This is a genomic window from Ruegeria sp. CDSC054 (assembly GCF_059610645.1).
Genome location: NZ_JBXWOA010000008.1, coordinates 57,672 through 112,360, shown reverse-complemented (window position 1 = coordinate 112,360; position 54,689 = coordinate 57,672). Strand labels below are relative to the sequence as shown.

Sequence of the window (54,689 nt, the reverse complement as noted above, 5' to 3'; positions counted from 1 at the left end):
TGATCTGGCTTTAACGCGATAACGTGTAGGCCCTACTACAGTGGTCTTTGACGTTGTTTGTGAAACGATACCATCGGCGTTTCGATAGGTGTAAGAACACTTTCCCGGAACACCAAAACAATTGTGTGGTTCGAACATCTCCCACTTTCCGTTCGCCCAAGTGCGCTGGGTCATCAAGCCTTCTTTGTCGTACTCGGTTGTCTTTACTCTGTTTTTGTTTCCAGATTTATCCTTTGTGGTGACGATGTATTTGCCAGATCGCTGCCCGTCGAAGGTGTTGACCCAAGTGTCGCCATTCGAATATTCCACAGTCCAACTGCAGCCGGTAGGCATGTCCCAGAAACGAACTTCTTTGGCAAAGACTGCATTTGCAGCGACAAATGACAGCAAGGCTGAGGTCGCAAACTGAATTAGATAAGTTCTGTTTTTCATAATATTATTCTCGTCAATAAGACGCCCGCGCAGTGGTTCAAGTCTCAACTGATCTCAAAAGCAAGGTCGGCATCAAGCCCAAATTACGTTTTTGCAGAAGCTCACCCCGGGCACACATTTCTCATGGCACCCCATCCCACACCACGCTAACCTCCGCCCAACCGCGACAGAGGAATCCCCCATGCCCTTTACTCTTGCTACCTGGAACATCAACTCGGTCCGCCTGCGCGAGCCTATCGTGCTGAAATTACTGCAGGAAGAAGCTCCCGATGTATTGTGTTTGCAGGAGTGCAAGTCGCCGGTTGAGAAGATCCCAACCGACGGATTTGCCGAACTGGGGTACACCCACATGGTTGCAAGGGGCCAGAAGGGGTATAACGGCGTCGCCATCCTGTCGCGCCTGCCGATGGAAGAAGTCGGTGACAAGGATTTTGCAGGTCTCGGCCACGCGCGCCACATCGCTGGGCGGTTGGAAAATGGTGTCACCATTCACAACTTCTATGTCCCGGCCGGTGGCGACATCCCAGACCGAGAAAAGAACGAGAAGTTTGGGCAGAAGCTCGACTACCTCACAGATATGCGCGACTGGTTCCATGCCGAAAAGCCCGAAAAGTCCATTCTGGTTGGCGATCTGAACATCGCCCCGCGCGAGGATGATGTCTGGTCGCATAAGCAACTTCTCAAGGTCGTCTCACACACGCCGATCGAGGTTGAGGCGCTGGCCGAAACACAAGATGCAGGCGGCTGGATTGACATCACCCGTCAGGACATCCCCGAAGGGCAGTTGTACAGTTGGTGGTCCTACCGCGCCCGTGATTGGGACGCAGCCGACAAGGGGCGACGTCTGGACCATGTCTGGGCCACGCAGGATATCTCGAACGCGGGGCACTCCAGCCGCGTTCTGCGCGATGCGCGCGGGTGGGAAAAACCCAGCGACCACGCACCGGTCTTTGCGACATTCGACCTTTGACCCTGCAACTCTCCCCTTGGTTTCTGCCCTTTGCAGTTGCATATAGGGGCCAAATTCGAACGAAAGAGTGAATGCCATGGACCTTCTGAACGCCGCAGCCGGACCCGATACCGCCGATCTGATCAAGGATGGATCCGAGGCCACCTTTATGGCCGATGTTGTCGAGGCCTCGCAGGAAATCCCTGTGATCGTGGATTTCTGGGCCCCATGGTGTGGTCCCTGCAAAACGCTTGGGCCGCTGTTGGAGGAAGCCGTGACCGCCGCCAAAGGGGCGGTGAAGATGGTTAAGATCAATGTGGATGAGGCACAGATGATCGCCTCGCAAATGCGCGTTCAGTCGATCCCGACCGTATACGCGTTCTACAAAGGTCAACCGGTCGACGGGTTTCAGGGTGCCGTTCCAGGGTCCGAGATCAAGGCGTTTGTGGACCGAGTGATTGAGGCCGCCGGTGGTGAAAGCCCAGGGGGTCAGTTGGATGACGCTGTTCTGGCTGCCGAAGAAATGCTGGCCGATGGCGCAGCTGTGGATGCCGCGCAGACCTTTTCCGCCATTCTGGGGGAAGATCCAAACCACGCCGCCGCTTATGGCGGTCTGGTGCGTGCCCATATTGCCGCGGGCGATTTGGAGCAGGCCGAGGCCATTCTGAACGGCGCACCCGCAGAGATTTCAACCTCGGCCGAGGTTGAAGCAGCCCATGCCCAACTTGAGCTGGCGAAACAAGCGGCCGATGCAGGCCCGGTGGGTGAGCTGAAGGCGGCGGTCGAGGCGGATGCCGACAATCATCAGGCGCGGTTCGATCTTGCGCAGGCGCTGCACGCCAATGGCGAGGTAGAAGAAGCGGTCGCGCAATTGCTGGAACTGTTCCGCCGCGACCGCGAGTGGAATGATGGCGCGGCAAAGGCACAACTGTTTACCATTTTCGACGCGCTGAAGGCCAATGATCCGATTGCTCTGAACGGGCGGCGCAAGCTCAGCTCGATGATATTTGCCTAATTCCTGATCAGGGCTACACTCGGGTACATGATGCATCCCGCTGACCTGCCGGAGACGGTATCCGTTTTCCCATTGCCCGGGGCGCTTTTGCTGCCCCGGTCTCGCTTGCCGCTACATATTTTTGAGCCGCGTTACCTGCAAATGCTGGACGACGCGCTGAAAACGCCTGAACGGCTAATTGGAATGATCCAGCCGAATCCGTGTCAGTCCAACGAAAGCAAACTGCATCAAATCGGCTGTGCCGGGCGTGTGACGCAGTTTTCTGAAACCGAAGACGGTCGGTACCTGATTACACTGTCCGGCGTCTCACGTTTTCGGATCAAGTCCGAGTTGGATGCGTTTACGCCTTATCGCCGCTGTGCAGTTTCATGGGACGGGTTTGACCGCGATCTCGGCAAGGCCGAAGCGGACAATGCGTTCGATCGGTCGCGGTTTTTGGATTTGCTCGAACGGTTTTTTTCCTCGCGCCAGCTTTCGACCGACTGGGACACGTTGAAGGATGCCGATGACGAGCTGCTAGTGAATTCTCTGTCGATGCTGCTGGATTTCGATCCCGAAGAGAAACAGGCGCTGCTTGAGGCACCTTGCCTTCGCACGCGCCGCGAGACATTGGTGACATTGATTGAATTCGCCATGCGGGGCGGATCGAGCGAGGAAAAACTGCAATGACCGAAGCCGAACACCCATTTGATCGTCACATGCTTGAGGCGCTGATCTGTCCGCAGACGCACACCACTTTGCATTACGACGCCGAAAAGCAGGAATTGGTGTCCAAAGCTGCCAATCTGGCCTTTCCAATCCGCAACGGAATCCCGGTCATGCTGGTGGATGAAGCGCGCGAGCTGGATTAAATCGCGCGCCCTTGCAGAAGTTTCGGCAGATCTCCGGTCAGCCCGGCGGCCTCACGTACAAAGCCGCGACGTAGCCCGGGGACCGAGCCGACGATCTCCATCCCGATGTCGCGCCCGAAGCGCAGAATGGGGTTGTCGTTGGAAAACAGCTTGTTGAACACATCCGTCGCCATGGCCAGCGCCGCCGTGTCGAACCGTCTCCATTCCTGATAGCGCTCCAGCACCAGAACTGATGCGATATCCTCGCCGCGCCGTCCAGCCAGTGTCAGAACTTCCGCCAAAGCGCCTACGTCGCGAAGACCTGCATTCAAACCCTGACCTGCGATTGGGTGCATGCCGTGGGCGGCGTCGCCTACCAGCGCCATACGGTCACCGATGAAGGAATTGGCGATGGTCAGGTTCAATGGATAGGTGAACCGGTCACCCTGCAGACGGATGTCCCCCAGAAAATCACCAAATCGCGGGCGCAATACCTGCAGGTAATCCGTTTCGGGCATGGCGTTGATGTGCTGCGCCATTGCGGTGCGCTCGCTCCAGACGATTGAGCTGCGATTGCCGGTCAGCGGCAGAATCGCCAAGGGGCCGGCGGGCATGAAGAACTGATGCGCCACGCCATTGTGGGGCAGGTCATGCTCAATGGCACAAACCAACGCGGTTTGGCCGTAATCCCAGCCGGTGCGCTTGATCCCGGCACGCACGGCGGTGCCACTGCGGCGCCCGTCACAGCCAACCAACATTCCGCCGGTCATGGTCGTGCCATCATCCAGCGTCAGCGTTACGCCGGTATCATCAGAGGCCTGCGCGACAACGGTTTTGCCGCTGATCTGCGTGATGCTGTCCTGCTCGACCATGGCATCCAGAAAGGCCCGGCGCAGGTGGCGGTCTTCGACCATGAAGCCCATTGGGCCTTCTTCGATCTCGGCATGGTCGAAATGCAGGAAAAACGGCGATGGGCCGGCACCGGAATGCCCATCGGTGACCTTGATATCAAGCATGGGCTGGGCATGTTCCGCTACCCTGTCCCAGACACCGATCGCATCCAACAACCGCTGCGAGGCCAGCGCCAACGCATAGGCGCGCCCGTCAAAAGCCGCGTTTTTTCGGGCTTTTTCGGCCAATGCGTCGACGACGGTGACAGAATGCCCTGTCTGGGCCAGTGCCAGGGCCAGGGCCGGGCCGTTCAGGCCGCCGCCTACGATCAGGATATCCGAGTTGTGTTCCATGGCCTGCAATATGCGCGCCCTTTCGGGATTGTCCATGTGCGGTCCTGTCGCTACCGTCCCTCAAAGTGCTTTTTCCAGAGGGGGCAGGGATGCAGGACTGGCTGACCATGACGGCGTGTGATCTGGGTCGGGGTATCGGCATGGGACAGATCGATCCGGTTGAATTGACCGAGACTTATCTGGCCGCCATCGACGCGCATCCGCACCGCGACAGGATCTATGCCCGCGTTACGCATGATCGTGCTAGGGCCGAGGCGCAGGCTGCGCAGGAGCGCGCCAATCTGGGCCTGCGGCGGTCCCTGCTGGATGGTGTGCCGATCAGCTGGAAAGATCTGTTCGATACCGCCGGCACAGCGACTGAGGCAGGCTCGGCCTTGCTGAAAGGCCGGGTTCCCGAAATGGACGCGGTCGTTGTGCGTAACGCCACCGCCATGGGCACGGTCTGTCTGGGCAAGACGCATATGAGCGAGCTGGCCTTCTCAGGCCTTGGCCTGAACCCGATCACTGGCACGCCCCCATGCATTGACGATGAAGACGCCGTATCCGGGGGCTCTTCTTCGGGCGCGGCCGCATCGGTGGCCTGGGGCCTTGCCGCCTGTGGGATCGGTTCGGATACGGGCGGGTCAGTGCGCATCCCAGCGGCCTGGAACAATCTGGTCGGGCTGAAAACCACCGCCGGGCGTGTCAGCCTTGAGGGTACAGTGCCCTTGTGTCTGCGGTTCGACACTGTTGGTCCACTGACCCGCTCAGTCGAGGACGCAGCTCATATGCTGGCCTTGCTGGAGGGGCGCTCTCCGCCGGATCTTCGCGGTGTCAGCCTGAAAGGCCGCCGCTTTGCCAATCTTCAGACCGTGGCGCAGGACGACCTGAGGGATGAACCGCGCAAGGCCTTTGAGGATGGGTTGGAAAAACTCACCGAGGCCGGTGTCGAGATCGTTCCGCTGGACGTCCCCGAGCTGCACGACGCCATGGCGCTATCTGGCGTTCTCTACACAACCGAAGCCTATGGGCTGTGGCGCGATGTGATCGAAGCCAATCCCGATGCCATGTATCCCGAGATTCTGGAACGGTTTCGGTCGGGTCAAAACGCGACGGGTGCCGATTACATCGCTGCCTGGTCCAGGCTAAAAGCCTGTAGGGCTGCATGGGATGCGGCAACATCGGGGTTTGATGCGGTGCTTGCGCCCACGGCCCCCATTCTGCCGCCGAATCTGGATCGGTTGATGAATGATCATGACTACTATGTCACGGAAAACCTGCTGGCTCTTCGCAACACCCGTATCGGCAATCTGATGGGGCTGGCTGCACTGACACTGCCGACCGGAATACCCGGGTGTGGCGTGATGATGATGGGATATCCCGGCTCGGAAGAGGCCCTGTTACGGCTGGGATCAGCCGCCGAGGTGGCGTTGGCCTGAATGCCACAATCCCCTGAATCGCCACCTCTTTGTCTGGACGAAACCGCGTGCGACCTGTAATCTGTCTTTAAAACGGGGCGAAATGATCCCGGTATTGAGGCAGTAGTTATGAATTTCCCCGAACGGTTTTCGGACCTACCGGAATATGCATTCCCGCGTCTGCGCACCCTGTTGGATCATCACCAGCCGGGTGGCGAAGTGATTCACATGACCATTGGTGCGCCGATGCATGATTTTCCGGCGTGGGTCACCGATGTGATCACAGAAAACGCGGCCGGGTTTCAGGGATACCCACCCAATGAAGGTTCGCCCGAATTGCGCTCAGCGATTACAGGCTGGATTGATCGCCGCTATGGCGTTTCGATGGACCCCGACACCAATGTGATGGCGTTGAACGGCACACGCGAAGGCCTGTACAACGCGGCGATGGCACTGTGCCCCGAGCAGAAAAATGGCGAAAAGCCCGCCATTCTGTGCCCGAACCCGTTCTATCAGGTTTACATGGTAGCCTCTCTTTCGGTGCGGGCCGAGCCGGTTTTTGTGCCTGCAACAGCCGCCACCGGTCACTTGCCGGACTATGCCAGCCTGCCTACGGATGTGCTGAACCGCACTGTTGCGGCCTATATCTGTTCTCCGGCCAATCCGCAGGGCGCGGTCGCCTCGCGCGATTATTGGGTCGAACTGATCCAACTGGCCGAGACCTATGATTTCCGCATCTTCGCGGATGAGTGCTATTCCGAGATCTACCGTGACACGGCACCAACCGGTGTACTGACCGTTGCGCAGGAACTAGGGGCCAATCCGGAGCGGATCACCTTGTTCAATTCACTGTCGAAGCGGTCCAATCTGGCTGGTCTGCGCTCGGGCCTGATCGCGGGTGGTCCCGAGACCATCAAGAGGGTCAAGCAGTTACGCAACTACGCAGGTGCGCCTTTACCGCTACCTTTGCAGGCTGCCGCCGCAAGAGTTTGGGCAGATGAGGCGCATGTTGTCGAGAACCGCGCGCTGTATCAGGAAAAGTACACCATTGCGGATGAGGTTTTCGCGGGCGTGCAGGGCTATATGCCGCCTGAAGCCGGGTTTTTCCTGTGGCTGCCGGTCGAAAATGGCGAAGAAACGGCATTAAGGCTGTGGCAGGAGACCGGAGTTCGGGTCTTGCCGGGCGCATATCTTTCTCAAGGTGATCCGAGGCAAAACCCGGGCGAACAATTTATCCGGGTCGCAATGGTGGCCCCAAAAACAGAGTTGCGGCAGGGGCTGATTACGCTCCGTGACTGCATCTATTCGTGAGGTACGAGGGCAAAATGGCATCATATAACGCGCGCAACCGCGATCCATTGCTGGACAGCACGACACAGGCCGCCATCGAACGGCGCAGCAAGGAACTGATCGGGATCGCCCTGATCCTGCTTGGGCTGGCTTCAGCCGCGATGATCTGGTCCTACACGCCGGATGATCCGAACTGGATGGTGTCGACAGACGCGCCAGTGCAGAACTGGATGGGGCGGATCGGTGCGTCGATCGCCGCGCCACTGTTCATGATCGTCGGATGGGGCAGTTGGAGCATCGCGCTGGTGTTGATTGGCTGGGGCGTACGCTTTGCGGGGCACTTCGGTGAGGAACGCGCAGTGGCCCGCCTTATCTTTGCGCCGATCTGGATTGCCATCGTTTCTGTCTACGCCGCGACTTTGGTACCGGGCGAGGTCTGGCGCACGACCCACAGCTTTGGTCTGGGGGGCTTGTTCGGTGATACCGTAATGGGTGCGTTGCTGACACTGCTGCCGATTTCGTCACATTTCATGGTCAAACTGATGTCGCTGGCGATGGCAACTGGCATGTTGGCATTAGGGACATTCGTTCTTGGGTTCACAAAGGCCGACGTGCGCAAGGGTCTGCGCGCCTTCCTGCTGGGTCTTGTTATGTCCTATGACATGCTGATGAACCTTCTGGGTCGCAGTGCATCAGTCACCGCGCAGGCCGCACGCGATCGCCGGGCGCAGTGGGACGAGCGTAAAGCCGCCCGCGCTGAGGCTGCTGAATCCGTGTTTGACGATGATATGGCCTATGCAGATCCGATGTTCGAAGAGCCGGATTTCGAAGAGCCCGAGCCCGTCAAACCTGGCCTTCTGGCACGGATGCCCAGCCTGATCCGCCGTCCGGATCCGATGCCGGAACCGGAACTGCTCGACCGGGACCCGGTTGCCGGATTTGATGAAATGCCTGGTGAAGATCGCATCAAGTCCAAGATTTCCGCAGCCGTGCGCAACCGTAAGGTGGCTACCGGTGAGATGGCACCTGAAGTCGACCCAACCCTGCCTTTGACCAAAGGGCGTGGCCGCGGACCGGACCCGTTGATTCTGAACGCCAGAGGCGGGGAAGAGCTTCCGCCCGAACCACCGATGACCTTGGACGGACTGCCACCCGAGCCGATGCTGACAGCAGAACCTGAACCCGAGTGGCAGCAAGAACCCCTGCATCAGGATTTTGCGCCCGAGCCCGTCTATGAGGATGAGGCCGTATTTGAAGACACGCCCGAGCCCGAACCGGCCCCGCGCCCTGCGATGAAAATTCCAGTGGCCGAACCGCGCAAGCCCGTGGTGGCGCAGCCCGTGCGTCGCGCGCCTGCGCCGTCGCGTCGTGCACAGGCCGAAGCGCAGCCTGGGCTGTCCTTTGAAGACCGGCATTCGGACTTTGAGCTGCCGCCGCTGAGCCTGCTGTCCAACCCTTCCAGTATTCAGCGCCATCACCTTAGCGACGAGGCGTTGGAAGAAAACGCGCGTATGTTGGAAAACGTTCTGGACGATTATGGCGTCAAGGGTGAGATCACCAGTGTCCGCCCCGGCCCGGTTGTTACCATGTACGAACTAGAGCCTGCTCCGGGCCTGAAAGCGAGCCGGGTTATCGGTCTGGCTGACGATATCGCGCGCTCGATGTCGGCACTGTCGGCACGTGTTTCGACCCTGCCGGGGCGCTCGGTGATCGGGATCGAACTGCCGAATGAAAACCGTGAGATGGTGGTGCTGCGAGAAATCCTTGCCAGCCGTGATTTCGGTGATGGTAACCACGCGCTGCCACTGGCGCTGGGCAAGGATATCGGCGGCGAATCCATGGTCGCAAACCTGGCCAAGATGCCCCACTTGCTGATTGCGGGGACAACCGGTTCCGGTAAGTCGGTCGCGATCAACACCATGATCCTGTCGCTGCTGTATAAGCTGACACCGGACGAATGCCGCCTGATCATGATCGACCCCAAGATGCTGGAACTGTCCGTCTATGATGGCATTCCGCATCTGCTGTCGCCCGTTGTAACCGACCCGAAAAAGGCGGTTGTCGCCCTGAAGTGGGTCGTGGGCGAGATGGAGGACCGTTATCGCAAGATGTCCAAGATGGGCGTGCGCAACATCGCGGGCTACAATGGTCGCGTAAAAGACGCGCTGGCCAAAGGTGAATTGTTCAGCCGCACCGTCCAGACCGGGTTTGACGACGAAACCGGCGAGCCAACTTTCGAGACCGAAGAATTCGCGCCCGAGGCGATGCCCTACATCGTCGTGATCGTCGACGAGATGGCCGACCTGATGATGGTCGCAGGTAAAGAGATCGAAGCCTGCATCCAGCGTCTGGCGCAGATGGCAAGGGCCTCGGGTATTCACCTGATCATGGCCACGCAGCGCCCCTCGGTCGATGTGATTACCGGTACGATCAAGGCGAACTTCCCAACCCGGATTTCGTTCCAGGTGACCTCGAAAGTCGATAGCCGAACTATTCTGGGCGAAATGGGGGCCGAGCAACTGCTGGGGCAGGGCGATATGCTGTATATGGCAGGCGGCGCCAAGATCACCCGTTGCCACGGCCCGTTTGTTTCGGACGAGGAAGTCGAGGAAATCGTCAACCACCTGAAACAGTTCGGCCCACCGGACTATGTGAACACCGTACTGGACGGCCCATCCGAGGATAAAGCCGACAACATCGATGCCGTATTGGGCCTCAACACCGGTGGCAACACCAACGGGGAAGACGCGCTATACGATCAGGCGGTGGCGATCGTGATTAAGGATCGCAAATGCTCGACCTCGTACATTCAGCGGAAACTTGCCATTGGCTACAACAAAGCTGCGCGACTTGTTGAGCAAATGGAGGATGAAGGCGTTGTTTCGTCGGCAAATCATGTCGGGAAACGCGAAATCCTCGTACCTGAACAATAGGATATTTAATAACAAGGGCAGAGCGCTTATCTGGGAACTTATGAAACAGATTGCCTTTGCCCTTGCTTTGACACTCGCCGCGCCTGCGGCCTGGGCGGCTGATAAGCTGCCGTTGTCCCAAATCTCAAACTACCTCAATGGCCTCAAAACCGTTGAGACCACGTTCACACAAGTCAACGATGACGGCTCGCTGAGCACCGGAAAGCTGTGGATAGAACGCCCCGGTAAGATGCGGTTCGAATATGACCCGCCCAACAGCGCTGTGGTTCTGGCGCGTGCAGGTACGGTGCAGATCTTTGACCCAAAATCGAACCAGCCGCCGGAGCAGTATCCGCTAAAACGTACCCCGTTGTCGCTGGTGTTGGCGCGCAACGTCAATCTGGGGCAGGCGAACATGGTGGTTGCCCATGATTTTGATGGGACGGCCACGGTTGTTACCGCTCGGGACCCAAAAAATCCCGAATCCGGCCGGATTGAACTGATGTTTACGGGGGACCCGATCGAGCTGCGCAAATGGGTCATTCACGACAATGCCGGCAGTCAGACGACCGTTCTGCTGGGGCAGCTGAGTACCGGCGGAAATCTCAGCAACGATCTGTTTTCAAGATCAAAAAGAAGCGGGTCAGGCAATCGCTGACCCGCAATCTTGTCAGTAGCGGCAGTTCGCCAGCTGCGCCTGATAGAGCTTGGCGCGTGCATCCACGTCATTGGCGACGTTCAACAGCCAGGATTTGCTGTTATGGCTGCCGCGGGCAAAGCCGGTGTGCCCCTCGTGATAGGCCAGATACTGGTTGCGCGTATCTGTGGGGTGAATACCGTTCCGCTGATGGGTTTTGTTCATGTACCAGCCGATGAAATCTGACGCATCGCGGATGCGGTCCCGCTTGGCGCGACGCTTGCCGGTCTCTTTACGATATTCATCCCAGGTGCCGTCCAGCGCCTGACTGAAGCCATAGGCGCTGCTTTGACGGCCCATCGGGATCACGCCCAGAACGTATTGATGCGGTGTGCGTGCGTCGTGCTTGTAGCGGCTTTCCTGATAGATCGTCGCCATCTGAACGTGAATTGGGACGCCCCATTTCCGTTCGGTGCTTTTGAACGCCTTGATAAAATCAGGCCGTTCGCGCGCAATGCTGCACGCGTCGTTCAGTCTGCTCGGTGGCTGTTTGGACCCGCCACCACAGGATGCCAAAAGCAGCACCCCAAGGAGTACAAAGAAAATTCTGCTCATGTGCCTCGTGCCTTTTTTCTTTATTCTAGCGCAGATTGAGAGTTTAGGAAATCACAATCGTTATAGAACAATCGCTAGAATTAAGGGCAAAGCGCCCACGGACAGCACCGTTGACACCATAACCATCCCGGCAACAGCGTCTGAATCTGCGTCAAATCGCTCGGCCAGAAGGTAGGATGTCACCGCGACCGGGGTACACATCTGCAGGACCAGTACGCCAAAGGCGATGGAATCCAGATCAAAGACGCGCGCGATTGCCCAGCCCAGCCCAAAGCAGACAAGCAGTTTTAGGCCTGATAGCCAGATTGCCTGACCCAATTTGCGCGTTGTCAGCCTTGCGATCGCGACACCTACTGTAATCAGCATCATCGGGACTGCCATCTGGCCCAGCAACTCTAGCGTGTTGGTCAGGAACAAAGGCGTTTCCCAATCTTGCCACAAAAACAAGGCCCCAAGCAGGGTTGCCCAGACCATCGGTTCACGCGCGGCTTTACCGAATGCACCCTTCCCAGCGACAAGGTAGATGCCATAGGTGAAGGAAAACAAAGCGGTGATGGCCAGGAAAATGACCGCAAATCCCAAACCAGCCTGGCCAAACGCAAAAATGCATAGCGGCAGGCCCAGATTGCCAGTATTTCCGAAAATTAGCGGCGAAAGGTAGGTACGGCGGTCAAGGCCAGAAAGTCGAACGAAAACGCCAAATGCTACGGCCAGCCCAACATGACCCGCTATTGCGGCCAGCGTGAAACGCGTCAACTCTCCTGCCGGAATCTCGGTCTGCATCAGCGCTACAAATATCAGGCTGGGCACAGCAAGCGTCACGGCAAGGCGCGTCACAAACTCCAAACGATACTCAAAACCAAGTATGACCCAGGTGAATCCGATGCTTGCCAGCAGGAAAACCGGTGCCACAATTTCGAACACTGTCAGTAAGATGTTCACAGACTGTTTCCTTTAATTTCCGATCAATGATTGGCATTCCGGCCCGGAAAGAGGTAGTAAGATCTCTGGGGGCTGAGATAATGCTGAAGACAAATGCCAAGTACCGCCTGGGACAGGTGGTCCGCCATAAAAAGCATCCCTTCCGAGGGGTGATTTTTGACGTGGACCCGGAATTTTCCAACACAGAAGAGTGGTATCAGGCCATTCCCGAGGACAGCCGCCCCATCAAGGATCAGCCGTTTTACCATCTGCTCGCAGAAAACGACCAATCCTTCTATGTGGCTTATGTTTCAGAACAAAATCTGGTTGCCGATCAATCCGGGGAACCGGTTGAGCATCCTGATATTCCTGACATGTTCGGTCCTTTCGAGAATGGCGCGTACCCGCTGCACTTTAATTTGAACTAAGTGATTTGGTGCGCCAGATTGCGCGCCCTGGTGGTCAGTAACCTAATGCACAACCGTCTTTTCTGGGGTCACTTGCGCCTTCCAGAACACCATCTGTGCGGATTCGGATTGCTTGCGCTCCGCCAAGGGGCGTTTCTGGAACCTGAACGTTGTGCCCAAAATCGCTCAATTGTTGAGATGTGCTGGGCGGAATTCCGCGTTCAAGTTTCAGAACGCCGCCGTCTGCAAAGGCGCGCGGGGCGTCCACAGAGGCCTGCAAACCCAACCCATGATCAGTGAGGTTGGACAATAGGCGTGCATGGCCTGTTGGTTGAAAAGCTCCGCCCATCACGCCAAATGGCATGAGCACACGGCCATCCTGTTTGAGCATACCGGGAATGATAGTGTGCATCGGGCGTTTGCCCGGGCCAAGCTCGTTTGGGCGACCGGCGCTCAGGTTGAAGCCTGAGCCCCGGTTTTGCAGCAAAATCCCGTATTTTTCCGATGCGATGCCAGACCCGAAGCTGTGAAATATGGAATAGATCAGCGAAACGGCCATCCGATCCCGGTCAACAACCGTGATATAGACCGTGTCCTTATGAATGGATTCGGTTAGTGGGGCCGCCGCTGGCATGGCGCGCTTGGGGTCAATCAACGCGGCCAGCTTATCCGCCACGCTCTGGTCGAGGAATCGTTCAGCGTGGGTTGTGTGATCGGGGTCCGCAATGAACCGATTGCGCGCGTCATAGGCGAGTTTCGAGGCCTCGGCCTCAAAATGGATGAGCTCTGGGCCAAATGGGTCAAGACCGGCCAAATCGAAGTTCTTTAGGATGTTCAAAAGCAGGATTGCAGTCGCACCCTGTCCGTTTGGCGGGTGTTCGACAAGATCGATGCCGTTGTAGTTTCCGCTGACAGGCTGGGATTTTGTGCATTGCGTGGCCAGAAAATCCTCGGCCGTGTGAACACCACCCAATGCTGTTAGGGCGTCAATCATATCCTGTGCAATTTCACCGGAATAAAAGGCGTCACGACCATTGCGTGCAATCTGGCGCAGAACCTCGGCTTGCCCTGGCACGCGAAAGACCTGACCTGTTTTCGGCGCTTCGCCGTCAGCCAGGTAGTGCCTGCGCGCTGCCCCCTGCAGCGTGTCAGCCCCCGTTTTCCAATCATAGGCGACCCGGGGTGCGACCGGGACACCGGCCTCGGCATAGTGAATGGCAGGTGCCAGTATCTCATCCAGCCCAAGCCTGCCCTCGGTTTCTGCCAGATGGCAAAAGGCATCAATCGCACCGGGAATGGTCACCGCATCGGGTGTGTTCAACGGCACTGTATCCAGCCCCTCGGCCCGCAACTTGTCCGCATTGGCAGCCGCCGGCGCGCGCCCGGATCCGTTCAGGGCGCGTATCTGATCTTCGCCTGCGCGGTTGAACAGGACAAAGCAATCGCCGCCGATGCCCGTCATCTGTGGCTCGCAAATGCCCAGCAGCACAGCGCCTGCGATGGCAGCGTCCATGGCATTGCCGCCTTGCTGCAGGATGTTTACGGCAACTTGCGCGGCCAGAGGATGCGATGTGGCGCACATTCCCTCGGTTGCCAGAACTTCGGACCGACCTGGAGTGTGAAAATCCCGCATAGCTTTGCCTTCCCCTTTTGAAAACGCCGAACGTAAAGCGCGGTCAGGGATTGTCTAGTCACATCAGCGGGAAGGGAGATCCTCGGCGCCGTTCACTGGGTGGGGGCTGTGACACTAGGCGCCGAGGGAAGCTATCTGAGCTACAGATATCTTTTTGCCCTTTGTTTGCGGCGCGCCAATGGTGCGATCGGGGCCTTTATGTGGCCTTTTTGGGTCCGGCGGAGGGGTTTGGGAAGTCAAACCGCAGTGACAACCGGTTGCAGCCATTGCGATGCTCATAGCGAATGTCGCTGGTCAGTTCATGGATCAGGAACCAGCCAAACCCGCCTTCGGGTAACTCATCGAGCGTCGATCCCAAGGGCGCAGGCACACCATCCGGCACGCGAAATCCGGGCAGAGGATTCCCAGTGTCAGAGATCAGAATATCCAGCCAGCTTTGATGCAGCCGACAATGCACCCTGACCTTGGCCGGAGTGACGCCCGCATAGGCATGCTCGACCACATTGTTGATCGCCTCGGCCAGCGCGATTTTAACATCGCTCGCCTTGTGTGACGGCAGGCCCTGCACCTCAAGCCCTTTGCTAAGCTGGGCGATGCCAGCGCTGGCTTCGGTTTCCGTGGCAGCAAAGCTCAGATCCAAGCAGTTCCCATTCCCCATGGACATCGCGCCTATTCAATCCGTGTATTCATTCCGCCGACCGTGCAAGGGCGTCGTCCAGGGTCTGGTAAAGATTGAAAACCGTATCCATACGGGTCAGCCGAAACACCTTTTCGACAAAAGGGTGTAGTCCTGCCAAATCCAACCTGCGGTCGCTGCCCAGTTGCTTCATCGACGCGACGATGGCCCCCAGGCCGCTTGAATCGATGAATTCGACCCCCGTCAGGTCCAGGACGACGCGCGGCGCGCCACCGTCGGCCTCATTGCGCATGTCTTCCTTGAACTGAATTGCCATTGCGGCATCGATACGGTCAGAATGCACCGTTATGATCTGCGTTGTTTCTGTTGTTTTACTGGTCAGGGCCATGCGCGCGGGCTCTCTAAACTAAAAATCGCTCGTAGAAATACGCTAGACGGCAATTCTTACCATTCGGTATCCATCTCAGTAGAAAAGCGGAGGAGCATCCAAATGAAACAAGTCGTTATCGCTGGCGCAGCACGTACCCCGATGGGTGGGTTTCAGGGGATGTTCGATACAGTGACAGCAGCCGATCTAGGCGGCGTTGCGATCAAGGCCGCGCTGCAGGGTGCAGGGACAGAGACCGTCGACGAAGTTCTGATGGGGTGCGTCCTGCCTGCCGGGCAGGGCCAGGCACCGGCCCGTCAGGCCGGTTTCGCAGCTGGGCTGGGCGACGACGTTCCGGCCACGACGCTCAACAAAATGTGCGGCTCGGGTATGAAAGCAGCCATGATGGCTTACGATCAGATTGCATTGGGGCACGCGGACACAATGATCGCAGGCGGGATGGAGAGCATGACGAACGCGCCATACCTTCTGCCCAAAATGCGCGAGGGCGCGCGGTTGGGTCATGCGCAGGCAATGGATCATATGTTTCTGGACGGGCTCGAGGACGCCTATGACAAAGGTCGCCTGATGGGTACATTCGCTGAAGACTGCGCCGAGGCCTATCAGTTCACGCGCGAGGCGCAGGATGAATACGCGCTGCGTTCTTTGTCGAATGCGCTGGCCGCACAAGAAAATTGTGCATTTGCGGATGAAATCACGCACGTCTCGGTCCGCACTCGCAAGGGCGAAGTCACCCAGTCCGCGGACGAGCAACCGCTTTCTGCGCGGCCCGAGAAAATCCCAACGCTCAAGCCGGCCTTTCGAAAGGATGGCACCGTCACGGCTGCAAATTCTTCTTCGATTTCAGATGGTGCTGCCGCGTTGGTACTGGCATCGGAGGACGCGGCACAGGCGCAGGGCCTGAGCGTCCGCGCCCGTATTGTCGGCCACGCCAGCCACGCGCAGGCTCCAGCGCTGTTTACGACCGCACCAGTTCCAGCCGCGCAAAAATTGCTGACCAATATCGGTTGGTCGAAAGAAGATGTTGACCTGTGGGAGGTCAACGAAGCCTTTGCCGTCGTCCCGATGGCGTTCATGCACGAGATGGGTCTGTCCCGCGACATCGTCAACGTGAACGGCGGGGCTTGCGCACTTGGGCATCCGATTGGTGCGTCGGGTGCACGGATCATGGTCACCCTGCTGAACGCGTTGGAAAAGCGAAACCTGAAACGCGGGGTGGCGGCCATCTGCATCGGCGGCGGCGAAGGCACGGCGATAGCCATCGAACGCGTTTGACGCTTCACCTTTTTCCAAATACTCCGGAGCAAAGCCCTGCCACGAGTTCCGACATGACAGCTGATTACGATACACTTGCCAAGACCATCGCCGCACTGACCGAGGGTGAAACCGACGACGTGGCCCTGATGGCCACCATCGCGTGCGAGGTGCATCATTCCGATGATCGTTTTGACTGGACAGGGTTTTATCGTGTCACCGAGCCGGGGCTTTTGAAGATCGGACCTTATCAGGGTGGGCACGGTTGTCTGGTTATCCCGTTCGACCGCGGTGTCTGTGGCGCCGCCGCCCGCACGGGTGAGGTACAGTTGGTGCCGGATGTGGATGCGTTTCCGGGCCATATCGCCTGCGCATCTTCGACCAGATCCGAGGTGGTGCTGCCTGTGCACAACGCCGCCGGTGACGTCATTGCGGTTTTCGATATCGACAGCGATCAACCCAACGCGTTCAATGAACAAGACGCAAGGCAACTGAGCGGAATTCTGTCCAGCGTATTCGCCAAATAACAATGGCCGAGGGCGTGCCCCCGGCCATTTTGATTAGAGTGTGCTTCCCATCAGGTGCCCAGAAGCTTGGCTTTCTGCGCCGCAAACTCCTCATCCGTCAGAACGCCTTTTTCCTTGAGCGCGGCAAGCCGTTCCAGCTCATCCGCAGCAGATACTGTGGCTACCGAGCGGATATAGTCCTTTTGCGCCTGTTCGATCTGGCTCATGGCCTCGGCATTGTGCTGGTGCATCTTGTCGCCGCGGATGATCAAGTAAGCCAGAACGCCCATCCATGGAATCAGGATGACAAAGGCGATCCAGACTGCCTTTCCACCGCCACTTAGGTCCTTGGATCGGAAGACATCGGCCACAACCGAAATCATCACCCAGAACCAGGCCACCATCAGGAACAGCCAGAAGATTGACCAGACTATGTCGAAGAAACCGATGCCGTTGTCCATTTGTCATCCAACCCTTTGCGAATGCCTAAGAATATTCATATTCAGATAACATGGACTGTAGCGGACAGTTTGCCGGTTGGTTAGTGTCAATTCTCTGATGGTTTTACTACGCTACGCCAAGCTGGGTAATTCAATGACCGTTAGAAGATAGGCCAGCACAGCTTGAATGCCGAATATCCCAAAGATGTAGTATGAAAACAGCCGCTTGCGGGTTTTGTGTCTGAAAATCCACCGCCCCAGCAATGCGCCTGGACTGCCGCCCAGCGCCGCTAACCACAATAGGTTTCGTTCCGGGATACGCCTTTTCCGCCGTCTTGCCCGCAGCTTATCCCAGCCAAAGGCAAGCAAAGTCAGGGTGTTGACGACCCACAGATAAATCACCGCAATCCACATGGTGGACGGATACCCAAACAATGTTGTGCGTCCAAGTGAAAAATATCTTGGTTTTTTCACGGAATCAGCGCATCGTGAAAAACGAGGAGAAAATTTCACCAAACTTCGGAGCGTTCAGTGAACAGCCAAGCCCCGCACAGCGCCACACTCGGAGCCGATCTTCGGGCTTTGCGTAAGGCGCGTGGGTTGACGCTGACCGAGATCGCTGCACGTCTGGGTCGTTCTGTTGGTTGGCTTAGCCAAGTCGAGCGCGACAAGTCCGACCCCTCAATTTCCGACCTGCGCCAGATTGCCGAATGTCTGGGCGTGCCGATGTCGATGCTGTTCGCGCATTCCTCCGCTCCGGCAGATGAGCAGGGGTATGTGGTGCGCGCCGGAACGCGCCGCCCGATGGGGTCCGGTGAGGAAGGGTTGATCGAAGAACTGCTGTCGCCCGATCTGACCGATGATTTCGAAATGGTGCATTCCACATTCAAGCCCCGATCGAAAATGCAAACCCCGGCCAACCGACCAACGCAGGAGGTTGGGTACATGGTGTCAGGGCGGTTGGAACTGACGATCAGTGGGCGCCAGTTTTCGGTCGGCCCCGGCGACAGCTTTCGGATCAAACATGAACCCTATCAATGGTCGAACCCCTATGATGAGCCCGCAGTGGCCATCTGGGTTATCGCTCCGCCGGTGTACTGATGAGCTTTGAAGCCTGGACCATATTCGCGCTGTTTTGGGTGGTGTTCGTCACCACGCCGGGGCCGAACGCGGTCAATTGCATTTCAAACGGGATGAGCCTGCCGTTTCCCAAAGCGATGCTGGGCGTGCTGGCGATTCTAACGCAGGCCAGCACGTTTCTTGTCCTGTCAGCGCTGGGTGTGACCGCGTTGATCGCAGCATCTCCAACCGGGTTTTTTATCGCCAAACTGGTAGGGGCAGGGTTCCTGATCTGGGTTGGGGTTCGCGGCTGGATGAATGCCACGCGCCCGGCCCCGGCAAGTGAACGACCCGCGCGCCATGTGTATCTGCACGCACTGGCGGTCGCTACGATCAATCCTAAAAGCGTGGCAGGGTACCTCGCTGCCTTTTCCCAGTTTGTGCAGCCTGATGTTCCGATCTGGCAGCAGATGGTCGTCATCATGCCTACGGCGCTGATCATCACCACGCTCAGCTACACCGGGTTCACCGTGTTGGGCGCGCTGATGGGCAAGGCTGCGCTGGGAGCGGTTTTCAACACTTGGGTGCGTCGTGTCATGGCCGCCTGTTTCATCATCTATGGCGTGTTGCTGGGTGCCAGCTCCACGCCCGCAGCTAGGGGGTAATCAGATGCACACCGGTTCTTGCCTCTGCGGCGCAGTCGCGTTCACGATTGACGGAGAGTTGTCGCCGCCTTCGGCCTGCCACTGTGGCCAGTGCCGAAAACAGTCCGGCCATATCTGGTCTTCGACCTCGACGCATCAGAACAACCTGAGCTTCACCGCAAGCGATACGCTGACTTGGTTCCGGGCCTCGGACACCGCCCGTCGCGGGTTCTGCCGGTCATGCGGTTCGTTCCTCTTCTGGCAGCACAATGACGAGGACACGATTTCAATTTCCATGGGTGCGCTCAGCGAGCCCACGGGTCTAACGCTCTCGAAGCATATCTTTGTCGCCGACAAGGGCGATTACTACGACATCACAGACGATCTGCCCCAACGGGCACAGTAACAAGGATCAAGACCAATGAGCGATTTTCCGACAAAAGCCCGCGTGGTTGTTATCGGTGGCGGTGTGGTGGGGGCCTCCTCGCTGTACCATCTGGCCAAGAAGGGCTGGACTGATTGTGTTCTGCTGGAAAAGAACGAACTTACCGCTGGCTCGACTTGGCACGCGGCGGGTAACGTTCCGACCTTCTCGAATTCATGGGCGATCATGAACATGCAGCGGTACTCAACCGAGCTGTATTCGCGTTTGGGCGAAGAGGTCGACTATCCGATGAACTACCACGTTTCAGGCTCGATCCGTCTTGCGCACAGCAAGGAGCGGATGCAAGAGTTCGAACACGCCATGGCGATGGGACGCTATCAAGGCATCCCGATGGAGATGTGGACCCCGGAAGAAGCTAAAGAGCGCTATCCTTTCCTGGAGACGCACGATCTTGAAGGCGTTCTGTACGATCCCACCGATGGTGATATTGATCCGGCGCAGCTGACACAGGCACTGGCCAAGGGTGCCCGTGACATGGGCCAGAAGATCATCCGCTTTTGCCCGGCAACTGGCGTAACTCAGCACGACGACGGCACCTGGACCGTACACACCGACAAAGGCGATATAGCCTGCGACTATGTTGTGAACGCCGCTGGGTATTACGCGCAGCGCGTGGGAGAGTGGTTCAAGCCCTTTGGCGGCCGCACAGTTCCCGCGATGGTGATGAGCCACCAGTACCTGCTGACGGACGAAGTTCCAGAAATTGAAGAATGGTCCAAAGCGAACGGTGGTAAGAAACTGCCACTGCTGCGCGACGTGGATATCTCGTACTACCTGCGGCAGGAAAAGAATGGCTTCAACCTTGGTCCGTATGAGCCTAACTGCAAGGGCCACTGGATGACTGAAGACGATGCTATGCCCGAGGATTTCTCGTTCCAGCTGTGGAATGACGATCTCGACCGCATCGAGGATATCGTCACTGACGCGATGGAGCGGGTGCCGTTGATGGCGACCTCCGGCGTTGGCCGTGTGATCAACGGCCCGATCCCCTATGCGCCGGACGGGCTGCCGCTGATCGGCCCAATGCCCGGTGTGAAAAACGCGTTCGAGGCACACACATTCACCTTCGGCATCGCTCAGGGCGGTGGTGCAGGCAAGGTGCTGGCCGAATGGATCGTCGATGGCGCGACCGAATGGGATATGTGGGCCGTCGACCCGCGTCGCTACACCGATTACACAGATCAGGACTACTGCAACCAGAAAGGTCTGGAAGTTTACGGCAACGAATACGCCATGCATTTCCCTCATCATGAATGGCCCGCGGCGCGCGACAAGAAACTGTCACCGGTGCATAACAAGGTCAAAGCGCTGGGCGGCGTGATGGGTGCCTATAACGGATGGGAGCGGGCCAACTGGTTCGCGAAGCCGGGCGATGACACGTCGCTTGATGCAACCCATACCTGGGGTCGGTCCGGCCCGTGGGAGCAACGAATCCAAGAAGAATGCGAGGCCGTGCGAGACCATTGTGGCGTACTAGATCTGCCAGGCTTCTCGCGCTTCATGGTCAAGGGAGAGGGCGCCGCTGAGGCGCTGCGCGGCCTCGCAACCGGTGGGTTGCCAAAGGTCGGCCGGATGAACCTCATCTATATCTCTGACGACCGTGGCCGCATTCTGACCGAGATGTCCTGTATCCGTCTTGGTGAGGATGAGTTCATCATGATCACCGCCGCAACTGCACAGTGGCATGATCGGGACATCCTGATGAACGCGATGCCTGCGAGTGTTTCGATTGAAGACGTGACCACGACACGGGATACACTGATCGTCACTGGTCCGAAGTCGCGCGATATACTGTCGACTATGACGGATGCGGATCTGACCTCGGGGTGGCTGACTCATCAGTCTGCGACCGTTGCAGGCCAGCCCGCCTATCTGATCCGCGTCTCCTTCGCGGGTGAGCTAGGATGGGAAGTCCACGCTCTGAACGAGCATATGCCCGCGATCTATGATGCGATCATCGATGCCGGTGCCAAACCGTTCGGCATGTATGCCCTGAACTCGCTGCGTATCGAAAAGGGATACCGTGCATGGAAGGGGGACCTATCGACCGACTACTCTCTGCTGGAAGGCGGTCTTGGGCGGTTCGTCAAACTCGACAAGCCGCAGGATTTCCCCGGCAAGGCTGCAATCCTGAACGAAAAGCAGCAGGGCGTGAAGAAGTCGTTTGTCACGCTGACAGTGGATGCGGGCGATTGCGACGCGCCGTATATGTCGTGTATCTGGCAGGGCGATCAAATCGTGGGCGAAACCACGTCAGGCGCATGGGGATACCGCGTTGGCAAATCCATCGCGCTGGGCATGATCAAGGCCGAGCTTGCCAACCCCGGCACCGAGCTTGAGGTCGAAATCTACGGCCAAAAGTGCCGCGCTGTGGTAGAGCAGGATCAGCCGCTCTGGGATCCTGAGAACGAGCGGTTACGCGCTTAACTTCTCACGGAGACCGCCATGAGCAAACGATACGCCAAACTGGGACCCGGTGAGGGTCCCAACTATGACTGGGAAAACGACCACACTTTTGTGAAAGTTTCCGGCCAGGACACGGATGGCGCATACACGCTTATGGAAGACAATCTGAAGGCCAGCTTCGCGCTTGGCCTTCATCGCCATGATACCCACGCTGAGACTTTTTACTTTCTGGAAGGCGCGGTGGAATTCTACGTTGATGGCGACTGGCATCGCTGTACGCCCGGCACAACCATGCATGTGCCACCCGGAGTACCCCATGCGTGTCGCGTCGCCGATGGCGCGCCCGCCAGAATGCTGATGATCTTTCAGCCCTCGGGGTTCGACGGGTTTCTGGCTGAACTGGCAAAAATGACCGAGGCTGACTTTGCAGATGAGGCGAAAATGGCCGAACTGAACGCGCGTTACGACATTGTGCCGATGGGACCGGTTCCAGCCCATCCGGAAGACAGGGTCTGAAGATGACCACGCCCACAAAAATGTCTGGTGTTTACCTGACGCGCCACGGCGGCCCCGAAGCGCTGGAATGGCGCGAGGATATTCCGGTTCCAACGCCTGGACCGAGGCAGGTTCTGGTTCGGGTCGCGGCTGCAGGGGTAAACAACACCGACATCAATACACGGGTCGGCTGGTATTCCTCGGACGTGACCGGGGCAACGGACGCTGTTGATCAGGATGTTGATGCCGGAGGCTGGGGAGGTGCGTTGGCGTTTCCGCGCATTCAGGGTGGCGATCTATGTGGGATAGTCGAATTGGCAGGGCAAGAGACCGGGTTTCAAGCCGGGCAACGGGTGACTTGCCCGATCAACTTGCCGCGCCCACGCCCCGGCAATCCGACTGGCTTTATCGCATTAGGCTCTGAAATCGACGGAGCATTTGCGCAATACTGTCTGGTTCAGGCCGACGACCTGTACGACGTGACGACCTCACCTCTGTCAGATGTCGAAATCGCCGCCATCCCCTGTGCATTTGGCACAGCCGAAAATCTATTGACCCGTGCTGGCGTGACTGCCGGGCATAAGGTGCTGGTTACCGGTGCCTCGGGTGGCGTGGGTCTTGCTGCCGTGCAACTGGCGGCGCTGCGTGGGGCGACGGTTTGGGGCGTTACGGGTTCAGCCAAGGCCGAGGTGGTCAAAGCGCAGGGGGCCGTGGACACCTTTGATCGCAACGCGCCGCTGCCCAAGGACATGTTCGACGTCGCGATCGACGTTGTCGGAGGCCCGGTTTGGCCCGGCCTGATCCTGGCCCTGAAACCCGGCGGTCATTATGCCGTTTCCGGAGCAATCGCAGGACCAATCGTTTCGGCTGACCTGCGTGAGATCTACCTGCGCGACATCACGATTCATGGCTGCACACATCAGGCATTTGAAGTCTTTGGCCGCCTTGTCGAGATGATGAATACGGGCCGCATCAAGCCTTTGGTTTCCAAGACCTATCCACTAAGAGACATCGCCAAGGCGCAGGAGGACTTTCAATCCAAGGCGCTGCCGGGAAAACTCGTTCTAATTCCGTAGGGAGGTTGGCAAATGGCGGATATCACGCTTCTGGATGGTTCGATCGGGCAAGAACTGGTCAAACGCAGCGGGGACAAGCCCACGCCGCTGTGGTCGACGCGCGTGATGATCGACCATCCCGAATTGGTGCAAGAGGTCCACGCCGAATATTTCCGCCGTGGCGCAACGGTTGCCACGACCAATACTTACGCGGTCCATCGTTCTCGGTTGGAGCGCCTGGGCATGGAAGGCCAACTGCCCGAGCTGATCCATGCTGCGGTTACTCAGGCGAACCGGGCGCGAAAGGACAGTTCCGGTCGCATCGCTGGCGCGCTGGGCCCTTTGCTGGCGTCTTATCGTCCCGATCTGAAACCCGACGTGGAAGACGCTGCGAAAAAATTTGCCGAGTTGGTTAACCTCATGTCCGATCACGTTGATCTTTTCCTGATCGAAACCGTGTCCTCGGTGCAAGAGGCCGAAGGGGCTTTGCGTGGTACAAAGGATGCGGGTAAGCCGGTCTGGCTGGCTCTGTCGGTCATGGACGATGATGGATCGCGCCTGCGATCCGGAGAACCGCTTGGAGATATTGCGCCCCTTGTTGAGCAATTCTCCCCTGACGCGGTTCTGATCAACTGTTCGCGCCCCGAGGCCATTCCTGCTGCGCTTGAGGTCATAGCCACGCTGGGCCGGCCATTTGGGGCTTATGCCAACGGGTTTACTGGAATTACCCAGGATTTTCTGAAGGACGCCCCAACAGTAGACGCTTTGGAACAACGCCACGATCTGGGGCCCGAGGCTTACGCCGATCATGCCATGGAATGGGTAGCGCAGGGGGCAACGATTGTTGGCGGATGCTGCGAAGTCGGACCGGATCACATAGAGGTCCTTGCCGATCGATTGCGGTCCTCTGGACACCGGATTGTCTGAGAGGAACGTGATGCCATCGCCGTCGAACATCCCGGCTTCTAACGCGCAGCGACATTTCGACATCGTTGTCGCGCCGGGCTATGTGCTGCTGGAACTGGCGTCATTGGTTGAGGTGCTGCGGCTGGCCAACCGCGTTTGCCCGAGCCCGCCATTCACCTACGCCTATCGCTCTCTGAGGGGTGGCCCGGTCGCTAGCAGCAGCGAGGCAACGATCCAGACCGAGCGCATTCCGTCGCAGCCCAACGCGGACTATTTGTTTGTCATCGGAAATTCCGACCCCGATCATCCTGATCTGTCGCTGGGGCGTGTTGTGTCGGATTATACTTTCCGCGGTGCACAGGTCTTTTTGCTGTCCGAAGCTGCAAGCCGCTATATCGACGAGCAGGGGACCGAGGACATGTCGACCCACTGGGAAAACGCGTCCTTCCTGCGTGAGCGTCGCGCCCAGTTCGAGGCCAAACTGTCGATTGCAACGGAACAGGGCGCCGTGGTGACCTGCGCCGGGATGGAGGCGACAACCGATGTCGCGCTGGCCGTGATCGGGCGCCACATATCTGGGCCAACCAGAATGACCGTGGCCGATATTATGCTGCACGAAAATATCCGGGACTTTTCCTCGCTTCAGCCCTTTTCCGGGTCAAAAACCACGGCAACCGGCGACGCCAAGCTGGACCAGTGCATCAAGGTGATGCAGGCCAATATCGAAGACCCGCTGCCGATTAACGAAATCGTCGAAGCGCTAAAGCTTTCGAACCGATCGCTGGAACGGAAGTTCAAGAACTATTTCGGAACCACACCAAACGGCTTTTACCGCGAAATGCGGCTGGCCAAGGCCAATAACCTTCTGCTGAACACAACGATGAGCGTGCGCGAAATCGGACTAGCCTGCGGGTTTCCCAACGGTTTCTCGTCGGTCTACAAAAGCTTTTTCGGCGTGACACCCTTTGTGCTGCGACGTGAAAAACGGCAAGTCAAACAACGTTGATTTTTGCAAATGGGCTGACGTTTTTCGTGCATTCTGTGTCGCTCTTCCGTGTCATTTTGGGTGGAAACTCATAAAGCGGAATCATGAGAATGGCTGATCTTCCAAACAAGGCCCGTGTTGTCATTATCGGTGGTGGTGTCATCGGATGTTCGGTGGCGTATCATCTGACCAAGAAAGGCTGGAAAGACGTTGTCCTGCTGGAGCGTAAGCAGCTGACCAGCGGCACGACCTGGCATGCAGCGGGTCTGATCGCCCAGCTGCGCGCAACGGCGAACATGACAAAGCTGGCGAAATACAGCCAGGAACTCTATGGATCGCTCGAAGAAGAAACCGGTGTGGCCACAGGCTTTAAACGCTGTGGATCAATCACTGTTGCGCTAACCGAAGAGCGCAAAGAAGAGATCTACCGTCAGGCGGCCATGGCGCGCGCTTTCGGCGTCGAGGTCGAAGAAATCGAGAATGAACGTGTTCAGGAGCTGTATCCCCACATCAACCTCGAAGGCGTGAAGGGTGCTGTTTACTTACCGCTGGATGGTCAGGGTGACCCGGCCAACATTGCCTTAGCGCTGGCAAAGGGCGCCCGTCAGCGTGGCGGTATCGTCAAAGAACGTGTGAAAGTCACCGACATTGTCAAACAAGACCGCAAGGTAACCGGCGTTGACTGGGTCGCAGATGACGGCGGCGCTTCGGGTCATATCGAATGCGACATGGTGGTGAACTGCGCCGGTATGTGGGGGCATCAGGTCGGCCAGATGGCTGGCGTGAACGTGCCGTTGCACGCCTGCGAACACTTCTACATCGTTACCGAAAATATCGACGGTTTGACCCAGTTGCCGGTTCTGCGCGTTCCCGATGAATGCGCGTATTACAAAGAGGACGCAGGCAAAATTCTGTTGGGTGCATTTGAACCGAATGCCAAGCCGTGGGCGATGAACGGCATCCCCGACGCGTTTGAGTTCGACCAACTGCCCGAGGATTTCGACCATTTCGAGCCAATCCTCGAAGCCGCGTGCGAACGTATGCCTATGTTGGCCGAGGCTGGCATCCACACCTTCTTTAACGGGCCCGAGTCTTTTACTCCCGATGACGCCTATCATCTGGGCCTTGCGCCTGAGATGGACAATGTCTGGGTCGCGGCAGGCTTCAACTCGATCGGCATCCAGTCCGCTGGCGGTGCTGGTATGGCGCTGGCCGAATGGATGGACAGCGGTGAAAAACCGTTCGATCTGGGCGACGTTGACATAGGTCGGATGCAACCGTTCCAGGGCAATAAACAGTATTTGTTTGAGCGTTCGAAAGAGACGTTGGGTCTGCTTTACGCCGACCACTTCCCCTATCGCCAAAAGGCCACCGCGCGTGGCGTACGTCGGACGCCGTTCCATCATCATCTGCTGGAACAGGGCGCGGTCATGGGCGAGTTGGCGGGTTGGGAACGTGCCAACTGGTTCGCGAACGAGGGGCAGGAGCGCGAGTACCAGTACAGCTGGAAACGCCAGAACTGGTTCGAGAACTCGGCAGCTGAACACCGTGCGGTGCGCGAGAATGTCGGCATGTACGACATGTCGTCGTTCGGCAAACTCCGCGTTGATGGCCCCGATGCCGAGAAGTTCATGAACTATATCGGCGGCGGCGACTACTCGGTTCCGAATGGTAAGATCGTCTATACTCAGTTCCTCAACCGCACAGGCGGGATTGAGGCGGACGTGACCGTCACCCGCCTGACCGAAACTGCCTTTCTGGTGGTAACACCGGCCGCGACCCGTTTGGCGGACCAGACCTGGATGCAGCGCCATGCGGGTAACTTCAACGTCGTCATCACCGATGTAACGGCGGGCGAGGGCGTTCTAGCCATCATGGGCCCAAATGCGCGTACGCTGCTTGAAAAGGTCTCGCCCAACGATTTCACCAACGCGACCAACCCGTTTGGCACCGCGCAGGATATCGAGATCGGCATGGGTCTGGCTCGAGCCCACCGTGTGACCTATGTCGGTGAGCTTGGTTGGGAAATCTATGTCTCGTCCGACATGGCGGGACATGTGTTCGAAACCCTGCACGAGGCCGGACAGGACATGGGGCTAAAACTATGCGGCATGCATATGATGGACAGCGCCCGGATAGAAAAAGGCTTCCGCCACTTCGGCCACGACATCACATGTGAGGACCATGTGGTCGACGCCGGTCTTGGTTTTGCGGTCAAGGTCGACAAGGGCAGCGATTTCATCGGGCGTGAGGCGGTGATCGCGCGCAAGGAAAGCGGACCACATAATCGCCTGGTTCAGTTCAAGCTGACCGATCCGGAACCGCTGTTGTTCCATAACGAACCGATCATCCGGGACGGCGAGTATGTGGGCTATCTGTCCTCAGGCAACTATGGCCACACGCTGGGCGGTGCGATCGGTCTGGGTTATGTGCCCTGCGAAGGCGAAAAGGCCGCTGACGTTTTGGCCTCGACCTACGAGATCGATGTTTGCGGCGTCAAAGTCAAAGCCGAAGCATCACTCAAGCCGATGTACGATCCAAAATCCGAGCGCGTTAAAGTTTAGCGCCAAGGTTCGACACACGGGGCGCTGCAGCGCCCCGTTTTCTTGGTACATATCAATTTTCTTGATGCGACCGTTCACGGTTTTCGCAGTTTCCAAACCCTCCGGAACAGCCGTATAGACAAACGGTATCACCCGGAGATCCATGATGGCGGACGTCGCAACATCACCCCAGAATGAGGACACGCCAAAAGGATTGGCTCTGGCGGTGACCGCCTACGTTCTATGGGGTTTCCTGCCGCTTTACATGAAAGCTCTGGCGCATATCGGGCCGGTCGAGATCGTGGCGCATCGGATTGTATGGTCGGTGCCTGTGGCCGGGCTGTTGCTGGTGGCGCTAGGGCGAACCGGGGATTTGAAGGCTGCCTTACAAAACCCAAAAATGCTGGGCATGGCCTGTCTGACAGCGGCTTTGATCTCGGTGAATTGGGCCATTTACGTCTGGGCGATTGCCAGCGGCAACGCATTGGACGCAGCGTTGGGCTATTACATCAACCCGCTGTTCAGCATTGCACTAGGGGCAATCCTGTTACGTGAGCCTTTGAATCGTACGCAATTGGCAGCAGTGGGGTTAGCTGCTTTGGGTGTGTTGGTATTGATCGTCGAAGCGGGTCGGCTGCCGTGGGCCGCGCTGGCCCTGACGGTCAGTTGGGGGTTTTATGCTTTCTTCAAACGCTCGCTGCCCATCGGCCCCAATCAGGGCTTTCTGCTAGAGGTTCTGATCCTGCTGATCCCAGCCTTGGTCTACATCACCTGGTTGGGGGCAAAAGGAACCGGCCACTTTGGCGCTGCCGCTGGGGACACCATGCTGCTGGCCTGTGCCGGCATTGTCACCGCTGTTCCGCTGCTGGTCTATGCCAACGGGGCCAAATTGGTGCGGTTGTCCACAATGGGAATCCTGCAGTACATCGCGCCGACGATGATCTTTATCACTGCGATTACCGTGTTCGGGGAACAGATCGATCGGGGCCGGATGATCGCCTTCCCACTGATCTGGGCGGCTTTGGTGGTCTATACGATCCCGATGATCCGTCAGATGCGGGGCCAGCGCTGATGCAATAGGTCGGCCGCGGCCTCCGCCCACAAGCGATAGGCTTTGGGGCTTGGGTGATACCCGTCCGGAGCAGCCAGTGCCGGGTCTTCCGGGAATTCCAAAGACAGGTGCCGGGCTTGCGGGAATGTCGCAGCGGCCTTTTGCAAACCTTGATCCAGCCGGGCCGCCTGTCGCCCCAGCGCCCAAGCCAGCGGCTGGGGCAGGGCCGGAAAACGGTTCATCTGCGGCACGGCGGTAACCACGACACGTCGAACACCCAGTTTGCTCGTCAGATGATCCAGAAGTTGGGTCTGCAAACCCGTGAACTTTTGCCGGGATACTCCACGCGTGACGTCGTTTACACCCAAGGCTGTCACAGCGGCGTCATAGCTGCCTTCAAGCCGGTTCAATCGTTCCAGCGTATCCTGTGTTGTGTGGCCCGTCGTCGCCTCCAGTCGCCACTCCACGCTGTAATGGCGGGCCAACCTCGCCACCAGAAATCCGGACAGCGCCTGCTGCTGTCGCCCAGCCCCCACACCCGCTGCCGAGCTGTCGCCAGCGATGAGCAGCCGCAACCGGGGGCCGCGCCCTTCGCGCCCTTGGCGCGGGCCGGACGGTTCGGGCAACAACTGAGCGTTACGACGGACGGAAATCGCCTGCGCTGCCAGAACCGGCAACAGCGGGACACGCAATATCTGGTCTGCGGCAATCGGGGCAGTCATGGTTAGCTGAGCGCGTTTTTGTATTCGAGGAAGCGGGCGTCCGTCATAACCCGGGCCATCATGGCCTCGCGTAGGGCACCAATGGTTTTGTAGGGCCGCATGACAACTTCGAAATTCTGGATCAGACCGTCGTCATTCAAAGTGATCAGGTCGACGCCAACCGCATCCAAATCTCCGACTTTGCACTGAAACTCCAGCGCCCAGTCTTTGCCTTCACCCATAATCCGGCGATAGCGGAAGTCGGAAAATACCTGTCCCACGTGACCCAGAACAGCCGCCACCGGTTCACGTCCGGTCCAGGTGCTGTAGTAAGTTGGCGGGGAAAACCGGACGTCTTCGGCCAGCAATTCGTGGATCAGGGTTTCATCGCCCTTGGCGACAACGTCTTGCATGCGCGCGATTGTGGGGTGCATGGGTTCTCCTCCGCTTTGTGTCTGAGAGTTGCTGAACCGTTTCGTTCAGGCAAGCCCGACGTTGCGGGAACCTAAGCCGTGCGATAGGCAGGCGCGCATGAGCGAGACCTATGATCCCCCGAATACGCCGTTGGATGTGCTGCATGAGGATGCACAGCTGATCGTGGTGAACAAACCCTCGGGTCTGCTGTCCGTGCCTGGGAGGGGAGAGCATCTAGCCGATTGCCTGCTGACCCGCGTGCAGGCGGCATTTCCGCAAGCTTTGCTGGTGCATCGGTTGGATCGGGATACGTCGGGTGTCATGGTGTTTGCCCAGTCGCCGCATGCACAGCGGCATCTGAGCATGCAATTCGAGAAACGCCAGACCCGAAAAACTTATGTTGCGCGCGTTTGGGGTCGGATCGAGCAAAAGACTGGAACCGTTGATTTACCGTTGATTGTAGATTGGCCAAACCGACCGCTTCAGATGGTCTGTCATGAGACTGGCAAGCCTGCTGTCACTGACTGGCGATTTGTAAAGTACGAGGGCGAGACGACGCGCGTCCGGTTGTTCCCCAAAACGGGCAGGTCGCATCAGCTGCGCGTTCATATGCAAGCGCTGGGCCACCCTATTCTGGGCGATCCGTTCTACGCCGACGGACCTGCGCGCGAATTCCCGCGTCTGATGCTGCACTCTGAGGAATTGCGCCTGAAGAGCCCCGAGGGCGGAGTTTCGATGAAATTCCGCGCCCCGGCTGATTTCTGACCTCAGGCCGTGCTTGTCCACAGCATCTTAAGGTTGCCCAGCGAGAATCGCTTGGTCCGTTTGCGCGGTGCGCAGGGCTGACGGGCGGCCATGATTTCACGTTCGATCTCGAACGCGCGCAAAGTGTGATCCTGTGCCCAGCGGTCCAGTTTCAATGTCATCATCACGTGATTGTCGAGGTATGGCATGGTCGACCTCCTTTGGTTTGTTTCCCAAAGATCGCAGATCACTCCTGACACCACCCTGTCAGGGGCGTGTGCTAGGATGTCAGCAGACCGCTCGGAGAACCTTATGCGCCGCTCGACCCGCCTTTTTGAAATCATCCAGATCCTGCGTTCGGCCGAAATGCCTGTGACGGCAGAGGCACTGGCAGAAAAGCTCGAAGTGTCAGCGCGTACCGTCTATCGCGATATCGCCGCTTTGCAGGCACAGCGAACCCCGATCGAGGGTGAAGCCGGCGTGGGATACTTGATGCGGCGCGGGTACGACTTGCCACCGTTGAATTTCGACGCTGAAGAGGTCGAGGCGCTGTGGGTTGGTCTGTCGATGCTGGCGCGCACCGGTGATAGCACCCTGCAACAAGCTGCGGACCGTGTTTGCCGCAAGATCGACGCTTTGCGCGCGCCTGCGGATTGGCTGCAGGTCGCCCCATGGGGTGCGCCGATGGACGATCCGGCCAAAGGGTGCGTGCCCGTCGTAAACTATCGCGAGGCCATCCGCTCTGAACGCAAAATTCGCATCACCTATGTGAATGCCGAAGGCGAACGGACCGAGCGGGTCGTCAGGCCCGTCGCCCTGATCTATCACATCGAATGCACGATGCTCGCCGCATGGTGCGAGATGAGGAATGGGTTTCGCCATTTTCGCACGGATCGCATTTGGGCCTGCGAGGTGACAGACGATCATTTCTGCGGACAAGGAGAGCCCCTGCGGGCGATCTGGCAGGATCAAAACCAATGGGATCCTGCCGAACGGCGGTAATTTGCCGACTTCACCCGATTGTTGCTTGAGCCTATGTTGAGGTGACGCGATATACTGCGCCAAACAAAGCGGGTCCGGTGAACGGACCCCAGAGCAGAAGGTGAATTCATGACGATTTCCAAGAGTGTTCTTGCCGCTGGGCTGTGTTCGGCCCTGTTTTTGGGGGCCTGTACGGACCCCGGTACGCTGAACTTGCCGTCAGACCCGAACCAGAACACCAAGCAGGGTGCAATCCTTGGCGGTCTGATTGGTGCGGGTGTTGGCGCTATTGCCAATGGATCTGATCCACTTTTGGGTGCCGTGGCCGGCGGAGCAATCGGTGCAGCAGGAGGCGGCCTGATAGGCAACCAACTGGATAGGCAAGCCGCAGAACTGCGTCAGCAACTGGCCAATCAAGGCATCATCGTTACCAACGCGGGCGACCGCCTGATTGTGACCGTACCGAATGACATCACCTTTGACACCGACAGCGCGACCGTGCGCCCCGCACTGCGGGCCGATCTGGTCCGGGTGGGGCAGAATCTGGTAAACTATCCCAACTCGAACGTGCAGGTCATCGGCAATACCGACAGTGATGGCGATGCTGCGTATAATCAGGGCCTGTCCGAACGCCGGGCGCGGTCTGTCGCGGATATTCTTCAGGCCAATGGTGTAAGCGGTGCACGCATCTCAACCATCGGTCAGGGCGAAAACCGCCCGATTGCCTCAAATCTGACACCCGAGGGGAAGGCCCAGAATCGCCGGGTTGATATCGAGATTATTCCCAACGGAAACACTTAGCGACATGGGCACTTTCGGGTGCCCATTTTTCGCACATTGACTGCGCGTCATCCGGTCTTTGGTGCGCGCGAAAGTTACGCTAGCTATTGGGAAACACCTGAACCGGAGTTTCCCAATGTCTGACCCGATCCTTCTGAGCCTGTCCGGCTCATTGCGCCAAAGCGCGACCAACCGCAAATTGCTGCGCGAAGCGGCCCGGCTGTTCGAGCCGGGGACACATATCGAAGCCGATCTGAACCTGCCGCTTTACGATGGTGATCTTGAGGATGGCGAGGGCATTCCTGCCGCAGTGCAAACCTTGTCCGATCAGATCGCGCAGGCTGATGCAGTGATCATTTCGACCCCGGAATACAACAAAGGCCCGTCGGGAGTTCTGAAAAACGCTTTGGACTGGGTCAGTCGAACCGACGGTCGCCCATGGGCCGACAAACCGGTTGCCGTGATGTCCGCCGCCGCAGGACGCGCGGGTGGCGAGCGGGCGCAGATGGTTCTGCGCGGCTATATGGTTCCCTTCCAACCGCGCATCCTGCAGGGGCCAGAGATTCATCTCGCCAGCAGTTCGAACGAGTTTGACGAGCAGGGCAAATTGCTGAGCGACCGTTATGAAAGCTCTCTGCGGACACTGATGCAGAAACTGCGGGCTGAGGCTGGGTTCTAAGATCGAGAGGCTGCTTGCCGGGTCTGGTCCGTCTGCATAGTCTGCCGCCATGACTGACGAAATACAGACCGATGTGATGGATCCGGCCCGCGCCTCTGCGCTATTGGTAGCGCTTGGTTCCCATAAGAATTTCGATGCAGGCGATCAACTGCCGCCGTTCTTCCACCAGCTGTATTTCTGGTCCCCTCAGCTGCCTGCCAGTTTGGGGCGCGACGGGCATCCAAAGGTTGGGGGCGGTCTGATCCCCGATATGGGCTTGCAACGTCGGATGTGGGCCGGGGGACGGTTGCAGTTTCACGCGCCGCTGGTCGCGGGTTCAAAAGCCGTGCGCCGGTCTGTTCTTGAAAGTGAGGCGGCAAAAAACGGACGGACGGGACCGCTGGGGTTTGTTACCCTGCGACACGAGATTTCTCAGGACGGCCAATTGTGTCTGAGCGAATGGCAGGATCTGGTCTATCGGCCTGACCCTTCGGATACTGACATCAAGCCCAAGGCACCCGTGGCCCGTACCGATGAAACCCACAGGCGAGACGTCACCTTCGACAGCACATTGCTGTTTCGATACTCGGCGCTGACCTTCAATGGGCACCGTATCCATTACGATCTGGACTACGCGCGGGATGTCGAAGGCTACGACGGCCTGGTCGTTCATGGCCCTTTGCTGGCACAATTATTGATGCTGTTTGCCGAGGATCTGGCAGGTTCCTTGGCTCAGTTCTCATTTCGCGCGTCATCGCCGCTGATGCACTTTGAAACGGCAACCTTGTGCCGGAATGGCCAAGCGATGTGGGTGCGCGGGCCAGATGGGCGGCAATGTATGTCCGCCGAGTTTGTCCCGCGATCAGAGTGATGCTTCGGGTCTGAAATCACTCGGGATCGCGTCCCGGTTCTCAAGAACCAGATCCGCCATGACCTCAGCTACTTTCGGGGCCATGCCAAAGCCGATCTTGAATCCACCATTGGCAATGAATTGACCTTTGTGTACTGGGTGCGCGCCCAGCATCGGTGCGCGACTTTTGCTGCGCGGCCGTACACCCGCCCATCGTTCGATGACCTCTGCGCCATGCAGGACGGGAACGGCCCGCATCGCCCGGTCCAAAACGTCATCCAGAGCCGCATCCGTGCTGGTCGGATCGTCATAGTCACGCTCTGAGGTCGATCCAATCGCCAATGTCCCGTCCGCATGCGGTATGAAGTGGATCGCGTCCGCAAACAGCTGCGGAACCTCTCCTGCATCAAACCGCAGCAATGCGGCTTGCCCCTTGACGCCGTTGCCAACGGTTTTGCCAAAAGCCTCGGTCAGTTCCTGCAGACCGGCAAGGCCGGTGGCATGGACAACCTGCCCGCGATCTGGTGCGTCGGCTACGACCTCGACGCCAATCACAGCCAATGCCGCAACCAAGGCCGCACAGGCCCGGCGCGGATGCATGCGAGCGCTCAGCGTATCATGGATGACAAAACCGGTAGGACTGGGCGGACACCATGTACCGACCGCGGCTGTTTCGACGACCCGCCATTCAGCGCGACCCTGCCACAGTTCCGCTGCTGTGATGGTGCGCGCATGGGCAAGATCCAGCGTTCGGGTGTCGGCGATGGGTTGCAGCCGCCCCAACCGCGCATATCCCGGTGAGACGCCGCCTGTGGCCTCGACCCGTTTCCAGAATGGTTCGGCCATGATAAGGCTGTCGAACTGAAACGCCTTCTTGGCATTCCAGTTTTCAGGCACATGCGGTGCCAATGCGCCAACCAGGCCACCGCTGGATCCGGCTCCGGGACCAAAAGGGTCGACGATCTGTACCTTTGCGCCACGCCGCGCGCAGGTCCAGGCGATAGACAGGCCGAAAATCCCTGCACCGCGCACCGTCACATCGACCATTGCCATTCCCCTTTACCTTGTTCAGTGTCGCGCCGCTTAGCTACAGGATTCCCCGATGGCAGACCAGCGCGCCGAACTGACATGGACTGAGGATCAGATCCCCGTCTCGGATCGTTTCGACGATCCGTACTACTCGTTGCAGAACGGGCTGGAAGAGACGCGGCATGTGTTTCTGGCGGGTAATGAGCTGCCTGCGCGGTTCGCATCTGGTTTCCACATTGCTGAATTGGGCTTTGGCACCGGCTTGAACATGCTGACTGTCTGGTCAGAGTGGGAGAATTCCGGCCAGACGACGCCCCTGTCCTTTACCAGTTTTGAGGCCTATCCGATGGCACCCGTGGACATGTCCCGAGCGCTGGCAGCCTTTCCTGAACTTGCGCCTTGGTCTGACCGGTTCCTTGCGCAATGGGAGGGCGGCACATGTGATTTGGGCACCCTGCGGCTGGAGGTTGTTGAAGGCGATGCGCGTCAAACCCTGCAAGCATGGGTAGGTGCCGCCGATGCGTGGTTTTTGGATGGGTTCTCTCCGGCTAAAAATCCCGAATTATGGGGTGCAGACCTGATGCAGCAAGTCGCCGACCACACGGCCACTGGCGGAACGGCGGCGACGTATACCGCCGCCGGGTTCGTGCGGCGGGGGCTTGAGGATGCCGGTTTCACCGTTACGCGCGCGCCCGGTTATGGCCGCAAGCGCCACATGACCCGGGCAATCAAATCATGACGCAGCAGAACAATTCGCGCGCCGGGATTGCGTTGATGATCGGGGCGACCATCGTCTTTGCGCTGCAGGACGGTATTTCGCGCCATCTAGCGGGAACATACAACACCTACATGGTCGTAATGATCCGCTATTGGTTCTTCGCCGCCTTTGTCATCGCTTTGGCCGCACGTGCGCCCGGCGGATTGAAAGCCACCACCCAGACAAGCCAAGTTAAGCTGCAAATATTTCGTGGCCTGCTGTTGGCGGCCGAGATCTGCGTCGCTGTGTTCAGTTTCACTGTTCTGGGCCTGATTGACGCGATGGCCGTATTCATCTGCTACCCGTTGTTGATCGCTGCTCTCAGCGGGCCGGTATTGGGCGAACAGGTCGGCTGGCGACGCTGGGCCGCAATCGGCGTTGGGTTCATCGGTGTTCTGATCATCCTGCAGCCCGGTGTAGGGGTCTTTAACCCTTGGGCCATTGTACCGCTGATCTCGGCTTTCATGTTTGCAGTCTATGGTTTGCTGACCCGTTACGTATCCCGCCGGGACAATTCCGCCACCAGCTTTTTCTGGACAGGCGTCAGCGGTGCCGTCGCCATGACGCTCGTGGGAATGTGGTTCTGGGAGCCGATGGCCCAGACGGACTGGGCCTGGATGGCGCTGCTATGCGTGAGCGGCGTTCTGGGGCATTGGTTGCTGATCAAATGCTATGAGATGGCCGAGGCCAGCGCGGTGCAGCCCTTCGCCTATTTCCACCTGGTCTGGAGCGCGATCCTGGGAATCTCGGTCTTTGGTGAAACGCTGCGCCCCGAAGTGGTCATAGGCGCAGCGCTGGTTGTCGCCGCCGGGCTGTTCACCCTATGGCGCGAAAGACGCCAGCGTTGACCCGACCAGTTCCTGTGAGAACGGGATCGGCAAGGCAGGTTGGCCAAGACGGGCGCGATAGACCGGCAGGCTTTCCGACACACGCATCACGTAGTTGCGGGTCTCGCTGAACGGGATCGTCTCAATCCAGTCGACGACATCGATTTCGCCTGCGCGCGGGTCGCCATAGCGATCCATCCACGACATCGGCCGACGTGGACCTGCGTTGTATCCTGCAGCCATCATCACAACGTTTCCGTTGAAATCAGCGGCCAGACCGGACAGGTAATTGGCACCCAGCTTGGCGTTGTATTGCCAATCCGAGGTCAGCTTGATCGTCTTGTGGCCGCTTAGGATGCCCAATTCCTTGGCAACAAGCTTTGCCGTGGCCGGCATGACCTGCATTAGTCCGCGCGCGCCGGCTCCACTGATCACAACGGGGTCAAACTCGCTTTCCCGACGGGCAATGGCCAGTGTCATTTCCTTGGCCATGGGCAGACCCATGTCGGCCACCGGATGCACCGGGTAATAGGCGGCTGGCAAAACCAAGCCGACTGTTGCAGCGCGTTTGGCAATCATTACGGCCAGATGCGGCTGCTTCAACTCAATCACCAAATCGCCCAACTGATTGGCCTGAACCGGGTCCAGCCCTTCCACCAAATGAGTCAGGAACCGCTCAGACAGGGTGTCTTCGTCAGCCTTCAGCAGCAGTAGCCCGGCTTCCAGTACGCTTGAATTGGAGAACTCAGCTTGCTTCCAGTGTGGCGCCCGGCGGGGGGTGGCCAACTCACTATCGAAAGGACGCCCGATCTGTTCCGCCGCCAGCAAGCCGTAGAAAGAGGATTGATAATCTGCACCCATTGCATAGGCGTCATAGGCTTTTTCGGCGTCACCATGGGCCGCATAGGCACGACCCAACCAATACCCGGCGCGTCCTTTCGAGATCGGCGATTTCACCGCGTCCGAGAAGTTCTGGAAATGCCGGATCGCGGTCGCAGGATCATTCAGCTTCCGCAAGGCCAGAAACCCGGAAAGCCACTCCAGATCCGCATAGCCATAGCCCATTTCTGGCGTCATGTGGTGATTGGCAGCAATCTGATAAGCGCGGTTCTGGTCCCCATTTCGCATCTCAAGTCGGGCCAACCGACGGCGGCCTTCGGCCCATTTGTCAGGTTCCCCCAACGCATCAGGGCCGGAAGAACGCGCCAGCATCAAGTCAATCGCGCTGTCGTCCAACTCTTTCTTGTCACGCCAGACGAACCTGTCAAAAGCCAAGCCCGGTGAATCACCCAGCGATTTCGGAACTGCCGCCACCTTGCCGTCGACGCCGGGTTGCCGTTTCTGAAGGCCGATCCGCGCCTCAGCCAGTTTACGCTGATCAGCGCTGACCAGCGGCAGCATCTGACCTGCGCTGACAAGGTGGTTGTCCCATAGCATCCGGTCCAGACGGGCGGCGTGATGGGGTTTCAGCAGCTTGCCAAAATTCTCAAGATAGTCTTTTTGCAGACCCGAGCCCATTGGCATCGTCCGCCAGGCCGCGACGATATCGGCTTCAGCATCTCCCTGACGCCCCTTTGCCTTCAATGCGACTGCATAGTTCAATGCACCCTCTGCGGTTTGCGGCGGCTGTTCGGCATAGAATTTAAGAACGCGGTCTGGATCGGCGCCAGTAAAGGCGGGCTCACTTTTGCGCCGCAACCAAGCCAGACCAGGCCAGTCTGGACGACGATCCAAGAACACCAGAACGTCACCCGAACTGCCAAACCCTTCGCGAAGCCAGTGCCAGACGATGATGTCCCGAGACACTGAACCCCGCGCACCAGAAACACGCAGGGCTTCATTCCAGTCCCCCTTGCGCATTTCATTCATACCGGCCCGCAGATCACCGGCGGCGTCGGCCCGCACTTGTGTGCCCGAAATCAGAATTACGACCGTCAAAAACGCCAGAAAGCGTGTCATCCCTTGCATTTCCCAACCAACCAAGGATACAGCCATTCAGGATAAAGCTTGCGCCGTCGGGTTCAACTCAAGAAAGACAGATTTCTGGCAAACCGAGGCGTAAAAATTACAAACTGCACCTAAGGAGCGTGTCATGTTCAAAGGCTCTATGCCAGCCCTCGTCACACCGTTTAGCAACGGCGAGTTGGACCTGAAGACGCTCAAACACTTGGTGGAATGGCAGATTCAGGAAGGCTCCACCGGGTTGGTTCCCGTTGGCACCACCGGCGAAAGCCCCACCCTGAGCCACGAAGAGCATGAAACGGTTGTCGACGAGGTTGTCAAAGCCTCGGCTGGTCGTGTTCCTGTGATCGCAGGTGCTGGGTCAAACAACACTGTCGAGGCCATCCGGTTTGTGCGATTCGCGCAGAAAGTAGGCGCCGATGCAGCTCTGGTCGTGACGCCATATTACAACAAGCCCACGCAAAAGGGTCTGCTGATGCATTTTCGCGCGCTGCATGATTGCGCGGATATTCCGATCATCATCTACAACATTCCCGGCCGTTCGATCATCGACATGACCCCTGAAACCATGGGTGAGTTGGCGAAACTGCCGCGCATCGTCGGTGTAAAGGACGCGACCGGCGATCTGGCACGTGTCAGCCAGCAGCGTGCCTCCTGCGGCCCGGACTTCTGTCAGTTGTCTGGCGAGGACGCGACTGCGCTAGGGTTCAACGCGCATGGCGGTGTGGGCTGTATCTCGGTCACCGCGAACGTCGCGCCCAAACTGTGTGCCGAATTCCAGCAGGCGACGCTGAACGGCGATTACACCAAGGCGTTAGAGTATCAGGACCGCCTGATGCCCCTGCACGAAGCGATCTTTATCGAGCCCGGCCTCGTGGGTGCCAAATACGCGCTCAGCAAATTGGGTCTGTGCAGCGAGGAAGTCCGCTCGCCCCTATCCGGGCTGGAAAGCAGCACCAAATCCGCGATAGACGCGGCGCTTCAGCACGCAGGTCTCATCTAGAACGAATTCAAAAGTGAAAAAAGGCGGCCTCGAACTTCGAGCGCCGCCTTTTTTTGTTCCGGATCCAGGCTTCATCTGGACCAAAATATCCCGGGGGAGTCGCGGCTTGTCGCGACGGGGGGCAGAGCCCCTATCGTTTTCCGTAATACAGTCCGACGACATGCTCGGCCTGTGCGAAGAACAACCAGCGTGACGTCGCTACACCGGCCAGATGGGAGAGCACTGCCAGCAGCGCGAAGAAATGGCCGAATGGCAACAGCAGCAGGACAACCGGTAGGACAAACGCCAACACAAACGAGATGATGCGCAGCTTTTCGGCATGTTTGCGGCCAACGACGTGAACGAATTCACGCAGCAAATAGTTGGTGCCGGTATGAGGAGGCTCGAATGCACGCACGGTGCCGCGATCGCCCAATCCTGTTGCGGTGCCCAGATTTGTGCCGGACTCCTCCAGAGCTTTGTCGCCCTTTTTCCAGTACAGGATCTGCACCAAAGCAGCGATCAGCAATAGCGGCAGCGCAACACGTGCCTGTCCGGCCAGCAGGGCACCGCCTGCCAGGCTGAAGCTGAGGAACATGGCCGGAGTCAGGTTCATATTCCAGCGGGGAATGGTTTTGAGCTGCGTGTAGATCATCGACGTGGTGAATACGGTCAGTAGCGAAAACAGCGCACCGATCCAGCCAAGAAGGCTCCAGCGCTGGCCTAGGAAGATCACGCCAATCGCATAAAGCCCCATGACGATCAGAGCGATGACCGCGCACCAGCCTTCGCGGCTGAGCCAGCTGGTCTTCCATTGCGTAAACGCCTTCCAGGCCCGCTCGGGGTGGCCAAGGTGAAAGGTGGACGCCATCAACCCGCCAACGGACAGGGCGTAGGCGATCGCGAAAAAGACAAAAGCGACCCAGCCAGAGACGTCAGGCAGACCAAGCCCCAGAAAGAGCAACAGTCCAAAGCCAAGGCCCGACAGTGTCGTGAAGATGATAACGGAAGGTGCTGGATGCATCAGAGCTTCTCCAAAGTCTTGTCGAGCCAGCCAAGGAACCCTTTGGGTTCTTCAGCGACCGGGGCCAGCAGCGGGGCCAGGATGTCGATCTGATCTTCGACATTATCCTTGGGCCGGGGCGGCAGGTATTTGTTGACGGGCTTGGTGCCCATTTCCGGCATCAGGTCCATGCCACCGCGTTCGGCGACCAGTTTGCTGACATCGCTGTCCGCATCGCCCAGATCACCGAAGTGGCGCGCGCCTGCGGGGCAGGTGCGTACGCAGGATGGGACTCGGTCCACTTCCGGCAGGTTCTCGTTATAGATCCGGTCAACGCAGAGGGTGCATTTCTTCATCACACCTTCGGCTTGATCCAGTTCACGTGCGCCGTAGGGGCAGGACCAAGCGCACAGGCCGCAACCGATGCAGTCGCTTTCATTGACTAAAACGATGCCATCCTCGACCCGCTTGTAGCTGGCCCCTGTGGGGCAAACGGTGACGCAAGGTGCGTCCTCGCAGTGCAGGCAGGATTTGGGGAAGTGGATCAGCTGGGCATGACCTTCCGCAGGCTGCACCTCGTAAGAGTGCACCCGGTTCAGGAACGTGCCGGACGGGTTGGCGCCGTACGCGTCCTGATCGGATAGCGGCGCGCCGTAGTTTTCCGTGTTCCAGCCTTTGCATGAGATGACGCAGGCGTGGCAGCCAACGCAGGTGTCCAGGTCGATGACCAGACCCATCTTGCGGTCGGTGGATGTGGGGAGCTGGGTCATGACTACCTTGCCTCCGCTTTTTTGGTGAGGGCGGACTGGGGCGCTGCCCCAGACCCCGCGATATTTTTGGCCAGATGACGCAGGGATCGGGTCATTTGCCTACCTTCCATGCCAAATCCTTCGGTCCAGTTCCGACCGGAGATTCAATCGGTGGGAATTCCGGTTGGCTTTCCGCATCCGTTGGTGGGTCAGCTTTTTCGATCTTCACTTTCAGGTCGAACCATGCGGCCTGACCGGTGATGGGGTCAGAGTTGGCCCACCGCAGACCATCGCCCTTGGGCGGCAGCAGTTCGTGGATCAGGTGGTTCAGCAGGAAGCCCTTGGTGGCCTCGGGCGCGTCGTCTTGCAGCGCCCATGCGCCTTTGCGTTTGCCAATGGCGTTCCAGGTCCAGACGGTGTTCTCGTTCAGGGCCGCCATTTCCATGACCGGCACCGTGATCTCGCCATGCGGCGAGGTCACCTTGGCCCAATCACCGTCGCTCAGGCCATTCTCGCGCATCAGCTTAGTCGGAACATAAAGTGGGTTGCGGCCGTGCAACTGGCGCAGCCATGCGTTCTGGGTTCCCCAACTGTGATACATCGCCATGGGGCGCTGGGTCAGCGCGTTGACGGTGAAGCCCTCGTTGCCGGTCTGGTCGGTCTCGTACCAGATGGGCATCGGGTCCAATGTCTCTTTGATGCGTTCCCGCAGGTGTTCCGGGGGCTGACGTTCGCCATGGCCTTCGGCGGCAAGCTGGAACTTGCGCATCGGCTCGGAATAGAGCTGGAACAGGTATGGCTGCGGGCTGTCATAGATGCCCATGCCGACAGCCCAATCCTGATAGGCTGCGTTCCATGGTTTGTAGTAATCCGCGCCCTCGGGGATATGGGCCACGTAGAAGCCGCCGTTTTCGATATAGCGGTTCAACTGATCGGGGTTGACCTCACCCCGGCCTTCCTTGTCGCCGTTTTCACCACGGAAACCGGCAAGTGGGCCGATGCCGGGCTTGCGCTCGTGATTGACGATATAGTCGGCGTAATCTGTCCATTTGGCGCTGCCGTCTTCATTGGTGAAGCCCGGCAGCCCCAAGCGGTTGGCCAGTTCGACCAGCGCTGATTGGAAGCCTTTGACGTCCCGGTCGGGTTCAATCACCGGCCACCGGATTGCGTCGGCTGCAGCATCCGCTTCGCAGATCGGGCGATCAAGCAGCGAGATACAGTCGTGCCGTTCCAGATAGGTGGTATCCGGCAGGATCAGGTCGGCATAGGCCACCATTTCCGACGAATAAGCGTCGGAATAGATGATATGCGGGATTACGTAATCGCCGTTTTCATCCTTGTCCGTCAGCATTTCCATGACACCTTTGGTGTTCATGGATGAGTTCCAGGACATGTTGGCCATGTACATGAACAGCGTGTCGATCTTGTAGGGATCGCCCGCATGTGCGTTCGAGATCACCATATGCATCAGCCCGTGGCTGGACATCGGGTTGTCCCACGTAAATGCCTTGTCGATCCGCGCCGGGCTGCCGTCTGCCTTCAGCGCCAGATCCTCTGGCCCTTGAACAAAGCCCAGATGCGGGCCGTCCAGCGGCGTGTTCGGGGTCACCTTGCAGTGCGGTCTCGGGTGCGCCTCGACCGGTTTGGGATAGGGCGGTTTGAAGCGGAAGCCGCCGGGGACTTCGACTGTGCCAAGGATGATCTGCAACACGTGAAGTGCGCGGCAGGTCTGGAAACCGTTGGCATGAGCCGAGACACCGCGCATCGAGTGCATTGCAACCGGGCGACCGATCATCTTGGTGTGTTTTTCGCCGCGGAAATCAGTCCATTCGCGCTCCAACTCGAACGCCTCGTCAAAGGCAACGCGGGCCAACTCGCCCGCGATGGCGCGGATACGGGTGGCGGGGATGCCACACTGCTCGGCGATGTTCTCGGGCGCGTATTCGTCGCTGAGGTAGCGTTCGGCCATCAGATGGAACACGGGCCGGTGGGTGACGCCATCCTTCTCAAAGGTCGCCGACAGGTCGGGGCGGACACCCGGTTTGTCAAACGCCGTCAGCTCGCCCGTGTTGCGATCAACAACCAGCGGCTTACCATTCTCATCGCGCAGGAACAGACCCTTGGTGGGGCCTTCGGATGCGTCGATCAGCACCGGCGCGTTGGTGTAGCGGCTGAGATAGTCCAGATCGATCTTGCCGGCCTTCATCAGCACGTGGATCATCGACAGGATGAACAAACCGTCTGTGCCCGGAGTGATCCCGACCCAATCATCAGCCACCGCGTTATAGCCCGAGCGGATCGGGTTGACGCCGATCACCCGTGCGCCACGTGCCTTGATCTTGCCGATGCCCATCTTGATCGGGTTGCTGTCGTGGTCTTCGGCAACACCGAACAGCATGAACAGCTTGGTGTGATCCCAGTCAGGTTGGCCGAATTCCCAGAATGCTCCACCCATCGTGTAAATGCCGCCGGCGGCCATATTCACAGAACAGAACCCGCCATGTGCCGCATAGTTACAGGTGCCAAAGTTCTGTGCCCAAAAGCTGGTAAAGCTTTGGCTTTGGTCCCGACCTGTGAAAAATGCCAGTTTCTCGGGGTTGTCCTCGCGGATCGGCTTGAGCCAACCAACGGCGATGTCCAGGGCCTCGTCCCAACTGATCTCTTCGAACTTGCCCGAACCACGGGGCCCGACACGTTTCAGTGGGGCGCGCAGACGCGAGGGTGCATTGACCTGCATGATCCCTGCCGAGCCCTTGGCGCACAAGACGCCCTTGTTAACCGGGTGATCGCGGTTGCCTTCGATATAGGCGACCTTGCCGTCTTTCATGTGTACGTTGATGCCGCAGCGACAGGCGCACATGTAGCACGTTGTTTTTCTGACCTCATCAGAGACCTTGGGAGAGGTATTAATGATTGGCTGGTTCATTTCTGGTCCCTGTGGCTTTTGGTCCGATTATTCTCATGAGCAGAGATCAATCGGAACAGTATTTCGCTTTAGCCGGATTTACGAGGCGTCTGTCCGGGTTTTGGATGTTTCTGCTTGCACGGCTGTAACCGCGATCATGTGCAGAACGTCCTCGGCGGAGCATCCGCGTGAAAGGTCGTTGGCCGGTTTCGCCAGTCCCTGAAGGACCGGGCCGATTGCTTCGGCACCCCCAATACGCTGCGCGATCTTGTAGCCAAGGTTGCCTGCGTCGAGGTTCGGGAACACAAAGACATTTGCCTCACCGCGCAGGGGCGAATCCTTGGCTTTCTTTGCAGCCACCTCGGGGACGAATGCGGCGTCAAACTGCAGCTCGCCGTCGATCAACAGATCGGGGTCGGCCGATTTTGCAATCTGCGTGGCCTCGCTGACCTTCGTGACCTTCGGATGATTTGCGCTGCCGCCGGTGGAAAAGGACAGCATTGCAACGCGGGGCGTCTCATGCGTCAGCGCCTTGAAAGACGCGGCAGATGCCCGGGCGATTTCGGCCAGTTCCTGTTCGTTCGGATCAACGACCAGGCCGCAATCGGCAAAGATATGCGCTCCGCGGACCGTGTGGTGATCGCGGCAGTAGAGCATCAGGAAAAAGCTGGAAACCATGGTCGCGTCGGGCGCTTTGCCGATGATCTGCAAAGCGGCGCGCACTGTGGCCGACGTGGTCTCAACAGCTCCGCCGACGGTTCCGTCGGCATTACCGGTATGAACCAGCATCGCGGCATAGTTCAGGCGGTGTTTGATTTCTTCAGCGGCCTTTTCAGGCGTCATGCCCTTGTGCTTGCGCCGCTCGAAAAGCTCAGCTGCAAACGCTTCGGCATGGGGAGAGTCCGATGGATCGTGGATTTCGATGCCGTCGACATCCTGACCAGCCTGTTCGGCCAGCAGGGCAGTTACTTTGGCTTTGTCGCCAACCAGAATGATGCGCGCGACACCTTCCTTGCGGGCCTTCAAAGCACCTTCAACAACACGTGGATCATCGCCCTCAGCGAGGGCGATGATCTTGTCGGAGCTGCTGGCAGCTCCGAGAATTGTGCGTAGTGGCTTCACGCGATTATGCCCCGGCCGACGTATTCATGTCAGCCGCGTCGATACCGGCAACACGGACCGGCTTTTTCATGGCGTCGCGACGGAAGGGATCGCCCAGTTCCTGGTTGATCATGGCTTCGATCAGAGTGGTGATGCCATTTTTCTGGTCGATGATCGCCTGGTTCAGGGCCGCGGTCAGCTCGTCCTGAGTGCGTGCAACGACGCCTTTCAGACCACATGCGGTTGCGATACCGGCATAAGAGACCTGTTGGTCCAGTTCGGTGCCAACAAAGTTGTCGTCGAACCACAGGGTCGAGTTGCGCTTTTCAGCGCCCCACTGGTAGTTGCGGAAAACGATCTGGGTCACGGCGGGCCATTCTTCGCGGCCAATCGCGGTCAGTTCGTTCACAGCGATACCAAATGCGCCGTCACCCGAGAAACCGACAACCGGAACGTCCGGGCAACCAATTTTCGCGCCAACAACGGCAGGCAGGCCGTAACCACAGGGGCCAAACAGACCAGGTGCCAGGTACTTGCGGCCTTCTTCGAAGGACGGGTACGCGTTACCGATGGCGCAGTTGTTGCCGATATCGGACGAGATGATTGCCTCGGTCGGCAGCGCCGCTTGAATTGCGCGCCATGCCATGCGGGGGCTCATCCAGTCGGGCTTAGCGGCACGTGCACGCTCGTTCCAGGTGGTGCCCGGATCGTCGTTCTCGTGGGTCAGCGAGCTCAGTTCTTGCGCCCAAGCCGATTTGGTGGTGGCGATCAGGTTCTTGCGGTCTTCGCGACCTGCTTCACCGGCGTTGTCGCCCAGACGTTCCAGCAGACCTTCGGCCACTTTCTTGGCGTCACCGACGATGCCAACGGTCACGTCTTTGGTCAGGCCGATACGATCAGGGTTCAGGTCAACCTGAATGATCTTGGCATCGGTCGGCCAGTAGTTGATGCCGTAGCCAGGCAAGGTCGAGAACGGGTTCAGACGAGTGCCCAGAGCCAGAACAACGTCCGCTTTGGCGATCAGTTCCATACCTGCTTTCGAGCCGTTATAGCCCAACGGACCGGCAAACAGCGGGTGCGAGCCGGGGAAGGCGTCGTTGTGCTGATAGCCAACGCAGACCGGTGCGGTCAGACGTTCGGCCAGATCGGCGGATGCAGGGATCGCGCCGGACAGAACAACGCCAGCACCGTTCAGGATGACCGGGAATTTGGCGTCGGACAACAGGGCTGCGGCTTCGTCCAGTGCTTCGTTGCCGCCAGCAGTCGCGGCGAATTCGACGATCTTGGGCAGCTCGATGTCGATGACCTGAGTCCACATGTCGCGCGGGATGTTCATCTGAGCAGGTGCCGAAGCACGCTTGGCTTGCAGGATGACGCGGTTCAGAACTTCGGCGACACGGCTGGGGTCACGCAGTTCTTCCTGGTAGGCAACACAGTCCGCAAACATGCGCATCTGTTCCATTTCCTGGAAGCCACCCTGACCGATGGTCTTGTTGGCTGCCTGCGGAGTGATCAGCAGAACCGGGGTGTGGTTCCAGTATGCGGTTTTAACGGCAGTCACAAAGTTGGTGATGCCGGGGCCGTTCTGCGCGATCATCATCGACATCTTGCCGGTGGCACGGGTGTAGCCGTCCGCCATCATGCCGCCGGAACCTTCGTGGGCGCAGTCCCAGAAATTGATGCCTGCAGCCGGGAAGATATCCGAGATCGGCATCATCGCCGAGCCGATGATACCGAACGCATGTTCGATACCGTGCATTTGCAGAACCTTAACAAAGGCCTCTTCAGTGGTCATTTTCATCTGAGTGTTCTCCGCACAATTGAAGAAAGGTTCGGGCACAGCACCCGCCTTTGATACGGTTTTGGCGCAAGGGGCGAAGCGGCGTTAGGGCCAGAACGTTAGGCGGGATATGTCCAGAGTCGTGCTAGGCGGATCGGATGGCGTCCGCGATCAGTTTCACCCCCGGCCCGATGCGGTCCCGGCCAATGGACGAGTATCCAAGGCGATAGAAGTTGTGCGGTCGGTGCAACCCATTGAAGAACGGGGCGCCTGGTTCGATATGGACGCCCTGGCTCTGCAGCTTTTGGGCAAGTTTGGTCGTGTCCACACGCTCGGGGGCCGACATCCAAAGAGACGAGCCGCCCATGATTCCGCGTCCGGCAGCGGTAAGCCCGTACTGTTCGACTGCAGCATCCAACGCTTCGCGGCGCCGGGCAAGGGTCTTGGACATACGCCGAATCTGAGCATCGTAATGGCCCAGTGACAGGAAATAGGCCGCAGTGCGCTGGATATGGCCCGGCGGGTGGCGCAGCACCAAAGAACGCAAGGCTCGTGCCTCGCGGATAAAGGGCTCGGACCCAACAATGTAGCCTAGCCGCAATCCGGGAAACAGCGACTTCGAGAAGCTGCCCACATAGATCACCCGTCCGTCGCGATCCATTGACTTGAGGGCCGGGGACGGGGATCCCAGAAAGGCCATTTCAAACTCGTAATCGTCCTCGACCACCATGGCGTCCAGTTCGCGGGCGCGTTTCAGCAGCTCGTAGCGGCGTTCAACGGGCATGGTTGCCGTTGTCGGGCTTTGATGGCTGGGGGTGGTGAAAATTACGTCTGTTTCGTCAGGTAGCGCATCCGGGGTCAGGCCGTCGCTGTCGACGGCCAGTGGCGACACCTTGCAATCGGAGTGATTCAACAGATCCCGCAGCGCATAGTAACAGGGGTCTTCAATCACCGCTGTGCGGTTGCGGTTCAAAAGAATGCGTGAGGCCAGCCACAGTGCGTTTTGCGCGCCCATAGTGATCAAGATCTCTTCGGGGCGGGCGGCGATTCCACGGCGCGGCAACGTGTGACGGGCGATGAATTCGATCAGCAGCGGATCATCCTGATCCATGTAGTCCCCGGTCAGGGATGCAAAATCCTTGTGACCCAACGCGCGGACCGCGCAGAGACGCCAGTTGGCGTGGTCAAACAATTTCCGATCTGCCTGACCATAGATGAAAGGGTATTTGTAATCGCGCCAATTACTGGGCTTGGGCAGCACGTCCCCGTCCGAGAACCTGCGTGCGAGTGCCGTGTCCCAGTCGACATTTTCATCGCGTTTTTGCACAGGCGAATACTTGGGTGGCACGGGCGCGTTTTGCGAGACGAAATACCCCGACCGGCCTTTGGCAGTCAGGTAGTCATTGGCCAGAAGTTCCGTATACGCCAATGTCACCGTGATCCGGCTAACACCTAGGTGTGCCGCCAGTTTACGAGACGAGGGCAGCTTTTCCCCAACGTGGAACCGGCCAGACAGGATGCCTTCGGCAATCATCTGCTGGATCTGCGCCTGCAGCGTGCCCTGTCCGTTCAATTCCAGAAAGAATGTGTCGACCGATATTCCCATAGCGCCTTATAGGGTGGACTTAAGGCGAGGGCAATCTGGACTTAATCTCGTCTCGAGAATTCGTGAACAAGGCGCTTGACGAAAAAGAACGACTCACCTAAATAACTAGAAATTTAGTTTAATGGAGAAGTCAGATGTGGGAAACAGCTGCAGCAGGATTCTCGGCCATGGGCTCTGAAGCGCGACTGAAGGTTCTCAAGACATTGGTTCGGGCTGGTGAGGCGGGGTTGACCGTTGGGGAAATCCAGAACCGCACAGGCATTGCGCCTTCGACATTGGCCCATCACCTGCGGTTTCTCGCGGCCGGCGGTGTTGTCGAGCAAGAGAAAATCGGGCGCGCCACCATCAACCGCGCAAATTATGAAGAATTGAGAGGCCTCGCGCAGTTCATTCTTAGCGAATGCTGCGCGGACGAAGTGGGAAAGGCTGCGAACGATGGCTGAGCTGACACAAAACCCAAAGGCACCGGCAAAGGTGGCCGTTGATCTGATCAAAACCCCATGGGCGGTGATCGTGGCCATTCTGGCGCTTGTGGCTGTCCTTGACCCCGGCAATTGGGGAGAGGTTGTAACCTTTGCGGGTAAAGCCCTTTCCCATACGGGCCAGTACATTCTGTTCGCCGTCTTGCTGCTGTCTTACCTCAAGGCGACAGGTGCCGAAGTGATGGTTGCGCGCGCCTTTGAGGGGCGCGAGACGCGGATGATCTTTCTGGCCGCAGTCTTCGGCGGCCTCGCACCGTTCTGTTCTTGCGAAGTCATTCCGTTTATTGCTGGTCTGCTGGCGCTTGGTGCGCCATTGTCGGCTGTCATGGCGTTCTGGCTCAGCTCGCCCTTGATTGATCCACCTACCCTGTTGATCACGGCAGGCGCATTGGGTTGGCCATTTGCAATCGGCAAGGCCATTGCAGCTGTCGCATTGGGTCTGTTTGGGGGCTTTGCCGTCCGTGCCCTGATGCGAGGTGGTGCGTTTGCCCAGCCTCTGCGCGAATACAAACCGGCTGGCTGCGGATGCGGACCTAAAACAGAGGACAAACCTGTCTGGAAGTTCTGGCAGGTACCCGAGCGTCGTCAGCGCTTCCGGTCCGAGTTCATTCACAACAGCCTGTTTCTGTTGAAATGGTTGGCTCTGGCCTATGTGCTTGAGGCGCTGTTGGTCAGCTATGTGCCCGCCGATCTGATCGCGCGCGTTGTCGGCGGTGACGGTGTTGTACCCATTGTCATTGCCGCGTTGGTCGGGATGCCCGCTTACCTGAACTCCTACGTCGCGCCGCCGCTGCTGGCAGGCCTGATGGAACAGGGGATGAGCGCTGGGGCCGCGATGTCATTCATGGTCGCGGGTGCCGTCAGTTCGATCCCGGCAATGGCCGCGGTCTGGTCATTGGTCAAACCACGGGTCTTTGCGACCTATCTGGGGCTGGGGATCACTGGGGCCATCACCGCTGGCATTCTGTTCCAGATGATCTGAAATCAAACCCGCCCGGTGCACTTGGCGGGCGGGTTTTTTTATCCGGTTTCGCAGTGGCGCGGCAGTTTGAACCGATACCGCGCTTCACCACTATCAACATACACTCGTTTTTCGATGCAGGCCGTGGTGCCAACGGTTTGTGAGACCGGAGCGTCGGTTGAAGTGATCGAGGTCGCAGACCCGTCCGGCAGCCGGACCGAAGCAATGACGCCGTTCTTGAGGTCCCCGTTGATGGGTGTCGCTGACAAGACGTTGACGGTCATGAATGCCTCATGCTCGTGCTCGCCGCTGTCGTTGAAGATCAGCAAACCAGCAGCGACGGCAACAAGACCAACACCGCCTGCCACGGGCAAACCCCAGGTCTTCAGGAAGGCATAGATCGAAACGGCGCGATGCGGTCCAAATAGTTTGGAAAGAACGTTCAGCATGGTTTTCTCGTAAAAAAGCCCCGGTCCGTTCAGGCCGGGGCTGTCTGTGCTTTAGGGGCGCGGATCGTCTTCGTCTTCGTCGTCGGCACCGCCTTTGGGCAGGTTGAAGAAGCTGTCCGCGTCGAGGATTGGTTCTTCTTCTTTTTCTTCCGCAGGGTCGTCCGACAGCGAGAAGGTTTCCAGACCTTCGATGGCAGTCGGGATCTTCGGCGCCGCGTCCATTTCCAGCGATTGTTCGGTCGAGACCAGCTTGCGGCGCTCGTCATCGCTCATGACGCCACCTTCGGCAGCTTTCTTGGCTGCGGCCTTCTGCACGATCGCGTCCAGTTCGGACTGTTTGCACAGACCCAGGGCAACGGGGTCGATCGGCTGCATGTTGGAAATGTTCCAGTGGGTCCGTTCACGGATCGACTGGATGGTCGGCTTGGTGGTGCCCACCAGCTTGGCGATCTGACCGTCGCTGAGTTCCGGGTGGAACTTGACCAACCACAGGATCGAGTTCGGACGGTCCTGACGCTTGGACAGCGGGGTATAGCGCGGACCGCGACGCTTTTCCTCGCCGCTTGCAGCGGGGTTGAACTTGAGCTTCAGCTTGTGCAGCGGGTTGTTCTGCGCCGTGTCGATCTCGTCCTGGGTCAGCTGGTTGTTGGCGATGGGGTCAAAGCCTTTCACGCCAGCGGCCACATCGCCGTCTGCGATGCCCTGCACCTCAAGCTCGTGCATGCCTACGAAATCCGCGATCTGCTTGAAGCTGATCGTGGTGTTGTCCACCAGCCATACGGCTGTTGCCTTGGCCATAAGCGGTTTTGCCATCAGCCCGTCTCCTATAAATACATCTTTCCCGTCGCCGGAATTCGGCGGCCCCTTTTTTGGGGCAGGTTTCCGTTGTCGGGGAACTTGGTCCGTATATAGTCGCGCCAAGGCAAGAAGGGAAGAGGCGAATGCGCTGGGTTGTTTTGGGGCTGGTTTCGTGGATTTTCGGTGCAATGGCGGCGCTGGGCGATGGCGAAAAGGCAGGCGAGTTTGACTACTACGTCTTGTCGCTTAGCTGGTCGCCCAACTGGTGCGCCCGCGAAGGCGACGCGCGCGGATCGGATCAATGCGACACTCGGCATGACCATGGCTGGATCCTGCATGGTCTGTGGCCTCAGTACCATCAGGGCTGGCCCGCCTTCTGCCGCACGCCCGAGGCACCGCCATCGCGCGCTATGTCACGCAAAATGACGGATATTCAGGGCAGTTCCGGTCTGGCGTGGCATCAGTGGAAAAAGCACGGGACCTGCTCGGGCCTCAGCGCGTCCGACTATTATGCGCTGTCCCGGCAGGCGTATGAGGCGGTTGAGCGTCCTCAGGTATTCCGCAAGCTGGACGCCTCGGTCAAACTGCCTGCATCGGTCGTGGAAGAAGCATTTCTGAAAGCCAACCCCGGCCTTGAGCGCGACATGATCACTGTGACCTGCAAGCAGGGCTATATAGAAGAGGTCCGCCTGTGCCTGTCGCGCGACCTTGAACCCGTGCCTTGTGGGCGAGACGTGATCCGAGATTGTACCGCCAAAGACGCCCTGTTTGATCCGATTCGTTAGAGCTTCTTGTTCTGGCAGTCCCGGGCATATTCCAGCGCTTTGGCCGTGCCTTTTAGATCAATCGCCATCACCGTCTCACCTGCGGGGTTGTAGACCGTCATGGTCTTGTTCTGCGCAATCGCATTCACGAAGCTGCGGTCGGTGAAAAACACGGTTGCGCCTGGCACATCGCGCTGATTGAAGCCGATGGCAGTGGCATTATAGCTTTTGCCGTCCAGATCGAACCGGATCGGATAACTCTCACCCTGTTTGATGTCGCCCCACGCCTTGTTGTAGACGGCGAAATACCCGCGATTGTCCAGCGCGTCATAGCCCAGCCGCACGACTGAGAGGTCTTGGTAGATCGTCTGGATCAGGCATCCATTCCCCAGCGCGGGGTCCATCATAATGTTCCAGCCCTCGATAAAGCCTTTGTCGATCAGTTCCTGCGAAAACGCGGCGGTGGCTGTAAAGGCGGTAAGCGCGAGGGCAAAAAGGCGTTTCATAACAGTTTCCAATATCAAATGGATAAGGTCGAAGCCATAGTACACGCCGCGTGAAGGAGGCAAAGGCCATTCTTGATTGATGCGACCGCGAACAAAGACCTATGTGCATAGTGGAACCCGGCTATGCCTCGCAGGGCGAACGCTTGAAACTCGGCCGCGGCACAATAGTTTTCGCTCCATAAAATTAAGGAGCGTGCCATGCCGCAACATCCAAGAACATTTTCTCACATCGGATTGTCCGTCCCAAACGTTGACGAGGCTGTAAAGTTCTACTCTGAAGTCCTTGGTTTTTACGTAATCATGCCACCAACGGACGTGGTAGAGGATGACACGGATATCGGTGTCATGTGCACTGATGTGTTTGGTCCGGAATGGAAAAAACTGCGTATTGCGCATCTCGCGACCGCTGATCGCGTTGGTTTTGAGCTATTCGAGTTTCACGGGAATTATGTGCCTGAAAACAATATCGATTTTCGCCAGAATGGTACGTTCCATTTTTGCGTCCAGGACCCGGATGTCGAAGGCCTGGTAGAAAAAATCGTGGCGGCCGGCGGCAAACAACGGATGCCGATCCGATACTATTATCCCGGTGAGAAACCCTATCGCATGGTCTACGTCGAAGACCCATTTGGTATCGTCTTTGAGATATACAGCCATTCCTATGAATTGACGTATTCGTCGGGTGCTTACACCTGACAATCGGAACAGACCTTGGTGTGCAACCGGAAGAGGCGAATCCTTTCCGGTTGTCGCCGTATCGCAAGGCTCAGAGTTCTTTTCGTGCCCTCAGCGCCGCCGTAATCGTCCCGTCGTCCAGATAATCAAGCTCGCCCCCAATCGGAACACCCTGCGCCAGTGAGGTCAGGCGGACCTGTCCCTCCAACTGATCCGCGATGTAGTGGGCGGTGGTCTGGCCATCGACAGTGGCATTTAGGGCCAGAATGACCTCAGAAATCCCTTCGGCCATCACCCGATCCTTGAGTCGGGGAATGCGCAGTTCGTCCGGTCCGACCCCATCCAGAGCCGACAATGTGCCGCCCAAAACGTGATAGCGACCCTTGAAAACTGCAGCGCGTTCCATCGCCCAGAGATCAGCCACATCTTCGACCACGCACAACTCTCCGGTCGCGCGATCCTCGCTATCGCAGATGTCGCAGATATCGGTGGTGCCCACGTTGCCGCAATTCAGGCATTCGCGGGCGGTGGCAGCCACCTGCTGCATTACGTCCGACAGGGGCGTCAGCAGCAGGGCGCGCTTTCGGATCAGGTGCAGCACTGCGCGGCGGGCCGAGCGGGGGCCGAGGCCGGGCAGTTTGGCCATCAGGTCGATCAGATTGTCGATATCGCTGTTCGAACTCACGGCGTGCGCTCCTGCAAAAGGGCCGGACAGGGGTGCCCGGCCTTTGGGTCGTCAGGAGTGTCTATCAGAACGGCAGCTTGATGTCTGCGGGCAGACCCATGCTTTCGGTCAGCCTTGCCATCTCGGCCTGAGAGCGCTCGGCCGCTTTGGTTTGCGCGTCCTTGATAGCGGCCAGAATCAGATCTTCGACAACTTCCTTATCGTCGCCGTTGAAGATCGACGGATCGATGTCCAAACCCTTCAGCTCGCCTTTTGCGGTGGCGGTGGCCTTCACCAGCCCCGCACCGGATTCGCCCACAACCATCATGTTGTTCAGCTCTTCCTGCATATCCGTCATCTTGGTCTGCAAATCCTGTGCGGATTTCATCATCTTGGCCATATCGCCCAGACCGCCGAGTCCTTTGAGCATTTACTGTCTCCTAAATTGTGATCGCCTTAGGCGAA

The 54,689-nt window shown here is 58.4% G+C and carries 58 protein-coding genes (1 of these 58 only partly in view); 33 read left to right on the top strand and 25 right to left on the bottom strand.

Features of this window, described 5'->3' with window-relative positions; translation table 11 throughout:
- Positions 1 to 432 carry the 5' portion of a hypothetical protein gene (locus AC2FGC_RS15895; protein ID WP_496782838.1) on the bottom strand. 129 nt of this gene lie to the left of the window's left edge, so 432 of the gene's 561 nt are visible here — the first part of the coding sequence; it begins with the start codon at positions 430 to 432; the stop codon falls past the left edge of the window.
- 181 nt (positions 433 to 613) lie between these two features.
- On the opposite strand from AC2FGC_RS15895, the gene AC2FGC_RS15890 reads away from it, so the two are divergent.
- The 4 genes from AC2FGC_RS15890 to AC2FGC_RS15875 all read left to right on the top strand — a co-directional run bounded on the left by AC2FGC_RS15890 (position 614) and on the right by AC2FGC_RS15875 (position 3,247).
- Entirely contained in the window at positions 614 to 1,402 is a 789-nt protein-coding gene (locus AC2FGC_RS15890) for an exodeoxyribonuclease III (protein WP_496726568.1), read from the top strand.
- 76 nt (positions 1,403 to 1,478) lie between these two features.
- Positions 1,479 to 2,396, top strand: a complete 918-nt coding sequence (trxA, locus tag AC2FGC_RS15885) for a thioredoxin (RefSeq protein WP_496726569.1) — start codon at positions 1,479 to 1,481, stop codon at positions 2,394 to 2,396.
- Between the two features lie 27 nt (positions 2,397 to 2,423).
- Positions 2,424 to 3,065, top strand: coding sequence for an LON peptidase substrate-binding domain-containing protein (locus AC2FGC_RS15880; protein ID WP_496722019.1), 642 nt, complete (start codon positions 2,424 to 2,426; stop codon positions 3,063 to 3,065).
- Positions 3,062 to 3,247 carry a Trm112 family protein gene (locus AC2FGC_RS15875; protein ID WP_109310669.1) on the top strand — a complete coding sequence of 62 codons (186 nt, stop codon included), beginning with the start codon at positions 3,062 to 3,064 and terminating at the stop codon, positions 3,245 to 3,247. Before AC2FGC_RS15880 ends, AC2FGC_RS15875 begins: the two co-directional genes overlap by 4 nt.
- On the opposite strand, the gene AC2FGC_RS15870 is transcribed toward AC2FGC_RS15875, so the two are convergent.
- Positions 3,244 to 4,506 carry an FAD-dependent monooxygenase gene (locus tag AC2FGC_RS15870; RefSeq protein ID WP_496726570.1) on the bottom strand — a complete coding sequence of 421 codons (1,263 nt, stop codon included), beginning with the start codon at positions 4,504 to 4,506 and terminating at the stop codon, positions 3,244 to 3,246. The genes AC2FGC_RS15875 and AC2FGC_RS15870 overlap by 4 nt on opposite strands.
- A 53-nt stretch (positions 4,507 to 4,559) precedes the next feature.
- On the opposite strand from AC2FGC_RS15870, the gene AC2FGC_RS15865 reads away from it, so the two are divergent.
- The 4 genes from AC2FGC_RS15865 (at position 4,560) to AC2FGC_RS15850 (ending at position 10,727) form a co-directional block, all read left to right on the top strand.
- A complete protein-coding gene (locus AC2FGC_RS15865) occupies positions 4,560 to 5,888 on the top strand; it encodes an amidase (protein ID WP_496782837.1) in 1,329 nt (442 codons plus the stop codon).
- A gap of 108 nt (positions 5,889 to 5,996) precedes the next feature.
- Entirely contained in the window at positions 5,997 to 7,178 is a 1,182-nt protein-coding gene (locus AC2FGC_RS15860; protein WP_496726572.1) for an aminotransferase class I/II-fold pyridoxal phosphate-dependent enzyme, read from the top strand.
- Between the two features lie 14 nt (positions 7,179 to 7,192).
- Entirely contained in the window at positions 7,193 to 10,090 is a 2,898-nt protein-coding gene (locus AC2FGC_RS15855; protein WP_496726573.1) for a DNA translocase FtsK, read from the top strand.
- A gap of 40 nt (positions 10,091 to 10,130) precedes the next feature.
- Positions 10,131 to 10,727, top strand: coding sequence for a LolA family protein (locus AC2FGC_RS15850; protein ID WP_496726574.1), 597 nt, complete (start codon positions 10,131 to 10,133; stop codon positions 10,725 to 10,727).
- A 12-nt stretch (positions 10,728 to 10,739) separates the two neighbouring features.
- On the opposite strand, the gene AC2FGC_RS15845 is transcribed toward AC2FGC_RS15850, so the two are convergent.
- Together AC2FGC_RS15845 and AC2FGC_RS15840 are read right to left on the bottom strand one after the other, a co-directional pair.
- Positions 10,740 to 11,321 carry a transglycosylase SLT domain-containing protein gene (locus AC2FGC_RS15845; protein ID WP_496726575.1) on the bottom strand — a complete coding sequence of 194 codons (582 nt, stop codon included), beginning with the start codon at positions 11,319 to 11,321 and terminating at the stop codon, positions 10,740 to 10,742.
- Between the two features lie 60 nt (positions 11,322 to 11,381).
- Positions 11,382 to 12,263 carry an AEC family transporter gene (locus AC2FGC_RS15840; protein WP_496726576.1) on the bottom strand — a complete coding sequence of 294 codons (882 nt, stop codon included), beginning with the start codon at positions 12,261 to 12,263 and terminating at the stop codon, positions 11,382 to 11,384.
- Positions 12,264 to 12,343: 80 nt separating this feature from the next.
- On the opposite strand from AC2FGC_RS15840, the gene hspQ reads away from it, so the two are divergent.
- Positions 12,344 to 12,670, top strand: coding sequence for a heat shock protein HspQ (hspQ, locus tag AC2FGC_RS15835; RefSeq protein ID WP_108861127.1), 327 nt, complete (start codon positions 12,344 to 12,346; stop codon positions 12,668 to 12,670).
- A gap of 34 nt (positions 12,671 to 12,704) precedes the next feature.
- On the opposite strand, the gene AC2FGC_RS15830 is transcribed toward hspQ, so the two are convergent.
- The 3 genes from AC2FGC_RS15830 to AC2FGC_RS15820 all read right to left on the bottom strand — a co-directional run bounded on the left by AC2FGC_RS15830 (position 12,705) and on the right by AC2FGC_RS15820 (position 15,307).
- Positions 12,705 to 14,282, bottom strand: coding sequence for a gamma-glutamyltransferase family protein (locus AC2FGC_RS15830; protein ID WP_496782835.1), 1,578 nt, complete (start codon positions 14,280 to 14,282; stop codon positions 12,705 to 12,707).
- A gap of 196 nt (positions 14,283 to 14,478) precedes the next feature.
- Positions 14,479 to 14,940: an ATP-binding protein gene (locus AC2FGC_RS15825; protein ID WP_496726578.1), complete on the bottom strand. Its 462-nt coding sequence runs from the start codon at positions 14,938 to 14,940 to the stop codon at positions 14,479 to 14,481.
- 28 nt (positions 14,941 to 14,968) lie between these two features.
- On the bottom strand, positions 14,969 to 15,307 hold the full coding sequence (locus tag AC2FGC_RS15820) for an STAS domain-containing protein (RefSeq protein WP_496726579.1): 339 nt from the start codon (positions 15,305 to 15,307) through the stop codon (positions 14,969 to 14,971).
- 102 nt (positions 15,308 to 15,409) lie between these two features.
- Here AC2FGC_RS15820 and AC2FGC_RS15815 point away from each other — a divergent pair, with 102 nt between their 5' ends.
- Both AC2FGC_RS15815 and AC2FGC_RS15810 read left to right on the top strand, forming a co-directional pair.
- The gene (locus AC2FGC_RS15815; protein ID WP_496782833.1) at positions 15,410 to 16,582 is read left to right on the top strand and encodes a thiolase family protein; all 1,173 of its coding nucleotides are present in this window, start codon (positions 15,410 to 15,412) and stop codon (positions 16,580 to 16,582) included.
- Positions 16,583 to 16,635: 53 nt separating this feature from the next.
- Positions 16,636 to 17,088, top strand: coding sequence for a GAF domain-containing protein (locus AC2FGC_RS15810; protein WP_496726581.1), 453 nt, complete (start codon positions 16,636 to 16,638; stop codon positions 17,086 to 17,088).
- A 50-nt stretch (positions 17,089 to 17,138) separates the two neighbouring features.
- Here AC2FGC_RS15810 and AC2FGC_RS15805 read toward each other — a convergent pair whose 3' ends face one another.
- Positions 17,139 to 17,528 carry an SHOCT domain-containing protein gene (locus tag AC2FGC_RS15805; protein ID WP_496726582.1) on the bottom strand — a complete coding sequence of 130 codons (390 nt, stop codon included), beginning with the start codon at positions 17,526 to 17,528 and terminating at the stop codon, positions 17,139 to 17,141.
- 111 nt (positions 17,529 to 17,639) lie between these two features.
- The gene (locus tag AC2FGC_RS15800) at positions 17,640 to 18,020 is read right to left on the bottom strand and encodes a DUF1294 domain-containing protein (protein WP_496782831.1); all 381 of its coding nucleotides are present in this window, start codon (positions 18,018 to 18,020) and stop codon (positions 17,640 to 17,642) included.
- Between the two features lie 18 nt (positions 18,021 to 18,038).
- On the opposite strand from AC2FGC_RS15800, the gene AC2FGC_RS15795 reads away from it, so the two are divergent.
- The 10 genes from AC2FGC_RS15795 (at position 18,039) to rarD (ending at position 29,117) form a co-directional block, all read left to right on the top strand.
- Positions 18,039 to 18,608, top strand: a complete 570-nt coding sequence (locus AC2FGC_RS15795; protein WP_472724551.1) for a helix-turn-helix domain-containing protein — start codon at positions 18,039 to 18,041, stop codon at positions 18,606 to 18,608.
- Complete coding sequence (locus AC2FGC_RS15790) at positions 18,608 to 19,231, top strand: LysE family translocator (RefSeq protein ID WP_170563472.1); 624 nt, start codon at positions 18,608 to 18,610, stop codon at positions 19,229 to 19,231. The genes AC2FGC_RS15795 and AC2FGC_RS15790 overlap by 1 nt, the downstream gene beginning before the upstream one ends.
- Before the next feature lie 4 nt (positions 19,232 to 19,235).
- Positions 19,236 to 19,616 (top strand): GFA family protein, encoded by a 381-nt coding sequence (locus tag AC2FGC_RS15785; RefSeq protein WP_496782829.1) that lies wholly within the window; start codon positions 19,236 to 19,238, stop codon positions 19,614 to 19,616.
- 15 nt (positions 19,617 to 19,631) lie between these two features.
- On the top strand, positions 19,632 to 22,082 hold the full coding sequence (locus AC2FGC_RS15780; protein WP_496782827.1) for a GcvT family protein: 2,451 nt from the start codon (positions 19,632 to 19,634) through the stop codon (positions 22,080 to 22,082).
- An 18-nt stretch (positions 22,083 to 22,100) separates the two neighbouring features.
- Entirely contained in the window at positions 22,101 to 22,577 is a 477-nt protein-coding gene (locus AC2FGC_RS15775) for a cupin domain-containing protein (protein ID WP_496779364.1), read from the top strand.
- 2 nt (positions 22,578 to 22,579) lie between these two features.
- On the top strand, positions 22,580 to 23,632 hold the full coding sequence (locus AC2FGC_RS15770) for a zinc-binding dehydrogenase (protein ID WP_496782825.1): 1,053 nt from the start codon (positions 22,580 to 22,582) through the stop codon (positions 23,630 to 23,632).
- Positions 23,633 to 23,644: 12 nt separating this feature from the next.
- Positions 23,645 to 24,538 carry a homocysteine S-methyltransferase family protein gene (locus AC2FGC_RS15765; RefSeq protein ID WP_496782823.1) on the top strand — a complete coding sequence of 298 codons (894 nt, stop codon included), beginning with the start codon at positions 23,645 to 23,647 and terminating at the stop codon, positions 24,536 to 24,538.
- 10 nt (positions 24,539 to 24,548) lie between these two features.
- Positions 24,549 to 25,523: a GlxA family transcriptional regulator gene (locus tag AC2FGC_RS15760; protein WP_496726589.1), complete on the top strand. Its 975-nt coding sequence runs from the start codon at positions 24,549 to 24,551 to the stop codon at positions 25,521 to 25,523.
- A gap of 89 nt (positions 25,524 to 25,612) precedes the next feature.
- The gene (locus tag AC2FGC_RS15755) at positions 25,613 to 28,066 is read left to right on the top strand and encodes a GcvT family protein (RefSeq protein WP_496782822.1); all 2,454 of its coding nucleotides are present in this window, start codon (positions 25,613 to 25,615) and stop codon (positions 28,064 to 28,066) included.
- A 145-nt stretch (positions 28,067 to 28,211) separates the two neighbouring features.
- Positions 28,212 to 29,117, top strand: coding sequence for an EamA family transporter RarD (gene rarD / locus AC2FGC_RS15750; RefSeq protein ID WP_108861142.1), 906 nt, complete (start codon positions 28,212 to 28,214; stop codon positions 29,115 to 29,117).
- Here rarD and AC2FGC_RS15745 read toward each other — a convergent pair.
- On the bottom strand, positions 29,096 to 29,818 hold the full coding sequence (locus AC2FGC_RS15745) for an SGNH/GDSL hydrolase family protein (RefSeq protein ID WP_496782817.1): 723 nt from the start codon (positions 29,816 to 29,818) through the stop codon (positions 29,096 to 29,098). The genes rarD and AC2FGC_RS15745 overlap by 22 nt on opposite strands.
- Before the next feature lie 2 nt (positions 29,819 to 29,820).
- Positions 29,821 to 30,231, bottom strand: coding sequence for a nuclear transport factor 2 family protein (locus tag AC2FGC_RS15740; RefSeq protein WP_058272539.1), 411 nt, complete (start codon positions 30,229 to 30,231; stop codon positions 29,821 to 29,823).
- 97 nt (positions 30,232 to 30,328) lie between these two features.
- Here AC2FGC_RS15740 and AC2FGC_RS15735 point away from each other — a divergent pair, with 97 nt between their 5' ends.
- Positions 30,329 to 30,976 (top strand): RluA family pseudouridine synthase, encoded by a 648-nt coding sequence (locus tag AC2FGC_RS15735; protein WP_496782815.1) that lies wholly within the window; start codon positions 30,329 to 30,331, stop codon positions 30,974 to 30,976.
- 2 nt (positions 30,977 to 30,978) lie between these two features.
- Here the strand turns inward: AC2FGC_RS15735 and AC2FGC_RS15730 are convergent, their stop codons facing one another.
- Complete coding sequence (locus AC2FGC_RS15730) at positions 30,979 to 31,164, bottom strand: hypothetical protein (protein ID WP_058272537.1); 186 nt, start codon at positions 31,162 to 31,164, stop codon at positions 30,979 to 30,981.
- Positions 31,165 to 31,267: 103 nt separating this feature from the next.
- On the opposite strand from AC2FGC_RS15730, the gene AC2FGC_RS15725 reads away from it, so the two are divergent.
- The 4 genes from AC2FGC_RS15725 (at position 31,268) to AC2FGC_RS15710 (ending at position 34,245) form a co-directional block, all read left to right on the top strand.
- Complete coding sequence (locus AC2FGC_RS15725; RefSeq protein WP_496779356.1) at positions 31,268 to 31,957, top strand: helix-turn-helix transcriptional regulator; 690 nt, start codon at positions 31,268 to 31,270, stop codon at positions 31,955 to 31,957.
- Between the two features lie 108 nt (positions 31,958 to 32,065).
- Positions 32,066 to 32,737, top strand: a complete 672-nt coding sequence (locus tag AC2FGC_RS15720; RefSeq protein ID WP_496726595.1) for a YiaD family glycine zipper/OmpA-like lipoprotein — start codon at positions 32,066 to 32,068, stop codon at positions 32,735 to 32,737.
- Between the two features lie 115 nt (positions 32,738 to 32,852).
- Positions 32,853 to 33,395 (top strand): NADPH-dependent FMN reductase, encoded by a 543-nt coding sequence (locus tag AC2FGC_RS15715; RefSeq protein ID WP_108861149.1) that lies wholly within the window; start codon positions 32,853 to 32,855, stop codon positions 33,393 to 33,395.
- 49 nt (positions 33,396 to 33,444) lie between these two features.
- Positions 33,445 to 34,245, top strand: a complete 801-nt coding sequence (locus tag AC2FGC_RS15710) for an HTD2 family dehydratase (RefSeq protein ID WP_496782812.1) — start codon at positions 33,445 to 33,447, stop codon at positions 34,243 to 34,245.
- On the opposite strand, the gene AC2FGC_RS15705 is transcribed toward AC2FGC_RS15710, so the two are convergent.
- On the bottom strand, positions 34,237 to 35,277 hold the full coding sequence (locus tag AC2FGC_RS15705; RefSeq protein WP_496782810.1) for an NAD(P)/FAD-dependent oxidoreductase: 1,041 nt from the start codon (positions 35,275 to 35,277) through the stop codon (positions 34,237 to 34,239). The genes AC2FGC_RS15710 and AC2FGC_RS15705 overlap by 9 nt on opposite strands.
- Positions 35,278 to 35,326: 49 nt before the next feature.
- Here AC2FGC_RS15705 and mnmC2 point away from each other — a divergent pair, with 49 nt between their 5' ends.
- Both mnmC2 and AC2FGC_RS15695 read left to right on the top strand, forming a co-directional pair.
- Positions 35,327 to 35,992 carry a tRNA (5-methylaminomethyl-2-thiouridine)(34)-methyltransferase MnmC2 gene (gene mnmC2, locus AC2FGC_RS15700; protein WP_496782806.1) on the top strand — a complete coding sequence of 222 codons (666 nt, stop codon included), beginning with the start codon at positions 35,327 to 35,329 and terminating at the stop codon, positions 35,990 to 35,992.
- Positions 35,989 to 36,858, top strand: a complete 870-nt coding sequence (locus AC2FGC_RS15695; RefSeq protein WP_496782804.1) for a DMT family transporter — start codon at positions 35,989 to 35,991, stop codon at positions 36,856 to 36,858. The genes mnmC2 and AC2FGC_RS15695 overlap by 4 nt, the downstream gene beginning before the upstream one ends.
- Here the strand turns inward: AC2FGC_RS15695 and AC2FGC_RS15690 are convergent.
- Positions 36,832 to 38,796 (bottom strand): lytic transglycosylase domain-containing protein, encoded by a 1,965-nt coding sequence (locus tag AC2FGC_RS15690; protein ID WP_496782802.1) that lies wholly within the window; start codon positions 38,794 to 38,796, stop codon positions 36,832 to 36,834. The two genes, AC2FGC_RS15695 and AC2FGC_RS15690, sit on opposite strands and share 27 nt — an antisense overlap.
- A gap of 133 nt (positions 38,797 to 38,929) precedes the next feature.
- Between AC2FGC_RS15690 and dapA the strand changes: the two genes are divergently transcribed.
- Positions 38,930 to 39,802 carry a 4-hydroxy-tetrahydrodipicolinate synthase gene (dapA, locus tag AC2FGC_RS15685; RefSeq protein WP_496782800.1) on the top strand — a complete coding sequence of 291 codons (873 nt, stop codon included), beginning with the start codon at positions 38,930 to 38,932 and terminating at the stop codon, positions 39,800 to 39,802.
- Between the two features lie 130 nt (positions 39,803 to 39,932).
- Here the strand turns inward: dapA and AC2FGC_RS15680 are convergent, their stop codons facing one another.
- From AC2FGC_RS15680 to pdxR, 6 genes are all read right to left on the bottom strand, one after another.
- Positions 39,933 to 40,805, bottom strand: a complete 873-nt coding sequence (locus tag AC2FGC_RS15680; RefSeq protein WP_496782798.1) for a dimethyl sulfoxide reductase anchor subunit family protein — start codon at positions 40,803 to 40,805, stop codon at positions 39,933 to 39,935.
- Complete coding sequence (locus AC2FGC_RS15675) at positions 40,805 to 41,554, bottom strand: 4Fe-4S dicluster domain-containing protein (protein WP_058279787.1); 750 nt, start codon at positions 41,552 to 41,554, stop codon at positions 40,805 to 40,807. Before AC2FGC_RS15675 ends, AC2FGC_RS15680 begins: the two co-directional genes overlap by 1 nt.
- 91 nt (positions 41,555 to 41,645) lie before the next feature.
- The gene (locus AC2FGC_RS15670; RefSeq protein WP_496726601.1) at positions 41,646 to 44,459 is read right to left on the bottom strand and encodes a molybdopterin oxidoreductase family protein; all 2,814 of its coding nucleotides are present in this window, start codon (positions 44,457 to 44,459) and stop codon (positions 41,646 to 41,648) included.
- A 78-nt stretch (positions 44,460 to 44,537) separates the two neighbouring features.
- On the bottom strand, positions 44,538 to 45,560 hold the full coding sequence (gene pta / locus AC2FGC_RS15665) for a phosphate acetyltransferase (RefSeq protein WP_496726602.1): 1,023 nt from the start codon (positions 45,558 to 45,560) through the stop codon (positions 44,538 to 44,540).
- Positions 45,561 to 45,564: 4 nt separating this feature from the next.
- On the bottom strand, positions 45,565 to 47,340 hold the full coding sequence (gene xsc / locus AC2FGC_RS15660) for a sulfoacetaldehyde acetyltransferase (protein WP_496726603.1): 1,776 nt from the start codon (positions 47,338 to 47,340) through the stop codon (positions 45,565 to 45,567).
- Positions 47,341 to 47,464: 124 nt separating this feature from the next.
- Positions 47,465 to 48,925, bottom strand: a complete 1,461-nt coding sequence (gene pdxR, locus AC2FGC_RS15655) for a MocR-like pyridoxine biosynthesis transcription factor PdxR (RefSeq protein ID WP_496726604.1) — start codon at positions 48,923 to 48,925, stop codon at positions 47,465 to 47,467.
- A 134-nt stretch (positions 48,926 to 49,059) separates the two neighbouring features.
- Between pdxR and AC2FGC_RS15650 the strand changes: the two genes are divergently transcribed.
- Complete coding sequence (locus AC2FGC_RS15650) at positions 49,060 to 49,368, top strand: ArsR/SmtB family transcription factor (RefSeq protein ID WP_058272522.1); 309 nt, start codon at positions 49,060 to 49,062, stop codon at positions 49,366 to 49,368.
- Positions 49,361 to 50,389, top strand: a complete 1,029-nt coding sequence (locus tag AC2FGC_RS15645) for a permease (protein ID WP_496782796.1) — start codon at positions 49,361 to 49,363, stop codon at positions 50,387 to 50,389. Before AC2FGC_RS15650 ends, AC2FGC_RS15645 begins: the two co-directional genes overlap by 8 nt.
- Positions 50,390 to 50,427: 38 nt before the next feature.
- Here AC2FGC_RS15645 and AC2FGC_RS15640 read toward each other — a convergent pair whose 3' ends face one another.
- Together AC2FGC_RS15640 and AC2FGC_RS15635 are read right to left on the bottom strand one after the other, a co-directional pair.
- Positions 50,428 to 50,817, bottom strand: a complete 390-nt coding sequence (locus AC2FGC_RS15640; RefSeq protein ID WP_496782792.1) for a hypothetical protein — start codon at positions 50,815 to 50,817, stop codon at positions 50,428 to 50,430.
- 51 nt (positions 50,818 to 50,868) lie between these two features.
- Positions 50,869 to 51,630 carry a DUF1013 domain-containing protein gene (locus AC2FGC_RS15635; protein WP_496739424.1) on the bottom strand — a complete coding sequence of 254 codons (762 nt, stop codon included), beginning with the start codon at positions 51,628 to 51,630 and terminating at the stop codon, positions 50,869 to 50,871.
- 128 nt (positions 51,631 to 51,758) lie between these two features.
- On the opposite strand from AC2FGC_RS15635, the gene AC2FGC_RS15630 reads away from it, so the two are divergent.
- On the top strand, positions 51,759 to 52,400 hold the full coding sequence (locus AC2FGC_RS15630) for a ribonuclease T2 family protein (RefSeq protein WP_496726606.1): 642 nt from the start codon (positions 51,759 to 51,761) through the stop codon (positions 52,398 to 52,400).
- Here the strand turns inward: AC2FGC_RS15630 and AC2FGC_RS15625 are convergent.
- Complete coding sequence (locus AC2FGC_RS15625) at positions 52,397 to 52,885, bottom strand: hypothetical protein (RefSeq protein ID WP_496726607.1); 489 nt, start codon at positions 52,883 to 52,885, stop codon at positions 52,397 to 52,399. The two genes, AC2FGC_RS15630 and AC2FGC_RS15625, sit on opposite strands and share 4 nt — an antisense overlap.
- A 198-nt stretch (positions 52,886 to 53,083) precedes the next feature.
- Between AC2FGC_RS15625 and AC2FGC_RS15620 the strand changes: the two genes are divergently transcribed.
- Entirely contained in the window at positions 53,084 to 53,581 is a 498-nt protein-coding gene (locus tag AC2FGC_RS15620) for a lactoylglutathione lyase family protein (RefSeq protein ID WP_496726608.1), read from the top strand.
- A gap of 70 nt (positions 53,582 to 53,651) precedes the next feature.
- Here AC2FGC_RS15620 and recR read toward each other — a convergent pair whose 3' ends face one another.
- Entirely contained in the window at positions 53,652 to 54,245 is a 594-nt protein-coding gene (gene recR / locus AC2FGC_RS15615; RefSeq protein WP_496726609.1) for a recombination mediator RecR, read from the bottom strand.
- Between the two features lie 64 nt (positions 54,246 to 54,309).
- Positions 54,310 to 54,654: a YbaB/EbfC family nucleoid-associated protein gene (locus AC2FGC_RS15610; RefSeq protein ID WP_496726610.1), complete on the bottom strand. Its 345-nt coding sequence runs from the start codon at positions 54,652 to 54,654 to the stop codon at positions 54,310 to 54,312.
- Positions 54,655 to 54,689 lie beyond the last annotated feature (35 nt).

Coding starts and splice junctions, on each gene's coding strand:
- AC2FGC_RS15820 (WP_496726579.1), bottom strand. CDS start 15,307: ATGGCCCTGACCAGTAAAACAACAGAAACAACGCAGATCATAACGGTG.
- rarD (WP_108861142.1), top strand. CDS start 28,212: ATGGCGGACGTCGCAACATCACCCCAGAATGAGGACACGCCAAAAGGA.
- AC2FGC_RS15730 (WP_058272537.1), bottom strand. CDS start 31,164: ATGCCATACCTCGACAATCACGTGATGATGACATTGAAACTGGACCGC.
- mnmC2 (WP_496782806.1), top strand. CDS start 35,327: ATGGCAGACCAGCGCGCCGAACTGACATGGACTGAGGATCAGATCCCC.
- AC2FGC_RS15865 (WP_496782837.1), top strand. CDS start 4,560: ATGCAGGACTGGCTGACCATGACGGCGTGTGATCTGGGTCGGGGTATC.
- AC2FGC_RS15785 (WP_496782829.1), top strand. CDS start 19,236: ATGCACACCGGTTCTTGCCTCTGCGGCGCAGTCGCGTTCACGATTGAC.
- pdxR (WP_496726604.1), bottom strand. CDS start 48,925: ATGGGAATATCGGTCGACACATTCTTTCTGGAATTGAACGGACAGGGC.
- AC2FGC_RS15790 (WP_170563472.1), top strand. CDS start 18,608: ATGAGCTTTGAAGCCTGGACCATATTCGCGCTGTTTTGGGTGGTGTTC.
- AC2FGC_RS15670 (WP_496726601.1), bottom strand. CDS start 44,459: ATGAACCAGCCAATCATTAATACCTCTCCCAAGGTCTCTGATGAGGTC.
- AC2FGC_RS15890 (WP_496726568.1), top strand. CDS start 614: ATGCCCTTTACTCTTGCTACCTGGAACATCAACTCGGTCCGCCTGCGC.
- AC2FGC_RS15825 (WP_496726578.1), bottom strand. CDS start 14,940: ATGGGGAATGGGAACTGCTTGGATCTGAGCTTTGCTGCCACGGAAACC.
- AC2FGC_RS15650 (WP_058272522.1), top strand. CDS start 49,060: ATGTGGGAAACAGCTGCAGCAGGATTCTCGGCCATGGGCTCTGAAGCG.
- trxA (WP_496726569.1), top strand. CDS start 1,479: ATGGACCTTCTGAACGCCGCAGCCGGACCCGATACCGCCGATCTGATC.
- AC2FGC_RS15610 (WP_496726610.1), bottom strand. CDS start 54,654: ATGCTCAAAGGACTCGGCGGTCTGGGCGATATGGCCAAGATGATGAAA.
- AC2FGC_RS15710 (WP_496782812.1), top strand. CDS start 33,445: ATGACTGACGAAATACAGACCGATGTGATGGATCCGGCCCGCGCCTCT.
- AC2FGC_RS15705 (WP_496782810.1), bottom strand. CDS start 35,277: ATGGCAATGGTCGATGTGACGGTGCGCGGTGCAGGGATTTTCGGCCTG.
- AC2FGC_RS15805 (WP_496726582.1), bottom strand. CDS start 17,528: ATGGACAACGGCATCGGTTTCTTCGACATAGTCTGGTCAATCTTCTGG.
- AC2FGC_RS15815 (WP_496782833.1), top strand. CDS start 15,410: ATGAAACAAGTCGTTATCGCTGGCGCAGCACGTACCCCGATGGGTGGG.
- dapA (WP_496782800.1), top strand. CDS start 38,930: ATGTTCAAAGGCTCTATGCCAGCCCTCGTCACACCGTTTAGCAACGGC.
- xsc (WP_496726603.1), bottom strand. CDS start 47,340: ATGAAAATGACCACTGAAGAGGCCTTTGTTAAGGTTCTGCAAATGCAC.
- AC2FGC_RS15735 (WP_496782815.1), top strand. CDS start 30,329: ATGAGCGAGACCTATGATCCCCCGAATACGCCGTTGGATGTGCTGCAT.
- AC2FGC_RS15875 (WP_109310669.1), top strand. CDS start 3,062: ATGACCGAAGCCGAACACCCATTTGATCGTCACATGCTTGAGGCGCTG.
- AC2FGC_RS15850 (WP_496726574.1), top strand. CDS start 10,131: ATGAAACAGATTGCCTTTGCCCTTGCTTTGACACTCGCCGCGCCTGCG.
- AC2FGC_RS15745 (WP_496782817.1), bottom strand. CDS start 29,818: ATGACTGCCCCGATTGCCGCAGACCAGATATTGCGTGTCCCGCTGTTG.
- AC2FGC_RS15675 (WP_058279787.1), bottom strand. CDS start 41,554: ATGACCCAGCTCCCCACATCCACCGACCGCAAGATGGGTCTGGTCATC.
- AC2FGC_RS15855 (WP_496726573.1), top strand. CDS start 7,193: ATGGCATCATATAACGCGCGCAACCGCGATCCATTGCTGGACAGCACG.
- hspQ (WP_108861127.1), top strand. CDS start 12,344: ATGCTGAAGACAAATGCCAAGTACCGCCTGGGACAGGTGGTCCGCCAT.
- AC2FGC_RS15810 (WP_496726581.1), top strand. CDS start 16,636: ATGACAGCTGATTACGATACACTTGCCAAGACCATCGCCGCACTGACC.
- AC2FGC_RS15690 (WP_496782802.1), bottom strand. CDS start 38,796: ATGACACGCTTTCTGGCGTTTTTGACGGTCGTAATTCTGATTTCGGGC.
- AC2FGC_RS15775 (WP_496779364.1), top strand. CDS start 22,101: ATGAGCAAACGATACGCCAAACTGGGACCCGGTGAGGGTCCCAACTAT.
- AC2FGC_RS15645 (WP_496782796.1), top strand. CDS start 49,361: ATGGCTGAGCTGACACAAAACCCAAAGGCACCGGCAAAGGTGGCCGTT.
- AC2FGC_RS15720 (WP_496726595.1), top strand. CDS start 32,066: ATGACGATTTCCAAGAGTGTTCTTGCCGCTGGGCTGTGTTCGGCCCTG.
- AC2FGC_RS15740 (WP_058272539.1), bottom strand. CDS start 30,231: ATGCACCCCACAATCGCGCGCATGCAAGACGTTGTCGCCAAGGGCGAT.
- AC2FGC_RS15630 (WP_496726606.1), top strand. CDS start 51,759: ATGCGCTGGGTTGTTTTGGGGCTGGTTTCGTGGATTTTCGGTGCAATG.
- AC2FGC_RS15760 (WP_496726589.1), top strand. CDS start 24,549: ATGCCATCGCCGTCGAACATCCCGGCTTCTAACGCGCAGCGACATTTC.
- AC2FGC_RS15860 (WP_496726572.1), top strand. CDS start 5,997: ATGAATTTCCCCGAACGGTTTTCGGACCTACCGGAATATGCATTCCCG.
- AC2FGC_RS15625 (WP_496726607.1), bottom strand. CDS start 52,885: ATGAAACGCCTTTTTGCCCTCGCGCTTACCGCCTTTACAGCCACCGCC.
- AC2FGC_RS15695 (WP_496782804.1), top strand. CDS start 35,989: ATGACGCAGCAGAACAATTCGCGCGCCGGGATTGCGTTGATGATCGGG.
- AC2FGC_RS15620 (WP_496726608.1), top strand. CDS start 53,084: ATGCCGCAACATCCAAGAACATTTTCTCACATCGGATTGTCCGTCCCA.
- AC2FGC_RS15725 (WP_496779356.1), top strand. CDS start 31,268: ATGCGCCGCTCGACCCGCCTTTTTGAAATCATCCAGATCCTGCGTTCG.
- AC2FGC_RS15880 (WP_496722019.1), top strand. CDS start 2,424: ATGATGCATCCCGCTGACCTGCCGGAGACGGTATCCGTTTTCCCATTG.
- AC2FGC_RS15635 (WP_496739424.1), bottom strand. CDS start 51,630: ATGGCAAAACCGCTTATGGCCAAGGCAACAGCCGTATGGCTGGTGGAC.
- AC2FGC_RS15715 (WP_108861149.1), top strand. CDS start 32,853: ATGTCTGACCCGATCCTTCTGAGCCTGTCCGGCTCATTGCGCCAAAGC.
- AC2FGC_RS15845 (WP_496726575.1), bottom strand. CDS start 11,321: ATGAGCAGAATTTTCTTTGTACTCCTTGGGGTGCTGCTTTTGGCATCC.
- AC2FGC_RS15870 (WP_496726570.1), bottom strand. CDS start 4,506: ATGGACAATCCCGAAAGGGCGCGCATATTGCAGGCCATGGAACACAAC.
- AC2FGC_RS15765 (WP_496782823.1), top strand. CDS start 23,645: ATGGCGGATATCACGCTTCTGGATGGTTCGATCGGGCAAGAACTGGTC.
- AC2FGC_RS15680 (WP_496782798.1), bottom strand. CDS start 40,805: ATGCATCCAGCACCTTCCGTTATCATCTTCACGACACTGTCGGGCCTT.
- AC2FGC_RS15640 (WP_496782792.1), bottom strand. CDS start 50,817: ATGCTGAACGTTCTTTCCAAACTATTTGGACCGCATCGCGCCGTTTCG.
- AC2FGC_RS15755 (WP_496782822.1), top strand. CDS start 25,613: ATGGCTGATCTTCCAAACAAGGCCCGTGTTGTCATTATCGGTGGTGGT.
- AC2FGC_RS15780 (WP_496782827.1), top strand. CDS start 19,632: ATGAGCGATTTTCCGACAAAAGCCCGCGTGGTTGTTATCGGTGGCGGT.
- AC2FGC_RS15830 (WP_496782835.1), bottom strand. CDS start 14,282: ATGCGGGATTTTCACACTCCAGGTCGGTCCGAAGTTCTGGCAACCGAG.
- AC2FGC_RS15770 (WP_496782825.1), top strand. CDS start 22,580: ATGACCACGCCCACAAAAATGTCTGGTGTTTACCTGACGCGCCACGGC.